Raw genomic sequence first — 57,671 nt, forward strand, 5'->3', positions numbered from 1 at the left:
ACAAACAAACTTTTGCGTGATTCCATTACATCTTAGTTAAAATTCCCCACTATATCGGTGATGCTAAAGTTGCAGTTTATATCGGCAGTTTCAATGCGGCCTATAACTGGAGTATATAATACTGCTCTAAAACCAACAAATCCGGCCTATTTTGCAAGCCGGATTTGTTGGTATGAAATAAGAGCGGGTTATTTAAGCGAGTATACCCAGTTAACTATCTGTTTAATCTCGGCCGGTTTTAGATTGGGGTGCGCGGGCATATCCACATCGCCCCAAACGCCGTGTCCACCGGTTGCTATCTTTTTAACCAGATGATTGGTTGAAGCCAGGTTTTTTGCATACTTTTTAGCAACATCGGCAAATGCCGGGCCTACAGATTTTTCGGCAACCTTATGGCAGGCCTTGCAATCTAACGACATCATTAAGTTCATACCTGCGGCGTTAGCCTTCATGTTGGCCATTTTTAGCTTCATATCAGGCGAATCCTGGCCGGCTAATACCGGGGTGGTTTTACTTAGCGTGGCTGCGCCTTCATCATCTTTAACCTCAACCGATACATTGTAGTTACCTTTTTTGGTATAGGTGTAAACCAGTTTTGGCAAAGCCGTTGTTTTTTTGATGCCGTTGCCCAGGTTCCAGGTGTAGGTCATTGTGTTATTTTCCGGATCGGTTGCTGTTGCAGTAAAAGTTACCGCTAAAGGCAATTTACCAAAAGCTTTATTTGCAGCAATGCTTTTTACTTCGGGCGCACGGTTGCCGGTGTTGTAATCAATGCGGGCCAAACCGGCATCTTTGTTTTTGGTAAACCAGCCCGAGCCATATTCCAGCACATATATTTTACCATCCGGGCCGGTCTCCATATCAATAGGTGAGTTGAATTTGGTAGTGGCCATAAATGGCTCCATTTTGTCCAGGTCGCCGTTGGGCTGCAGGGTAAGTACTTTTATCCAGCCACGGATCCAATCATAAAAAAATACCTTTTTATTATAATAATCGGGCAGACGTGATGCCTTTGGATACATGTCTGTATAATAAATGGGGCCGGCCATAGTGGTACGCCCGCCAGAGCCAACTTGCGGAAAATCTTTCGATTCGCCATAAGGGTACCAGATAAATGCAGGCTGCGCAGGCGGCAGTTCTCTTAAGCCTGTGTTGTTCCTGGAATCATTTATCGGATGCAGCGGGTCAAAATTGGGGCCCGATTCGCCGGTTTCATAGTTATAGGCATGGTAAGGGATATTAGGGCCAATAAACAAGGGCCAGCCGAAGAAGCCTGCTGCCTTGGCCTGGTTAAATTCATCGTAACCACGGGGGCCGCGGGTAGCTAAGCTATCGTTATTGGCATCGGGGCCTACTTCGCCCCAGTACAGGTAGTCGTTCTTTTTATCAACGGCTATACGGTATGGGTTTCTGTCGCCCATTACATAAATCTCCGGGCGGGTGCCTGCGGTGCCCGGTTTAAACAGGTTGCCATCGGGGATGGTATAAGTACCATCATTTTTTATTTTTATCCTCAGGATTTTGCCTCTTAAATCGTTAGTATTCCCGGCAGAGCGTCTGGAGTCGTGATTTAAGTGCTCCGGGCGGTCATCCAACGGAGCAAATGAATGTGTATCATGGGGCAGGTTTTTGCCCTCATCAAATGGCGTGGTATTATCGCCGGTAGATACAAACAACAAATGATCTGGCCCAAACGCTATGGAGCCGCCTGTATGGCAGCAAATTTCGCGTTGGGAGTACAGCTGCAATACAACTTTTTCTGATTTATTATCGATAGTATCACCCGTAAGTGTAAAGCGCGATAAACGGTTTACCGAAGTATCTGCAGGGCTGTAGTAAATATAAACGTAATGGTTGGTTTTAAAATCGGGATCGGCCTGGATGCCTAAAACGCCTTCTTCGGCATTTACCCCTTTGGTGTGCAGCGTTTTAAAATAAGCGTTCAGGAAACCAACCTGTTTAATGGTTTTGGTGGCATTTTTAAACAGCATGATCTGGCCGCGACGCTGGGTTACTAAAATATCCAGGTTGGGTAAAATGGTCATTTCTGTAGGCTCGTAAAAAGTGCCCTGAATAAGGGATGTTCTTACAAAACGGTTTTCCTCCGGTACGCGCAGGGTGGTACATTTGGAGTAATCGGGTTTTTTATTGTCGCCAATGGCATATTTAATACCGCCCAGCAGGTGGCCTAAATATACAGGGTCGCTGTACGATTCATCGGTATGGCCAAGTTCGGTATAAAAAGCGCGCCCGTTTTCAAAATTGTGGTACCAGGCCATTGGGTGGTTATCGCCGTTGATGCCGCCTTTGTAGCTGTTTTCATCAATTTTAATAAGCACATGCAGGTTTTTGCTGATCTTTTTAAAGTTGTACCACTCATCTGTCCTTTTCCATTCATCGGGCAAAGCGCGGGTTGAGGGATGGTTTTTATCCATCACTTTTAATATGGCCTCCTGCATAGCAGGGTGGCTGTCAAAGTAGGCGCCTACCAAACGGCCGTACCATTGCCAGTCGTATTCGGCATCAGCGGCAGCATGCACGCCTACAAAATTGCCCCCTGCCTGCATATAGCGTTCCAGGTCGGCCTGCTGGTAATTATTAAGCATATAGCCGGTAGTGCTCAGGAAAACAACTGCGGCATATTGGCTAAGATTGGCTCGCTGATTTTTGCAGCGTTAGATGTGGTATCAACCGAAAAATCGTTTTCGGCACCCAGTTTAATGATAGCTGCAGAACCTGCCGCAATGGATGCATGATGATAACCGGATGTTTTTGTGAATACCAGGATTTTGGGCTTAACAACTATTTTGCTGAAGTTAAATACAAGCATAGCAAGCGCCAGCAGTAAAGTAATTTTTAATCGCATATGAAATTATTGATAGGTTTTATTGGTTGTTATGGCTTGCCGTTTTATACTTAAAGCCGGCCAAATGTAGCCATTTCCATCGATTGCGTAACTTTAGTATCGCAAATATTACAAGCTTGTAAAAAGGTGGTTTGCCGGGATAGAAAACTAGCTGCAGATTAAGATGAATTTAAAAAAGGAAGCGCCTGGCGGCTCAGAAAACAAGATTTGTTTTTGATAAATCAACCGTGCTTATTTCTCAATCAGCGCCAGCCAATCAAGCACCACTTTTCTTATGGCGGGCTCTTTGCTTTTTAAATCATCCATATCCTTAATGTATACCAGGCGGCGGCCGTCTGTGTAATCGCCAGTTAACAAACCACTGGTGTCATTAACTTTTGCCCCGCTGGGGAAAACGAGCAGAATGCGTTTATGCAGGTTCATCACCATGATATACCTTTTATATTCTTTCGGGTTAAAAGGCTTCATTTCGCCCGTGTACAAAAAGCTGGGGGCGTTCCATTTAATTTCCTCGCCAATTTCGGGGTCGACGTTTAAAACTATCTGCCTGATGGCTTGCACAATTTGGGCAACCGGGGCATCCAGTTTTTCAATGTATTCTGTTACCAGCTGGGCGTTTAATTTGGGCATGGCTTTTTAATGAGATTTTATTTAGTCTGTTTTTGTAATTTCGGGTATATATCCAAACCTAAAACTTTAATATATGTCCTCAAAATGCATTCTACCTCTCTTTGTCTTGATAATTAGCTGCCTCAGCGTAAAATCACAAGTAATTTTAAATGCCGACTACGCTAAAATAAAGCATGAAGTTGGGTTAAAAGGTGGGAGATTGAGAAGAAGTTTCATCGAAAAAAACATAGAGACGAATGGACGCTACAAAAAAGTTATTTTTTCGTACCCATTGCCACCAGAAGGAAATAGCTGCCTGATGAAAACCATCTATTGTTTAACGCTAAAAAATAAGTGTTTTAAATATTATGAGGATTACTGGGGAAATGATCTTGCAGAAAAAAGAATAGCCGATCTTAAAATTTATTACCCCAATTTAAAGCAAGTAAAAAATGAGTCACGATGGATTGATGTTGACAACAAATTTGAAGTGGATTTAATTCCGAAAAAAATAGGCGGCAATAATTTTGCTTCTGCTTATTTGTTAAAAATCAAACAAATCTGAAATTAAGGCGTCATATCACCTTGCTCTAAGGAGGGGCTCCTCCTTCATTTTTATTTCATACTGTATATCAAAAAAACATATACCTTAGTTCTGCATTTTAAACCTTAGTTAAGCAAAATTCGCGGCCGTTTTCGTAACAATTACGCAGCCTGCTTGTCAATATATAAATACATTTTACAATGGCTATTAATCTTCAAAAAGGACAAAAAATAGATATCGGACTGTCGAAAATGACAGTTGGTTTGGGCTGGAACCCAAATGAAGGCACAGGTTATGATTTCGACCTGGATGTATCTGCTATCATGATAGATGGCAACAGGTTTGTACCGGAAGACGAGTTCTTCGTTTTTTATAACAACGTAGATTCGCCGGACGGCGCCGTTCATCATACCGGCGACGATCCTTCGGGCGGTAACAGCGATGGCGGCGATGATGAATCCATCAACATTGATTTAACTAAAGTTGATGGCAAAATACAGGAGATATTGTTTGTGGTAACCATCCACGAAGCGCAACCCCGCAGGCAAAACTTTGGCCAGGTGCGCGATTCATATATCCGAATCATCGACGAGCAAACCGGCAGCGAAGTTTGTAAATATGAGCTGGGCGAGGATTTTTCTATCGAAACAGCTGTTGAGTTTGGCCGTTTATACCGACGCAACGGGGCCTGGAAATTTGAGGCATCGGGCGTGGGTTACAAGGAAGATCTGGCCTTCTTTTTAAGTAAATATTTTAAAGGGCAAATCATTAAGTAAGCAAGGCTATGGCAATTAATCTGGTAAAGGGTCAAACAATTGACCTGCGTAAAAATGATAAAGGCGAAAGCTTCGATTTGTCGTCGGTAACCATCGGCTTAGGCTGGGATGTGAGGAAAAGCCATGGCGGCGGCGGTTTTTTGGGCAAACTATTCGGCGGCGGCAGCGAAGAAGTGGAATACGACCTGGATGCCATCGCTTTTGTGCTTGATAAAAACGGCCATGTGGCCAGCAGGGGCCGCACTTTTCAAAAGCCAAACGGTAATAAAATAAATTTATACGAGGGCGATGTGGTGTACTTTAACTCCATGCGCCATCCGTCAAACCACATCTGGCTTACCGGCGATAACCGTACAGGCGCGGGCGATGGCGATGATGAGCAAATCATCGTAAAACTGGATTCGCTGGACCCCAAATACGACCGAATTTTGTTTATCGTAGCCATATACCAGGGCCAGCGGAAAAACCAGCATTTTGGCATGGTCGAGAACGCCTTTATCCGCGCCGTTGACAATCACGGTAAGGAGATAGCCAAATTCAGCCTATCGGGCGATGCCACCTATAACGGTATGTGCTCGATGAAATTTGCCGAAGTATACCGCAAAGATGGCACCTGGAAATTCCGAGCCATTGGCGAACCGTATGCAACGGATAATTTTTTAGAGTTACTTAAACAGTATTAAATTGGGTTGTACGTTGTAAGTTATACGTTGTATGTGCCTGTTTGGTAAAAAAACGTATAGCTTACAACATATCGCGTATAACCTTTATTTAGAACAGCTAACAATATTGAAATTTGGTTGTACATCTATATTTGCCAATTCGGGCAAAACGTATAACTTACAACGTATCACGTACAACCTACACCGCCTGCAATGTATCAACACTACTCCTTCGATCTCTGGCTTACGCTGATTAAATCAAACCCTTATTTTAAAATAGAGCGTACCAAAATCTTCCACCGGGATTTTAACCCGATGGGTAAAAGTATTGACGAGGTGGCCAAAGCTTTCAGGCAGGTTGATTTAATGTGCAACGCCGTAAACGAAAGTACAGGCAAAAACATTGATGCCGATGAGATGTACCTGATGGTGATTAGCCTGATTAATGACAACCAGCTTAGCTTATCGGATATTGATATCGGCAAACTGTACCTGAATATGGAGAAGCTGTTGTTCTATTACATGCCGCTGGTATACTCGCCTGTAACAATTTCCACGTTGCAGCATCTAAAAGATAAAACAGGTAGTACCTTTAGTTTGTTAAGCAATACCGGTTTTATAAAAGGGGCAACATTAAGAAAGGTACTGGCGGAGTTAAAGATGAGCGATTACTTTGATTTTCAGCTATACTCGGACGAAGTGGGTATGTCGAAACCAAACCCTGCCTTATTTAATTTAATGTTGCAAAATATCAAACAGGTCAATATAAATAAGGATATTCGTTTAAGCGATATCATTCATATAGGCGATAACCCTAAGGCTGATATTGAAGGCGCCCATGCAGCGGGCATAAAAAGTTTGCTCATCAACTCAAACAACCAATCTATTTTAGCCTTATTAAGTTAATGAACACTACCTACTCATTACATCACATCAGCAACGATAGTAACTTCGGCTTTTGCCCGGATAGCTACAGCCGTTTCAAATTTGGCGATGAAGCGGTAGCCCGTGAATTTGGCAGCGCTTTGATTGATGGTTTTATAGCAGAAGTACTGTTGGCCCAACCAATAACGCAACAAATTGTGGTGATATCGAGCCCTTATTCGTTTATCCCGACGGCTACTTTTGCCATGAAAACATGGTTTGTTTACGGGCTTAACCGCTGGCTGGCACAACATGGCTACCCGGTAGTGCAGGAAACCAAGGTACACCGAACTATTACTTATAAAGAGGATTATGGTGAGCTCGATGCTAAGCAAAGGATGAACCTGATAGGTAACGATTCGTTCCATATTGATAAGGACTTTTTGACCGGTAAAACGCTGATATTTTTGGATGATATTAAAATAACCGGCAGCCACGAGCGCATGATCATGAAAATGGTGAATGCATACGGCCTAAGCAATGATATTTACATGCTTTACTTTGCCGAACTGGTGAATAAAAACATCCACCCCAACATCGAAAATTTTTTAAACTATCACCAGGTAAAAACCATTTTCGACCTGGAGCCTATTATTCAAAGCAGCAGTTTTGCCATTAATACCCGCATAGTTAAATACATATTAAATTATAATCCCGATTGCTTTAGCATTTTTATACAAAACCAAGCGATGGATTTTGTAAACTTGCTATATGATATGGCTTTGGGCAATGGTTACCATACTATTGATGCCTACGCCCAAAACCTTAACTTTATTACCCAAAACCTATTTATAAACAATAAAAATCTGATTAAACATGGCAATTAATTTGCAAAAAGGCCAGCGCGAAAGCATCCATGCCCCTAAATTCACCATCGGGCTGGGCTGGGATACCAATAGCTCATCAACAGGCAGCGCATTCGATTTAGACGCCTCTGTTTTTATTTTGGGCGACAATAAAAGATTACTGGCCGACGAATATTTTGTGTTTTATAACAACCTGGTATCCCCGGATGGCGCAGTTGAGCATACCGGCGATAACCTTACCGGCGCGGGCGATGGTGATGACGAGCAGGTAAAGGTCGATCTATCAAAGGCTGATGCTAAAATCTCTGAAATTTGCATCGTGGTAACTATTCACGAGGCCGAGGCGCGTAAACAAAACTTTGGCCAGGTACGCAACTCCTTCATCAGGATATTTGATGCCGAAACAGGTGCCGATATTTTGAAGTATGAACTGGAAGAAGATTTCTCGATAGAAACCGCTGTTGAGTTTGGCCGCATCTACAAAAAAGATAACAACTGGAAATTTGAAGCTGTTGGCGTTGGCATGAAAGGCGGCCTGCAGGATTATTTAAACAAATATCAATAACAGCTATGGCAATTAATCTTCAAAAGGGACAACGCATCAGTCTCGAGAAAAGTAACGGTAATAAATTAGAAAGTGTTTGCGTGGGCATAAACTGGGGGGCTATTGAAAAAAAAGGTCTTTTTGGCTTTGGCGTAACCAAAGAAGCGGTTGACCTTGACGCCAGCTGTGCTTTGTTTGATGAAAGTAAACGCCTGATAGATGTGATCTACTTCGGCAACTTAAAATCAAAAGATGGTTCGGTAAAACATAGCGGAGATGATCTTACCGGTGATTTAAATGGCAACGACGGTATAGACAATGAAGTAATTACTGTAAACCTTCCGGGTTTGCCTGCATCGGTAACTTACGTGGCATTTATGCTGAACAGTTTCCGTGGGCAGGATTTTGGCACCATTCCTTTTGCGTCTATCCGCATTTATGAAGGTACGCCAACCCGCGTAAACGAAGTGTTTGCTACCTATGATATTGCACACAGCAAAGATTTTGCCGGCCACGTTGCCATGGTGATGGGCGTTTTTTACAAAAAGAACGGCGACTGGAAATTTAATGCCATTGGCGAACCAACCCGCGACCGCAAACTGGAAGAAACCGTTAAAACTGTTACCAATAATTATTTATAATATTCTGTGGTCGGTGTTCTGAGGTCTGTGGCCTGAGATCGGACCTCAGACCTCAGAAATCAGACCTCAGATTATAACTTAAAACTCAAGAAAATGGAAGGCGCACCAAATAACAACCCGATAAATATAACCCCGGTTACCCTGGATATAACTCCGGCTCCGGGAACAACAACTCCTGTAAAATTGCTGGATAAGGAAGGAAATGTAGACTTAGCCAACATTACACCAACCGAAGTCCAAAAATATAGTGAGGTGGCCAAAGCCCTCGACCCTAAAGATGTTAACTCCATCCTTAACTATGGAACCGATGTGCAGGCTTCGATGGAGAAGTATAGTAACAACTTTTTAACTTCAGTACGTACCTATAACTCCGGCGAAGTTGGTTTACTGATAAACGACCTGCTTACCGAACTGAATTATATTGACGTGGATGAACTTAACCAAAACGCGTTCACCTCCTTCATCTCGCATATTCCTTTCATGAAAAAGCTGGTGTTTGATGCCAAAAAACTTTTCCAGAAGTATGATACGGTGATTAACAACATCGATAAGATCACCAATAAGATCAAGGCAGGTCGTGTTAACTCGCTTAAGGACAATAGTTCGTTGCAAACCATGTTTGACAGCAACGTAACCTACATTCACCAGATGGAGGAGTTGATCATATCCGGTCAGTTAAAATATAATGAGCTAAATGAGCAATTGGCGCAAATGGATGCCAACCCATCGGCCTATAACGACTACGAAATTGCCGACCTGCGCGATTTTGTGAACCGCCTGGATAAACGCCTGGCCGATTTAAAGGTGGTAAGGTTTATCATGATGCAATCTTTGGCGCAAATACGTGTGGTGCAAAGTAATAACACTACCATAGCCGAGAAAGCGCAATCTATCGTATCAACCACCATCCCGGTTTGGAAAAACCAGCTTACAATAGCTGTTGCCCTAAACCGCCAGAAGGAAAATGTGGAGATGCAGAAAAAGATCTCGGACACCACCAACACCATCCTGCAAAAAAATGCCGAGCTGCTGAAACAAAATAGCATTGATGTTGCCCGCGAGAATGAGAAAACGGTAGTATCGCTGGATACCCTGAAACGCACAACCGCATCGCTGATTGAAACCCTTACCGAGGTAAAACGCATTCACGATGAAGGTACTGCCAATCGCAAAACGTTAAACACAGAATTGCAGAATCTGGAAACAGAGTTGAAAAAGCATGTGACCAACGCGTAAGCGAAGCCATATTGTCCCTTTATGTTGATGCGCGTATCTATCAGGTAAAAGCTGAAAAAAATCGTTATGACGTGTAAGGGAAATAGTTAAACGAATGCTTTAAACTACCGTCATTGCGAGGTACGAATCAATCCCGAACTATGTCGGACTTAGCATGTAGAGTATTGCTTCGTGCCTCGCAATGACGGATATTTGATAGTGGCAGTCTATAACTTACAAACACGTTATTATTAAGGAAGGTAACGATTAAGGAAGGTAACAATCGCGAATCTTACACACCATACATAGTTCGCGATTGCCGCGCTGCGCTCGCAATGACATAATTTCCCCATCGCCTGCATGACACAGGCGATTTTCTTTTAAAGCCCTGCCCTTCAGGGGTGGGTTTGGGTGGGGTTTCTTTTTTCGTAAATTTGTACTTGATTCATGGACGAAAACAGGTTAAATATTTTAAATCAGAGTAACCGGATGCTCAGTAAGCTGCAACTGCTTTCTGTATTTTTTGGCGACGATATGATTTATAAAATTTACCTGCGCAGCCAGGTGATCCATAAGCTGTTTGAGGCCAATCCCGAGCTGGATATCAATAAACTCGACCTGTTCCACCTGCAGTTTACCCAAAGCCTTATCGACCTGCTTCGCAAGATCAAAAAAAATAACGAGACCAACGTAAGCCTGTTGTTTGACGAGATACAGATTAACCGCGAGATGATTGAACGGCTGAACGACCCAACTTATACCTTGGCAAATTTCAACCTCGAAAAGCAAAGGCAGGCGCTCAAGATCAATTTATCGCTACGTAAGCTGTTCCAGGTATTGTCGGATAGTTCAACAGAAAACCCGCTGTCTAAAAACATCAATGCGTTTAGTTCGCGGTTTGCAGCTGATTTTTTTTACACCATCAGCACCGATCTGATGGAAGAAGTTACGGCCTTTAATCTGACGGACGTTTACAAAAATGAATACGCCAAAATTCAGCGTAAGCTAATGGGGGTGTTGTGCAAATATGATTTTAAAACAGAGTTTTATTGCGGTTTGAAATCGGGCGCACAGGTAATAGAGGTTTACAAGTTTATTGATACCGACAGGTATTTTATATATGCCCCCGGCGATAACCTGTTTGTGTTTTTTGACGTTGCAAAAATAGCGGGGCTGGATATGACCACCAACATGTCGAAAAAAGAGCGGCTGATGTATGAACTGAAAGACAAGAACGACAGGCTTGAAGGCAATGCCGCTGCGATGAAAGCGCACATGCCATCAGAAATTGCCGCCCTGCTTGCCGACAATTATAAAAAGATCTCGGATATCACCTTCCTGGATAATATCAGCAATATTGACGTGCAAGCCAATATTTTAAAAAGCATGCTCAATACCGATTTAATTTAGTTTATTTAACCTTAACAAAAATACATTACCTGTTTATATGGATTTACATACAATATTAGGCCCCGATATTAAAGCGGGCCTGCTCATTATTTTAAACCTGATCCTGATAGAAAGTTTGCTATCTGTAGATAACGCTGCTGTGCTTGCAACTATGGTGCTCGATCTTCCGAAAGATCAGCGTAAAAAAGCTTTACGTTATGGTATCATCGGCGCGTATGTACTACGGGGCGTTTGCCTTTTCCTGGCCGCGTGGCTGGTAAAAATATGGTGGTTAAAACCCATTGGCGGCTTATACCTGTTATACCTTTGCTTTGATTATTTTAAAGGTAAAATTCAGGCAGCAAACGCGGGCGGCGAAGAGGAGGAAGTTGACAAAAGCAAAAATTGGTTATATAAATCAACAGTGGGTGTATTTGGGGTGTTTTGGGCCACCGTTGCGCTGGTTGAATTAATGGACCTGGCGTTCTCTATCGATAACGTATTCGCTGCTGTTGCTTTTACAGATCATGTGGTTTTGATTTATATAGGTGTATTCATCGGCATACTGGCTATGCGTTTTGTTGCCCAGGCCTTTGTTAAGCTGATGGAAAAATTTACCTTCCTGGAAACTGTGGCATTTATTGTGATAGGGGTATTGGGCTTAAAATTATCAGCATCATTATACATCCACTTTTACCCCGAAACAGGTTTCTCTAAGATGATGGAAGGCGAAGGAGCCGATATAGTTACATCAGTATTTACCGTAGCCATATTCATTATACCGGTATTAACATCGCTGCTATTCAACTTTCCCAAACGCCACACCATCGAACCGGAGGTAGCCGAGGCCGCGGAAGATGTTTTAGATAAGCAGTAGTTCAGTTGGCAGTTTTCAGTTAGCAGTTGGCAAAAGTGGCAGGCAATAAGTTAGTCTAACAAACTACGCACCAATGAACAAATGAACCAGTGAACAAATGAACGAATACCAATGAACTTCAACAAAATAATAGCTTCCATATTCGGCATCGGTTTTTTAAAAGGCGGGGGTACCTATGCAGCCATAGTTACCTGTGGCGGCATTTGGCTGTTATGGCAATGTCCTGCTTTACAAAATCCGTTCTATTTGCTGGCGATAACCATCGTTATCACCCTTTGGGGTGTATACGTGAGCAACAAGGTTGAACCTGATTGGGGCGAAGATAGTTCGCGCGTGGTAATAGATGAAGTTTCCGGTATGCTCATCTCGGTATTGTTTTTGCCGCAAAACCTTTACATTTTATTGGGCGGACTGGTACTGTTCCGCTTTTTTGATATCGTTAAACCGCTTGGTATCCGTAAAATGGAAGCCCTGCCCAGCGGTACCGGCGTAATGATGGACGATGTGCTGGCAGGCGTATATTCCAACGCCGTGCTTTGGCTGGTTTATATTGTCTTCAGACTTAAATTTACCTGCTAACTTAAAAAAGATATTAATGCAAAATGCCGCTTGTTAACTACTTGCGGCATTTTTATTATGATAAGAATTACAGTGGGTTGTCCATTTTTTTTTCCCGCTTTCAGCTTATTCGTATCGCAGGGCTTCAACCGGGTCTAACTTTGCGGCTTTTTTAGCCGGGTAGTAACCAGATATCAACCCGATGAATGTACATAGTACAACCGCGAATATTAGCCATCCCCATGGCACGGCAAAAGTTCCGCTTATCTGAACAGCGATAACGTTACCGGCAGCCATACCTAATACAATACCCGCGGCCCCGCCTATGAGGCAAATTACTATGGCCTCAATTAAAAACTGTTTACGTATTACGGCAGGCGTGGCTCCGATGGCTTTGCGCACCCCAATTTCGCGGGTACGTTCGGTTACCGATACCAGCATAATATTCATGAGGCCTATAGCAGCGCCAATGAGGGTTATGATACTAATGGCAAACCCACCGGCAGTAATCCCCGCCAGCTGACCGGACAGTTCCTTCTGGATCGAATCGCTTCGTGATATTTCAAAATTATCCTGACTGGCCACATTCAGGCTGCGCACATTCCTAAACAGCGAGGTTGCCTCGCCAATAGTAGCATCCAAAGCTCCGGGGCCTTTCACTTTAACAGTAACCGTATAGGATGCATTTTTATTGGTGTCAATTTGCTTGGCTTTTAATATCGGGATAATGCAAAACTTGTCGCCACCAAATGAGCTTGACCCTTTTGAAGCAATTACGCCTACTATTTTATACTTGTTGCCGCCAATAAAAACGTTTTGGTTAACCGGGTCGGAGTGTTTAAAAAGTTTTTGTTTAATCTCATCACCAATGAGCACCACGTTTGATCCGTGCTCAAGTTCGGAAGTTGAAAAATTACGGCCGAAAGAAAGCTTTTTGCCGCTGGTGGCCAGGTAGTTTTCGTTTGAGCCGGATATCGAGATATTCTGGTTTGTTTTTTCACTGCCGAATTTAGCAACAGCGGTGCCTGTAACATCAATATTAACGGCAATGGTAACGGGCAGTTTAAAGGTCTTTTTAAAACGGTCGGCCTGGTCATAAGTAATGGGCGGGTACATTTTACGGTGGCCGCCATTGCCAAAGTTTAACCCTTCGCCCCGGTTTTGGATGGTGAAGGAATTAGCCCCCAAATCGGCAAACGCATCGTTGGTAAATTGCCTGATGCCTTCAATTGCTGTTAAAATACTCACCAGTGCCATAATGCCAATGGCAATAATTAAAGCCGTAAGCGATGTACGTAACCTGTTACCGGCAATGGATTGTAACGCTATCGAAATATTTTCTCTGTAAGAGGTTTTTACCGGCATGGGCGTAATTATGTAATAATAAGCAGTTATATGACTAACAAGCCTACCGGTTTGTTACAGCGATTTAAAAGTAAATACGTTTAACAATAAAAACAGCAATGATGGATTCCATAGATAAGACTCACGCTATTTTGCACACCAATAAAAAGGCAACTCATCGAGTTGCCTAAATATCGTAAGTAATAAAATTACAAATTTACATTACTTTATACCTGACTGCTTTTCTTAAATATTGTTAGTCTTGAATCTTTGTTCTTAACTCCTGACTCTATTTTTATACCGAGAACGATGTTCCGCAACCACAGCTGCTTGCTGCATTAGGGTTGTTAAATGTAAAGCCACGGGCATTTAAGCCATCCTGGAAATCTATTTGCATGCCCATCAGATACATCCCGTGGGCTTTGTGCATAAATACTTTTATGCCGTCAATAATATATTCCTGGTCGCCATCTTTTTTCTGATCAAAGCCCAGTACGTAGCTCATACCCGAGCAGCCACCACCCTCAACACCAACACGCAGGCCAAATTCATCGCCAATCTCTTGCTGGTCCTTCAATTTAAAAAGTTCCTTAACGGCGCCCGGTGTAAATGATACCGGCAAAATTTCAACAGCAGTACTCATCTTATTTTATATTTAACTATACAAATATAAGGTAAAATGTGGATTTTTACATCCACAGCTATTTTATGACCTCTGTATAACATTTTAATAACCATGCTTACAACCCAATATTTACTTGATATTTTAAAGTTTACAATAGCCGGCGCCGGTGTTATATGGATAGCCTTTTACCTGGTTAAGCCCTATCTTGATAAACAAAACCAGGTACAGCTGCTGGAGCTTAAGCGCAGTGTAAGCAGCCAGACGCTGCCTTTGCGGTTACAGGCTTATGAACGTGTTGTGTTATTTATTGATCGTATTAACCCGGCCAATATGCTCATCCGCCTTAATGCGGGCGGCCTTTCGGCTGCCGATTTACATATTGTTATTGTTAACGAGATCCGTACCGAGTTTCAGCACAATGTTACCCAGCAAATTTATGTAAGCAGTCGGGTTTGGACTGTGATGAAAAGAGTAAAGGACGATACCCTGAGCCTGGTGAACAACGCGGTGAAAGGACTTCCCCAAAACGCCACCGCAATGGATTTGAGCAAAACGGTGCTCATCCACCTAAGTCAGCTGGAAGATGATCCGTATGAGATAGCCGTTAACCTGGTACGACAGGACCTGGAAGAATTATTTTAAACCACGATGGCTAAAAAATTCAGCACCACATCGGGTATCGAAATAAAGGAGGTTTACACCGAACCTTCCAAAATGGACGAACTGCCCGGCCAGTTCCCTTTTACACGCGGCATCCAAAAAGATATGTACCGGGGCAAAGCCTGGACCATGCGCCAGTACGCGGGGTTTTCAACGGCCGAAGAATCAAACAAACGGTATCACTATTTATTAAGCCAGGGCACCAATGGCCTCTCGGTAGCGTTTGACCTGCCTACACAGATTGGTTATGATAGCGACCATGAGCTTTCCGAAGGCGAGGTAGGCAAAGTTGGCGTCGCCATCGATTCGTTAGAAGATATCGAGATATTGTTTGATGGCATCCAGCTAAAGGATATCACCACCAGCATGACCATTAATGCCACTGCTGCTATTTTGCTGGCCATGTACATCGCGTTAGCAAAAAAGCAAGGAGCAGATTTAAGTCAGATTTCGGGCACCATTCAAAACGATATATTAAAGGAGTATGCCGCGCGCGGTACCTATATATACCCGCCCACGCCATCCATGCGGTTAATTACCGATATATTTGAGTATTGCAGCAAGGAGGTGCCCAAATGGAATACCATATCCATATCCGGTTACCACATTCGCGAGGCGGGTTCAACGGCGGTACAGGAACTGGCTTTTACCCTGGCCAATGGTAAAGCCTACTTAAAGGCGGCACTTGAAAAAGGGCTGGACATTAATGTATTTGCCAAGCGCCTTTCTTTCTTTTTTAACTGCCATAATAACTTTTTCGAGGAGATAGCTAAGTTCAGGGCCGCACGGCGAATGTGGGCGCATATTACCAAAGAATTAGGGGCAACCGATGCCGGGGCGCAGAAACTGCGTTTCCATACCCAAACTGGTGGATCAACCTTAACCGCACAGCAACCGCTTAATAATATCATCAGGGTAAGCAACCAGGCTTTGGCCGCAGTATTAGGAGGCACACAATCGCTGCATACCAATGGTTATGACGAAGCACTATCCCTGCCAACGGAGGCCGCGGCTAAAATAGCGCTGCGCACCCAACAAATCATCGCCTTTGAAAGCGGCGTTACCGATACCGTAGACCCGCTGGCGGGCTCATATTTTATAGAAGCCCTGACCGACGAGATCGAAGCCGCCGCGCAATTATACCTGGATAAGATAGAGGCCATGGGCGGCGCTGTTAAAGCCATAGAGCAGGATTATATTCAACAGGAGATAGCCGCATCGGCATACCAGTACCAAATTGATATTGAAAACGGCGAAAAAATTCTTGTAGGAGTAAACAAATTTACCCAACAAGAAAACGCTCCCTCGGGAGTGTTCAGGGTTGATGATTCCATACGCAAAACCCAGATAGAAAAAATTAAAAAACTCAAAAACAAAAGGGACAACCAGGCTGTTGAAACAACTTTACAACTATTAAGAATAGCAGCAAGAAGCACCGAAAACTTAATGCCTTTTATAGTATCTTCGGTTGAAAATTATGCTACCTTAGGAGAAATCGCGGATATACTGCGTGATGTTTTTGGGGAATATTAGTACCGCGGGTTAGGCTTCAGAATTTGTACGGGTACTGTGCCATAATTAACAAACGAACAGCTTTTATTTTTAATAAGCATTAAACCAGTGCTTTAGTTTTTAGTGCAACGCAAAAGGCTAAAATGGCCAAATAATTGCCTTTATTTTGCCAAATAGCCGCAAAAAAAATGGCGTTATTTCGGTGATTTTTAATGTATTAATCAAAAAATGAAAAATTAATTTTAAAATAATTCAATTGCGTTTTTTATTACAAAACATTGCGTTATATACAAATTTTATACTTAAAAACAACTTTTGTTGATAACTTGGGAAATGTTAAAAAAGTGAAAATTTAATTTTTTTATACACTTTTTTTGGACACATTTGATGTTCCGTAACAGTCCCGAAAGAAGTTGACTGAGGGGTTGGAAATCAAATAATTACTTATATATACATGGAAAAAACTTGTACTAACGTTTGGAATAGCTGTCTTCAGATCATAAAGGACAACATACCGGCCCAGAGCTTTAAAACCTGGTTCGAGCCGATAAAAGCCTTGAGAATGGAAGGGAGTGTCTTGACGATACAGGTACCAAGTTTGTTTTTTTACGAATGGCTTGAAGAGCACTACGTAGGGTTATTACGCAAAACGATTAAAAAACAATTGGGCGATGAAGGACGTTTAGAGTACAATATTGTTGTTGAGCAATCATCATCAAGTAAACCCTATACAACTAATATGCCTTCGAACGGAAATGGAGCCGAGTCAAAAAATCAATCGATGCCGATCCCTATCTCTATTAATAAGGACATTAAAAATCCTTTTGTGATACCCGGCCTCAAAAAGTTAAATGTTGACCCGCAACTGAACAGAAACTACACCTTCGAAAATTTTGTTGAAGGCGATTGTAACCGCCTGGCCCGGTCGGCAGGTTACGCAGTCGCTGCGAAACCTGGTGGTACTTCATTTAACCCGTTAATGATTTATGGCGGCGTTGGTTTAGGTAAAACACACCTTGCCCAGGCCATCGGTAACGAAATAAAACGTTCACTGCCCGATAAACTGGTACTTTATGTATCGTGCGAGAAATTTACACAGCAATTTGTAGACGCGCTTAAACATAATAACATTAACGATTTTGTTAACTTTTATCAGGCCATTGATGTACTCATTATGGATGATGTGCACAACTTTGCCGGTAAAGAAAAAACACAGGATTTCTTCTTCCATATTTTTAACCACCTGCACCAAAGCGGCAAACAACTGATCATTACATCAGATAAAGCGCCAAAGGATTTGGCTGGTTTAGAAGAACGCCTGTTATCAAGGTTTAAATGGGGCTTGTCGGCCGATTTACAGATCCCCGACCTGGAAACCCGTATGGCTATCCTTAAAAATAAGATCTACCAGGATGGTATCGAACTATCAAACGATGTTATTGAATATGTAGCCCATAATATTGATAACAATGTACGTGAACTGGAAGGCGCAATGGTATCATTACTGGCACAATCAACTCTTAACCGCAAGGAAATTGACCTGAACCTTGCTAAACAAATGTTGAAAAACTTTGTGAAGAACTCATCAAAAGAAATTTCGATGGAGTATATCCAAAGCCTTGTTTGCGAATACTTCGAAGTACCTATCGAGATGGTAAAATCGCAAACCCGCAAACGCGAAATTGTGCAGGCCCGTCAAATTTCGATGTACCTGGCCAAAGCGCATACTAAAAGTTCATTAAAATCAATAGGGAATTTCTTTGGTGGCCGCGATCACTCTACTGTGATTTATGCCTGCCAAACAGTAGAAGATTTGATTGATACCGATAAAAAGTTCAAAGGCTACGTTGCCGACATCCAAAAGAAACTAAAAATGTCCTAACCGACCTGTTAAATCATATTACGATGGGCCCTGCATCAACATGCAGGGCTTTTTTGTTGATAAAAAACCAACATATAATATAAATACAAAAACCACCGTAAGCATGGTTGCCTGCGATGGTTGCAATTAGTTGTTTGTTGATATCGTTACCTGATTTTTATTTAAACCGGGCGCCAAAACCAATGCCAATAAGCCACGGATTAATTTTAACATCAGCTTTGATACCGGCAAGTGCAGGCGCCAGTTCCGGATTTGATGCCGGTGTTAAATTTGATGCGTCAACGGTGGCGTTGGTTGATAAGAACACTTTCTTAACATCTATGTTCAAAAAGAATTTCTTATTCAGATCATAATCGAATCCCGCCTGCGTGGCGAAGGCAAATTTGTTTTGATAGCTAACGTTTTTTACCACTCCGCCTGCGTTGGCATTATAAAAAATAGTATAGTTGGCCCCTGCGCCTAAGTATGGTTTAAATGCAGTACCCGTTGGCAGGTGATATTGCAGTGTAAGCGTTGGCGGCAACAGCGAAACCTTGCCCAACGTAACATCGGCAGACGAACTACCGCCAATAGCCGTTAAATTTGAGGCCGTGGTGTTTACTTTATGCCTTGATGTGCCCAATATCAGTTCGGCCGAAAAATCCTTCATAAAGAAGTACGTAAAGTCAATTTCGGGAATAACAACCTTGCTAATATTGATACCGCCGCCAATTACACCAATAGCTGCGCTTTCCTGCGGGGCAACATATACGCCGCGAACGCGTACGTCCCACTCATTTTTTTGTTGACCAAAACCCCTTAAAGAGGTTATCATTAATATTGAAAAAACGGATAATAATAATTTGTTCATGTTGTTTAATTTTTAATTACAGGTCAAAGGTATTTGCTTCAAAATATCTAAATATGCCTAACGCCATGAAGCAAAATGATACTAATCATGGCTGTTTAGATGGTTGACCGCTAATTTTACAGCGGCATACTTATGCACCTAAAAAGGCGCGCATACCGTTGATTAACCGTTTACTATCGGCTGCATAAACCAGCAAAAAAATTACCCAATGCTTAAACCTGCAATAGTTTAAATGTTGTGATGTTGTGTTTCATTTACCGATTGAAATAGCCCGTTAATCGATACATCGCTATAAATACGCCGTTGTTACAACATCTTTAGTACAAATTGGCTGCTCGCTTACTCAGCTGGTATTGTTGCGCCAATTCACCCATAATTAATTGTGCTTATAGATGTTGTTTACTTTAAAACCCGGCAAGTTGCTTGCCCTTATCGCATGTTTTTTGTTCAGCCTGTTTTCATTCCGCCGGGCCGGGGCACAAAGCCTGGGCGATCCGGTTGTTAAAATAACCTTTGGATCGGGCACCGCCTCCAGAGCGGGCGCGCTGTCGGCCGATTCGGGATCTACCACTTATGTTTACAGCGCAAGCGGGCAAATTGGCGAAAACTATTACACCATAACCAGCCAAAGTAATACTACGGTACACGGCGGCTTTGTAACGAGTTATGATCACGACTACGAAACAACTGGCAATACCAACGGCTATATGATGGTGGTAAACGGCAACGTACAGGCCGGCACAGTTTATACCCGAACCGTACCCGGACTATGCGGCAATACCCAATACCAGTTTGGCGTTTGGATAAAAAACGTACTATCAACCGGCGGCATACTGCCTAATATGGTTTTTCATATTTACGCTGCAGATGGTGTAACCGAATTAGGTACCGGCGTATCAACCGGCGATGTACCTACCGGTAACGTATGGCATAATTACACCGCAAACTTTACCTTACCAGCGGGTACAGGCGACGTAGTAATTAAACTGGTAAGTAACGCCAGCGGCACTCAGGGTAACGATTTTGCGGTAGATGACATTACCTTTAGTCCTTACGGATCAACGGTTTCGGCGGCTTTCAACGGTTCAACCACAGGTACCGAAACCACTTGTGCGGGCTCGGCACAAACCTATACCATCAAGGCCACCAGTACGCTGGCCAGCGGCTATGTGCAAAAACTACAGGTATATACCAATGGCGCATGGACAGACCTAAGCACCGCTGGCACAGCAACTACTTATACTATAACCGCACCTACCACGGCCGGTACCTACCTATACCGCCTGGTTTCGGCTATAACAGCAAATATCACATCGGCCAGTTGCGTTGTGGCATCCAATAATTTAACGCTGACAGTTACCCCGGCGCCGGTAGCCGCATTTACCGTTGCCAATCAAACCTGCCTGGGCACGGCAAATGTATTTACCGATGCCTCGGTAACCAACGGATCAACCATACAATCATGGGCCTGGAACTTTGGCGACGGGCAAACATCGGCATTACAAAGCCCTACACATACCTACGCTAAAACCGGCACTTATACAGTAACACTTACCGTAGCAGGCAATACTGGCTGCACACCGTCGGTTGCTACCAAAACCGTAACTATTAATGCGTTGCCTGTAGCGGCGTTCAGCTTTACCACGCCCGATTGTTTAACCCAGGCGGTTACCATTACCGATCAATCAACAACAGGCACGGGTACAATTACAACCTGGCTTTGGGATTACGGCGACGGCACAACCGAAACCAAAACCACCAATACAGCTTTTACTCACCTGTACGCCAATGCAGGCACTTATAGTTTAAAGCTAACCATTACCAATACGGGCGGGTGTACGGCTGTGCTTACAAAAAGCCTTACAGTAAGTCCGCTGCCGGTAGCGGCATTCAGTATGCCCGATGTTTGCCTGGCCGATGCATCGGCTACGTTTACAGATAACAGCACTATTGCCGATAACACCACCGGTAGTTTTACCTATTTGTGGAATTTTGGCGATGCCAACGCAACTACCGCCAATCCCAATACATCCACCCTGAAAAACCCGTCGCATAAATATACCCGGGCGGCGGTGTACCAGGTTACGCTTACGGTAACATCGGCAAGTGGCTGTACATCCACCATCACCCAAAGTTTTACCGTAAATGGATCCATACCGGTAGCATCATTTACTGTAGCCAATTCATCGGCGCTGTGCAGCGATCAGCAGGTAAGCTTCACCAACACCTCTACTGTGGATTTTGGCAGTATTACCAAAATAGAGTGGTATTATGATTATGGCAATAACCCCGGCACAGTTGAAACCGACGAAAGCCCGGCCTACGGCAAGCTATATTACCACACCTATACGGCTTTCCATACCCCGGCCACGCAAAACTACCAGGTGCGCATGGTAGCTTATTCTGGCGGTAGCTGTGTATCCGTTATGGATAAAACCATTACGCTGCTTGCCGTACCCGATATAACATTTACCGCGCCATCGGCAGTATGTGTTAACGGCGGCACTGTACAGTTGGCCGCCCAGGAAACTGCCGGGGTAGCCGGTACGGGTGTATACTCGGGCACAGGGGTAAGCAGTGCTGGTTTGTTTGATCCGGCTGCAGCAGGGGCAGGCACTTTTACTATAACTTATGTTTATACAGCCACAAATTCCTGCCCGGTCTCGGCAAGCCAGGCTATTACGGTAAATCCTATCCCGGTTATTACTACGGGGCCAGATATAACAGTATTATCGGGCGGAACTGCCAAGCTGCCGGCTACTGCAACGGGTACCGGCCTCACATATTTATGGTCGCCGGCAACTTATCTTAATGATGCTACTTTGTTAAACCCAACGGTTACACCTACCGACGATATCACCTATACACTCACGGTAACCAACAACTCGGGCTGCCAGGTAAGCGGGCAGGTGAATGTTTCGGTATTGCAGGGGCCGGTGGTACCTAATGCCTTCTCGCCCAATGGCGATGGCGTTAACGACCAATGGAATATCAAATACCTGAACACCTACACTAACTGCACGGTTGAAGTTTATAACCGCTACGGCGCCAGGTTATTTGCTTCGGTAGGGTATGCTGTCCCCTGGGATGGAACCTACAATGGTGCAGCCGTGCCCGGTGGCGTATACTACTATATCATCAACCCCAAACATGGCAGGAGTACCATGTCGGGGTCGTTGACTATCGTCAGGTAATTTGCAAAAACAGGTTAAAAATTAAAGTATCTGAAAGTCAAAAAATAACCTATTTGTTTTTTATTTTATATTTTCAATAATTATTGAAAATATAAAATAAACTGTATGTTTGTATTGTTAATCAACAACAATACCCGCAACAATGAAAACGCTTAACAACCACATGATCCTTTTTGATGCCGAATGCCCCATGTGCAGTGTTTATACCAAAGCCTTTGTAAAAACCGGCATGCTTGATAATGGCGGCCGGGCCGCCTACCAGACCATGCCCCAAAACACCTGCCCGGTTTATGACAGGCAACGTGCCGTTAACGAAATAGCCCTTATCAACCTAAAAAGCGGCGAGGTTACTTATGGCATCCAAAGCCTGTTTAAAATATTGGGCAACGCCTGGCCGGTATTTACACCCTTATTTGCTTTTAAACCTTTTGTTTGGCTGATGAGTAAGGTATATGCTTTTATCTCCTACAACAGGCGGGTTATCATTCCGCCGGTTCATGAGGATACGGACTTTGCTTACAAACCTTCTTTTAAACTCCATTACCGGATAGCCTACCTGCTGTTTACCTGGTTTTGCACCGCGTATATATTAACCCGCTATGCGCATTTGCTGGTGGGCATGGTACCGCCGGGCAATGCTTACCGCGAATACCTGATTTGCGGCGGACAAATCATTTTCCAGGCCATTATAGTCAGCACCTATGCCAAAAACAAGCTTTGGGCCTACCTGGGCAACATGATGACTATCTCTTTTGCCGGCAGTTTGCTGCTGCTTATCCCGCTTGCTGTTAACCATTGGTTTCATCCCGGGCCGTTAATGTACACGCTGTATTTTATAGGGGTGGCCGGGCTGATGTTTTTAGAGCACATCCGCCGTACAAAGCTGCTGAAATTGGGCTGGGGTATGACCATCAGCTGGGTAATTTACCGCATTGTTTTATTGATCCTTATCCTAAACTGACATCATGAAAGCATACAAAAAGATAGTATTGGCGGGTGGCAATGGTTACCTGGGTACTGTGCTGGCCCAATATTATAAAGATTTGGCCGATGAGGTAATTATCCTGGCCCGCAAACAAGCCCCGGCTGCCGGCAACATCCGCACGGTGGTTTGGGATGGCAAAACAGAAAACGGCTGGACGGTGCAGCTCATTCACGCCGATATGCTTATTAATCTTTGTGGTAAAAACGTAAACTGCCGCTATACCAAAAAGAACAAGGCCGCAATCATCGCCTCACGTATTATACCTACCAAACTGTTGGGCGATGTGATCCATAAAATGGTTGATCCGCCAAAACTGTGGATCAACATTACCTCTGCCACCATTTACCGCCACGCCGAAGACCATCCGCAGGACGAAGCAACCGGCGAGATAGGTTACGGGTTCAGTATCGACGTATGCAACATCTGGGAAAGCACTTTCTTTAAGTGCGAAACGCCTCACACCCGTAAAATAGCTTTGCGCCTGGGCATCGCGCTTAGTCGCAGCGGCAGTGTTTTTCCGCGCCTGCTCAACCTGGTAAAAATGGGAATGGGAGGCCGGCAAGGCGGCGGGCAACAATACCTTGCCTGGGTGCATGAGCACGATGTAGCCCGCAGCACCCAATTTTTGCTTGATCATCCCGAAACGGAAGGCGTTTACAATTGCGCCGCACCCTATGCCGAAAAGAACGCCGATTTTATGCAGCACATCCGCAAAGCTTACGGCATGCCTGTTGGCCTGCCGGCACCGCAATGGCTGTTGGAGATTGGCGCCCTGGTTATCGGTACAGAGCCGGAACTGATATTAAAAAGCCGCTGGGTGAAACCGCAGCGCTTACTGGATGCCGGGTTTACGTTTCAGTATGAAAAGGCGGAATATGCGATACATGATATTTTGAGTATAAGGGGGTAGGAATGTTTCCCCGATGCCTTCCCCGATGCCTGTGTCCTCACAGGCATCTTGCCGCTATGCTGTCGGTTTACCAGATCAACCGGATAACATCGATCTGTGAGGATACAGATCGGAGAAGCAAGCCACCTCTTTCTAACACCTTTTATGCCATCTTTTCGGGTGGCCTTTTCATTTCGGTACGTTTTACATATCTTCAACCAACTTATTTAAAAAGATAATGTCTTTTAATTCAGATAAGATATTTACCGAAACTCAAAAATTCGATAGTCCAAGGGCAAAGTTTATCGCAATTATACTATCGGTAGTTTTTGTTGCAGGACTTGCCTATTCATTAATCGCACCGGTTAATTCTATCCCGGCTGGTATAGGAATTGGACTTTTTGGTGGATGCGTTATTATGATCATGGTGGATACATATGTATTTTTTAAAAGCTTGGTTATAAAAATTGACGAGCAAGGCATCTTTCTGAAGGAGAAGCCTTCAAAGGTTGAAATTCTATGTAAATGGGATAATATTGACCAGGTGTTTGTACGAGATCGCTTTTTAAGATTAAGAAGCACTCAAAAAAACGGCATGGGTTATAACTTAAAAGCTAATAATGGTATTCAGATTATATTTAAAAATGGTGAAAAAATACAGGTAGGAATACAAAATATAGAAGAGGCCAAACAGATAATTGAGCATTATCTTAAAACAGAAGTGCTAAATTTCAGTAATTAATTCCCTCCAATACCTGTGTCCCCACGGGTATATTGCCGAGCCCGCCGGATCAAATGAATGATGGCGATCTGTGAGGACGCAGATCGCGGGACAGAATAAACGTCTATAATTAAACATCATCCCCCACTTTCTTCCCCACCTCTTTTGTCATTTTCAAAGTAAGCAGTAGCAAAAGCCCCAAAGCAATTATAATGGCTACCCAAATCAACACCGTATAATCCTTGCCTGCTTTGACCTGGGCCTGCAAAACAGTATTGTTTTTAACAACAGCGCCATGACTAATGGTTGGAATATTGTCCTTTATACTATCGGCAAAAAACTTCAGGTCGTATTCGGGCGCCTGTGCGGTCGAATCGCCCACTAAAAGGCGGTAGCTTTGTTTGCCGTCAAGATAACTTACCAGGTACTGGTCGGTTTGATAGGCATCAATGCCGGTAATGGTTAATGGCTGGTTATCGCCATTGGCTATCTGTAGTAACAGCTGGCTGGCCTTTGCAGAAAACAGCAGGTCGTTGTTTTTGGTTGAGTTTAATTCAGCTTCGGCAATAACTTCTTTATAACCGCCAATAATTTGGTACACCGTTATGTTCCGTTTGAAGTATTTAGGCGCGCTGATATTTAAATGCAGCTTATTTACCTGGTAATTATCATTTAGTTTTATGCTGATAAAGGTGGTTTTATTGCTGTCGGCATGCGTAAACCGAAGCGAGGGGATGGGTGTATAAGCCAGCGTTTTGGCATATTCGGTATAAATACCGGCCTGCAAAAACTTAATAGGGGTTTTGTTTTTATCGTTTACCAGCATTTTCAAATAACGATAGCTGCTGGCCGGGAACGAGAGCAATTGCAGGTACGAGCCTTCGCTGTTTTGTACTGCCTCCTGCAAGGGGATGTTTTCCTGTATGGCAAACCATTGCTGCAGGTCGTCGCTACCCATCAGGTTTACCTTGCGTTGCACGGCGGTATTTTGCAGTTTTATCCACAGCCTATCAAGCGCCAGGCCTGTTTTATTTTCAACTACATAAGTGGTGCCTGTATCGGCCGGCAGGCGCGTATCTACCCGGTTAAAGACAACAAAGCTTTGCTGATTTTTTTGCGGCAGGCTGCCGGCCTGTATGTAAGACACAAAGTTGCCTTTGGCATCGGCAATGCGGATATCGGCCATGTCATTCCCGGCCTTGGCCACAAAGCCGGGTTTCAGGCTGATGCGGTAAAAGCCCGTACTATCTACCTGTTGCAGGGCAGCGCCATATTTAAAGCTTTTTTGCGCCGATGCCGTAAACATCAATCCACACAAAAAAGCGGTTAAGGCAATGTTAGTCTTCCTTGTTTTTAGCAGTTTCATCATCAACAATAATTTTTTTAACCTTTTGGTACATAAAGGATATAATAAGCAGCAGTACGCCCAGGCAAAAGAATGCCGCTATTTTTCCGGCCTGCGGTATATCTACAATATCATAAGTAAACAGCTTGAGCAGCGTTACCGAAAACAGGGTTAACGATACTATCCGCATGGTGCGCATTTTATTACGCATGCCCAGCCACATAAGGGCGAAAGACAGCAAGCCCCATAATATAGGCAGCGTAGTTTTAACGTACACCGTTTCTACCCGTTCAATGGAGTGCATATTACTGTAAAATAACAGGTTACTCAGCAGGCAAAACTCCAGGCTTAAAAACACTACAATGCCGGCGCTCAGGATCCAGGTGAAAAGCGTTTTCATCCCTTCGTCCATAGTGGTTTGGCAAAGGCGAATGGTACGGTAAAATAACAGGCCGATAAGCACGGCGCTTATCCAGTGTGCTGCAAAATGGCCCGATGGCGTTTTTTTGCCGGTGAGGATATCTGCTAATAAGCCAAAATACTGCGGCATTAAAACCAGGTATATGATAATACAAACCCAAAGTATGGCTATCCGGATGTTGCTACTAAATTGAATTGCCGTTACTTTTAACGATACGAGGTAATAGCCCAATATAAAAGCCGGCGTATACAACATCATGTACAATATATTGAGCGATGTATCTGGATACCTGTTTAAAAACTGGTGGTTAATCTCGACAAGGCCGCTTAAAAATAACAGCGCCAGCCCTACGGTGCTGAATATATGCTTGCTGAATTTTATCCCGGTGTCGTCACTTTCGTCGCGGCTTACCAGCACCGATAACAGGAACGAGCTGATGGCGGCTACCAGTGTTGTAATAAAGCCCCTGTTTGCAATAATGGTAAGCTTAATAAGGTGATCGGGGTAAATCTGGGACCAGTCCATCAGCAGGCTTAGCAACATGGCTATCCATAAAATAAGCGAGGTAAGCTTCATTAATTTGATTGACGAACGGAGATATAGCCAGTAAAGCACCACGGTTTCGGCAGCCCAGAACAGGGTAATACTGTTGCCATGCAGTTGAATAGGCGCAGCCAGCGATATAAAGGTGAGCGTAATGCCAATAAGCAGGTACGATACATTGGTATCAACCTTGCGGTTACGGAACAGGATGTATGACAGGATGAGATTTACTACTGCCAAACTAATGCAAAACAACCCGCGGAATTGCTCCTGGTGCATTGCGGTGAGCAGGTACAAGCCTGCCGCAAAATAAAGCCCGGTATTAATTAGCAGGATGCTGAAATCTGACCCGATAAATTTTTTATTCTCCTTAACGTTATTGGCCACATTGATGGCAAAGTAAAGTACATAAAATATGTTGCCGTAAATTAACCCGTAGTGATAGGTTGGCGCCGTAAGTGTATACACAACCCCGCCAAAAACAATTACCGTAAACGCGAAAGATACGATATTGAGCACCCGCCATGCTTTATAATAGGCAATGATGAGCAGGCCGGTATTCAGTATAAGCAGGTAAATAAATAAAGCATCGTAATTGGCCTTGCCCGTGCTCACCATAAACGGACTGCCAAAACCACCAACCAGGGCAATAACCGCAAGTTCTTGCTTATCGTATAGCAATGAAAGCAGCACCGCAAAAATGGTAATAACAATAAGGATAATAAATGCCGCGGTTTGGCTGAACAGGTGAAATTGGTGAAAGGCCAGCGTTATGGTAAAATAAAACACGGCCAAACCGCCACCGGCCAATACCGAGCTGAACGCTTTATAACTGTTGCGTAACCAATGGGCAATACCTACCAATATAGCGCCGCAGGCAATACCAATGCCTACACGGCCGGCAGGGCCAACCCAGCCGCTATCAATAGCAAATTTTACAAAGTAGCCAATGGCCAGCACCAATATGGCTATACCTATTTTATTAACCAGGTTTTCGCCAATGAATTTCTCCAGGTCGGGGTATCGTTCAAAAAAGGAAAGTTGTGGCTGTTCGGGTACCGGTGGGGTGGGTGCGTTTGTTTTTACGGGGCGGTTAATAGCAGGTATGCTATCGCTGATTACTTGGGGTTGTCTTTCAACTTTAACAGGTTCCGGCTCAGGTTTTATTACTGGTGGAACCGGTAAAACAGGAGGTTCGGGGGCCGTTATAACGGGAATGTCTTTGATAACAGGTTTAGCAACCTCTTCGCGTTTGGGAGGTTCTTCCGTCAGTTTAGATACCCGTAAATGTTCAATCATCCGCTTTAATTCCAGTACCTGGCTTTCAAGCGCTTCTATATGGCGGCCAACACTGCTTTTGTTGTTTACAATTAAAACAATAATCAATATGAGTAAAACAACGATAAAAAAATCCATAGCCTTAGGTTTATTAAAATTAAAGATAGCGGAATTATGATATTAATACGTGTTTTTAATAATTAAGAGGGGTTTGTTCCTGAACGCAAAGACGCATAACTGCGACAGGCAGAATGTAGTGCGGTTACATCAACATCAGTTTGAACGCCGGCTACGCAGCGCCGGCCGACCACCCGCCGGGTTACGCCGCACAAAGGGTGAGGTTATTCTTTTAGCCCCGCGTTGCGATATGCACCATTTGCATTTTCATAACTTCAGGAAAGTTTACAGCATACTTTACCGGGAAAACTATTCCTGGTCCGGTTTTTTCGGCAGGTTTTTCATGTTGAATTTGGGCTTGTAAACTGGCTTAGCGGCAGGCGTTTCTGTGGCGGGCCCGGCGCTTTCTGCTTCAGGTGGCGATGGTGCAAGGGGTTCGGTTTTTACTTCGGGCGCCGGAGTTACATCTTCTTCTACAACGGGCTTTGGCTTCATCATGGCCGCGTTAAACCGTGGCTTAAAGCCGGGTTTGGCAACAGGCGTTTCAGCTGGTACAGGTGGCTGTTCTTTTACTTCCGGCTCATCAGCAGGGGCATCGCTTTCTTCGGCAGGCTTTGGCTTCACCATTGCCGCGTTAAACCGTGGCTTAAAGCCGGGTTTGGCAACAGGCGTTTCAGCGGCTGGTGCAGGTGGATGTTCTTTTACTTCCAGCTTATCCGCAGGGGCATCGCTTTCTTCAGCAGGTTTTGGCTTCACCATTGCCGTGTTAAACCGTGGTGTAAAACCGGGAGGCTTCGCAGCAGGTGTATCTGCAGGCGGTGTAGCCGCTCCGCCTGCAACATCCGTTTTTTGTTCAATAGCATCTGCACCTTCAACCGGCTTGGGTTTCACCATGCCCGGGTTAAAACGTGGTTTAAATGCTGGTTTGGGTGTTGTATTTTCAGATGGTATTGATGCACCTGCCGGTGTCTTTTCTTCAGGCTTTTCTTCAACAGGTTTTGGTGGTACGGCTGTGGCCCCGAATTTTGGTGTAAAACCAACTTTTGGAGATGGTGTTGCGGGTGTTGTCAAACCATCGGTAATCGTTTGTTCGGCCAAAGGATTGGCAATGTGTAACCGTTCGGTTTTAATTTCGGGGGCCAACGGAAACCGGCGCCTTAGTTTATTGAACCAGTATTTTTTGGTATGATCAAAACTTTTCTCGCCCATTTGCTCAAAGTGATCTTTAAATTCCGAAAACAATGATCCCTCGGCTACTTGTAAGGCAGCAAGGTCAATCTTTTTCTTTTTAAAAAACTCTTCGAATAGCATATGTGTTAATTTGAAGATTTGAAAATTTGAAGATTTGAAAATGAGCTCATTAATTTTCAAATTGACACATCTTCAAATTTTCAAATCGCCTATAAAGTCACGTCCACATCCAATTGGTTAAAGTGGATGCCTTTATCTGTTTGTTTCCAGTCGTCACGTTCCTCGTCGGTAGCGTTCATCAGTTTGGGGAACCACTCCAGCGGGAAAGCTTGCTGCTTACCATCGGGCTTTTCTACAAAAAGCAGGCCGTTAGCAAAGCTTACCTTTACTTTCTTTTCTTCCTTACGTGAGCTGAATAGTGGCATGTTTCTTTTAATTTGAGAATTTGAAGATGTGTCAATTTGAAAATGAAAAAAGCACTATTGATTTGAGGATTTGAAAATAAAAAAGTATCAGCGCTTAAAAATAATTTCCGCCTTTATCAGGCCGTCTTCAAATTACTACCCTATCAAACCATCTTCAAATTTTCAAATCCTCAAATTTTCAAATCAAAGTTTACTCCGCCATGTTATGGTACACCGCCTGTACGTCGTCGTCCTCTTCCAAACGGTCAATCAGTTTCATGATATCAACCACCTGTTCTTCGGTTACTTCATGGAATGATTGCGGTACACGCTCCAGTTTGGCCGATTTTACTTCAACTCCGGCTTCTTCCAGCGCTTTCTGCATTTTTCCAAAATCTTCAAACGCGGTGTGGATAACGCCGATGTCTTTTCCTTCTTCATCTGCTTCAACAAACAGGTCTTCCAGGCCGGCATCAATCAGTTCAAACTCTAATTCTTCCAGGTCGCGGTCGCCCGGCTCAAAGGTGAATACCGATTTGCGGGTAAAAATAAAATCTAACGAGCCGGTTTTTCCAAGCGAGCCGCCATATTTGGTAAAATAACTGCGCACGTTGGCAACGGTACGGTTGGTATTATCGGTAGCTGTTTCAACCAAAACGGCAACGCCGTAAGGCGCATAACCTTCATATACAAGTTCTTCGTAATCTTTTTCGTCGCGGCTGCTGGCACGTTTTATGGCGGCTTCCACGCGGTCTTTAGGCATATTTACGGCCTTGGCGTTTTGTACCGCGGTACGTAAGCGCGAGTTGGTGTTTACATCGCCACCGCCTGCTTTTACGGCCATTACAATTTCTTTCCCTAAACGGGTAAACTGCACCGCCATTTTGGCCCAGCGCTTAAACTTTCTTTCTTTGCGGAATTCAAATGCTCTTCCCATAACTTTTGTTTTGTCGATGGTCCATAGCCTATAGACCATGGACGGGCAGCGAATATAATACTGTTTTAATACGTATGCAAAAATACGATTAAAACCTTTATCCTTTAACCTTTTACCTGGTATCGGGGCAGCGGAGATACCCGCCACCCATCTAAATAAAGTATAAAATCATGTAACGATAATGGCGCAGCACATGTCTTATAATCATGATGAAACTGATACGCGTATTTCTGTTGCCCTTATTCATGCTGTTTTTTTTTAATGTTGCCCCGGCACAAACCAACATCGGCAAAATTTCGGGGACGGTTTTAGATGATACTAAGAAGCCGCTTGATGGCGCAACCGTTATTTTACTTGCCGCAAAAGATTCAAGCGTGGTAAGTACCCAGCTTGTTAACCCGGATGGTGGCTTCGCATTTAAAAACATAAAGGATAATACCTACCTTATTAAGGCTACTTATATTGGCTATAAAACTTACCTAAGCGGCCCGGTGATTGTAAGCCGGCTAAAACCGGTTAATTTACCCCCGTTTATTTTATCGCTGGCAGGCAAAAAGTTAAATGAGGTGGCTATAACTGCCCAAAAATCATATGTACAACAAAAAATTGACCGCACGGTAGTTAATGTTGGGGCGCTGATATCAAATACCGGCGCCAACGCTTTGGAAGTGTTGGCTAAAACACCCGGTGTACAGGTAGATGCCGATGGCAATATCACCTTTAAGGGAAAAAGCGGCGTAATGGTGATGATTGATGATAAACCAACCTATCTTTCGGCCGCAAACCTGGCAACTTACCTGCGCTCGTTACCGTCATCGTCATTAGATCAGATAGAGCTGATGGATAACCCGCCGGCCAAATATGATGCCGCAGGAAATGCAGGCGTAATTAATATAAAAACTAAAAAGAACACCACCAGGGGGTTTAATGCGGTGGTTTCGGCCAATTATGCGCTCGGTTTTTATGGGCGTACAGACGAAAGCATCAACATGAATTACCGCGTTGATAAAATTAACATTTTTGCCAACCTTGCCTATAACAAGCAAAAAACCTTCAGGCGGCTGGAAATTGACCGCGATTATTTTGATGCCAATGGAGATAGAACCTCGTCCTTAAAGGATATATCCTATTTCAGGCCATCCGGTAATAACACCAATATTAAAGCCGGGATGGATTATTACTCATCGTCAAAAACTACCTGGGGTGTGGTATTTACCGGCGAAATATCACGCGATCATGACAGCAGCCCGGTATACAGCTTATTATATGGTAAAAGCGGCGGCCTGGATTCAACCATAAATACCCTGAATACATCCACCAATAAGTTTGACAGCAAGGGTATAAACCTGAATTATACCCATAAGTACGATAGTACAGGCAGGACCCTTACATTCGACCTGGATTATATTCACAATGCAGCCGGCAGTAACCAGATGTTTGTAAACAACACTTTTTTACCCGATGGTACTTTAACAAATTCACAAACGCTGACTGATAATTTGCCATCCACCATTAATATCTATTCTGCAAAGGCCGATTACACCCGTTCGCTTAAGGGCAAGGCAAAGCTGGAGGCCGGGGTTAAAAGCAGCTATGTGAGTACAGATAATGCGGCCAATTATTTTAATGTGATTGATAATGTAAGCACCATTGATTACAACAACACCAACCGGTTTTTATATAAAGAAAACATCAATGCTGCATACGTTAATTTTAACAAAACCCTCGGCCGGTTTTCATTACAAACCGGTTTACGGGCCGAGAACACCAATGGTTCCGGCCATCAGCTGGGGAATGCCCAAAAAGCCGACTCATCATTTGTTAAGCATTATACCAACCTGTTCCCGACGGCTTATTTTTCATACAACCTGGATACCGCCGGCCATAATGTGCTTGCCATGTCGTATGGCCGGCGCATTGGAAGGCCCAGCTACGGAAGCTTAAATCCTTTTACCTTTTTTGTAGATAAGTTTACTTACTTTTCGGGCAACCCTTTCCTTAAATCGCAGTTTACTGATAATTATAAACTGGCGTATAGCTACCGGAGTTTGTTTACCGTTGCGCTTACCTATAATTATACTACCGATGTTCAGGGCGAAACCATTCACAACAGCAACAACGTGTTCATCAGCACCCAGGGCAACATAGGGCGACGGAAAACAATCAACCTGTCTGCCAATACCAACTTTCAGCCGGCCAAATGGTGGTCGGTTAACCTATATGCCGAGGTTTATAAAAACACTTACCAGGGGGCGTTTTACACCGGGTACCTTAATCAGTCGCAATACACATTTTCGGGCAACGGCAACAACCAGTTCACTTTATCCAAAACCTGGAGCGCCGAATTAAGCGGCTTTTATGATAGCGGGGGCACTTACGGACAGTTTGTTACACTACCCAAAGGCATGCTTAACGCGGCTATCCAGAAAAAAATATTGAATAATAAGGGTACTATCAAGTTAAATGCGCGCGATATTTTCCACACGTTCAGGCCAAGCGGTACCATTACCAATATTGTGGGCGCCAATGCCACCTTCCATAACTATTTGGATACCCAGGTAGCCACCCTGGCTTTTACATACAGTTTTGGTAAATTAACCAATGTGCCCCAAAAACGCGATACGGGCGGTGCCGAGAGCGAACAAGGCAGGGCGCATTAATTGTACGCGGTGTTTTACTAAAGCCCGTGCCGGTGTTGGATAATTCAAAGGTGTGAGAATGCTTTTTAGTTCCCTCCCAACGGGCTACAGTGTGTACATATCTTTTAGGAAAACCCCCAGAGGGGTTCAATGTCGGTAGAAATATATCAAAAATAGCTTTACGTGCCGTAGGTACGTCGCAATTGAACTTTTCTAGTCGACAGGGTATTGATAAATAGACAAATTTGGCGGTTAGTTTCGTACCTACGGCACGAAAAGGAGGGTGCTTGATTATTCTACCGATATTTCACTCCTAACGGAGTAACTTTTCAAAGTTACTATTTCATATTAGCATGTGTACTCACAGTAGCCCAACGGGAGGGGTGCGGCTGACGTTGAGCGCAAAGGCAGGGAGGGGTTTATACGAGCGACGAGTAGCAAAGCGACTTGAACGCCTGATTTAACCCCTACCTCCCCCTTCCCCAGGGAAGGAATCGCACACACCCTGCGCTTTTTTATTTCATCCGAACACCTATAGAGATAACTCCAACAATTGTACAGGTATTCCAAACGCCAATCCATAAAAGTGATTTTCGGGAGCAAAGAAAACTTCTCCTGGCAATTATATTTCACCTTGCCGATAGTCACCAAACGAGACTCGAGCCGGCTAATCAGGCATCTGGTATATTAGGTTCTACCAGTTTAATGAGTTTCTCCAGCGATTCCTGCCAGCCCAGGTAACACATTTCGGCGGGTATCATCGGAGGTATTCCTTCCTGCAGTACTTTTAGCTCGGTACCTACTATTGTTTTTTGAAGCCAAACAGATGTGGTCATTACTCCAGGCATGTTGGGGTCATCAAATTTGTCGGTATATTTCAGGAACTCATTGGGTTTTACCTCCAAATATTCGCCACCAAATGAATGGCCGTTACTTGTTGTAAAATTATGAAATGACATTTTAAAAGTACCACCTACCCGAACGTCCATTTCGTGTACGGTACAAAGAAAACCGTAAGGCGGCAGCCATGAAGCAATCGCCGTAGCCTCGGTAAAGGCACGATATACCTTTTCAGGCGAAGCCTTAATAACTCTGTGCAATGAAACTTTGTTGTCTGACATAAAATCGTTTTTTTATATTCCTACTCGTTTGGCTTTTCGGATCGCCCGTTTTTGCAAGTGGTAGCTGCTCCACCGTTTGTTGTTATTTGTTTAACAAAAATGCAGGTAAAAAAAGATATTGAGCAGGGCAGGAAACGACAATTTGCAACCAAATTTGCGACAGGCCTGTGCTTGGTTAGATTGCCAGAACAGGTATTTCAAAAAAAATAAAGCCGGTAAATATGTGATTGCTTTGATCCGCTCGTGGGAGTTGAATTTTAATTACTTAAAAGCATTGCCGGAGCTTGAGTGATCGTAAGAAAACAAGCAAATAAATATCGATGACGAATATCGAATGTCCAAATCGATTTTTTTATTCATTATTCGATATTGGACATTCGGTGTTCGATATTTAATCAACCTTAGTCTAAAAGCATCAGAGATACCTGAAGTACAAGAAAGGAATACCTTTCGCCTTTCACCTTCCTAAAGTACCCGTTTCAAATTCTCCAGCATATCGGCGGTCATTTTGGGCAGGTCGTATTCCAGCTTCCAGCCCCAGTCTTGCTGCGCGCTGCTGTCGTCAATTGATTTGGGCCAGCTATCGGCAATGGCCTGGCGCGGGTCGGTATCTGTATAGCTAATCTGGAAGGCCGGGATATGTTTTTTAATTTCTTCGGCCAGTTGCGTTGGTGTAAAGCTGATGCCGGCCAGGTTGTACGACGAGCGGATTTTAATTTGCTCTGCCGGTGCATCCATCAAACTGATGGTAGCCCTGATGGCATCTTCCATATACATCATCGGCAGCGCGGTATCTGCCGAAAGGAAGCTTTGGTACTTACCATTCTTTAATGCCTCGTGAAATATGTGCACCGCGTAGTCGGTGGTGCCGCCGCCGGGCGAGGCTTTCCAGCCGATAAGGCCGGGATAGCGGATGCTGCGCACATCAACACCATATTTTTCAAAATAATACTCGCACCAGCGCTCGCCTGCCAGTTTGCTAAACCCATAAACCGTGTTGGGGTCCATTACACAATACTGCGGCGTATTATACTGCGGCGAGTGCGGGCCGAAAACGGCGATAGAGCTTGGCCAGAAAACTTTGGCCGTTTTAAACTCTACAGCAAAATCAAGCACATGGATAAGGCCGGTCATGTTTAAATCCCAGGCCATTTTTGGCTTTTTTTCGCCTACGGCAGATAGGATAGCAGCCAGCAGGTAAACCTGGGTTGGGCGGTGTTTATCAAATATGTGGTGCAGGTTATGCTTATCAAGCACATTTACAATTTCGAAGGGGCCGCTGTTGCGGATGGCGTAGGTAGGATCGTTAATATCGGAGGCGATTACATTTTCGGCACCGTGAATGCCGCGTAATGCCATAACCAATTCGGTACCAATTTGACCATTGGCACCAATCACTAAAATTTTTTCAGTCATCAACTTTTAGTTTTGGCAAATGTAGGAATTTGCCTGAAAAAGTTAACCGTTGATTTAGTAGCAAGTAGCAAGTAGTAAGTATCAAGATTGTTGCAATAGCAATAGCAGTATCAAGTCGTTAGTATCAAGTAGTAAGATAGCTGCAAAAAAATCACGGGTCAAAATCTTGCTACTTGATACTAACTACTTGATACTTCTTTAAACTTTTTTGCTTTATTTTGCTTTTATGTTAAAAATCAGACTTGCCCTGCTTTTATTAGCATCGATAGCCTGCAGCACATCGGCAATTGCCCAGCAAACCGATTCGCTGAAAAAGGACACCGTTAAAATTGATACCGCCGTGGTTAACAGGTTGCGTGTGAGCCCGCGCCCAAATTCAATCCCAACACGGGTGAGGCCCATCCAGATCCAGCGCGAGCAAATCCCGGTTACCATGCTTGACTATAAAGTTATCCATTGGAAAAAAGCGGTAGCGTTCGGGCTCAACTTCAGTCAGTCGGCTTTTACCAGCAACTATAGCGCCGGAGGTGTAAATTCGGTGGCCCTGGGTACAAACTTTGTATACCACACCGAGTATAACAACGCGCCTTTCAGCTATGTATCTGAGCTTAACCTTACTTATGGCGTAGCCAAAAATAAAGGCCAGGGCAAACGTAAAACCAACGACAGGATTTACTTTGATAATAAGGTAGCCTCGCAATTATCTAAGCACTGGTACCTGTTCGGCGCGCTAACGTTTGAGTCGCAGTTTGACAAAGGATTTAACTATGTAGACCAGGGCAACGGTCGTTTTGATGCTCAGCAGATCTCGAATTTTATGGCGCCCGGCTATTTAACCGAATCGTTGGGTTTGGAGTATAAGCCAGCCCCCTATTTTGATTTGCGTTTAGGTACGGGTACCGCAAGGCAAACTTTTGTTTTAGATAAAAGCGTACGACGCTTTCAAACAGATAACTACGGCGTTGATACCAACAAAACCGTAAAAAACGATTTAGCATTTCAAATGGTAGCCCTATTTGATAAGGATATTATGAAAAATATCCACCTGAACACACGGTATGCATTGTTTATCCCGTATGGCCAGTCGCTTAAATATGTTACCCACCGTGTTGATGCCGTGTTATCGGCCCGGGTAAACCGTTTAATCAACGTTACCATTAATGGTACGCTGTTATATGATCAGCATACCTCAAAAGATGCCCAGGCTACAGAAGGCCTGGCGCTGGGAATGTTGTACAGGTTCCCTTAATTGGTGAGTGGTGAGTGGTGAGTGGTGAGTGGTGAGTGGTGAGTGGTGAGTGGTGAGTGGTGAGTGGTGAGTGGTGAGTGGTGAGTGGTGAGTGGTGAGTGGTGAAAATTTGGTAGCTACAGATTTATTTTGCTTTTTTTGACTTTATTTCCGTTTTTTTCTCAAAAAACCGCACGCTCCTCCGGCAGCATGCCATTAAAGAGCAATTGTATAAAAGTTGTGTTTTTTTGAAGTTTCTTACAGCTTATTTGAATCAAATCATGCAATTTTTGTGATTTTTCGCGTTTTTTTGCATTAAATATTGCAAAGACAGCGTTAAAGTGCCTTTTGAAAAAACCGGTAGCAAAACATTTTAAAAAAACGGACTTCGTTTTTGGGCCGATTTTGCCGCACCAAAAACGGCATATACATCTGTCTTAAAATTAACTTTCAAAATCATACCTTTGTAACCTCAAAACTGGGATATTACAATGTTTGAAAATCTTTCGGATAAACTCGACAGGGCCTTTAAGGTACTGAAGGGGCAAGGAACTATTACTGAGATAAACGTGGCCGAAACCATGAAGGAGATCCGCAAGGCCCTTCTGGATGCCGACGTAAACTATAAAACCGCCAAAGCATTCACTGACGATGTAAGGCAAAAAGCACTGGGTAATAATGTATTAACAGCCATATCGCCAGGCCAGTTGCTTACCAAGCTCATGAACGATGAGCTTACCGCGCTTATGGGCGGTACCACAGCCGAGCTGGAAATAAAGGCCTCGCCAACCATTATCCTGATTGCAGGTTTAAACGGTGCGGGTAAAACAACTTTTACCGGCAAGCTGGCCAATTATCTTAAAACGCAAAAAAACAAAAAGCCCTTACTGGTTGCCGATGATATTTACCGCCCAGCGGCTATTGATCAGCTGGAAGTATTAGGCCAGCAAATAGGCGTACCGGTATATTCAAACCGCGAATCGAAAGATCCTGTTGCTATTGCGCTGGAGGGTATTGCCTTGGCCAAACAAAATGGCCATAATATAGTGATTATTGATACCGCCGGCCGCCTGGCTATTGACGAAGCCATGATGGTGGAAATTGAGCAGGTAAAAAGCGCAGTAAAACCACATGAGATATTATTTGTGGTTGACTCCATGACCGGCCAGGATGCCGTAAACACCGCTAAAGTATTTAACGACAGGCTTGATTTTACCGGGGTAGTATTAACCAAGCTTGATGGTGATACCCGCGGTGGTGCAGCCTTATCTATTAAATCGGTTGTAAATAAGCCGATTAAGTTTATAGGTACCGGCGAAAAAATGGAAGCGCTTGATGTTTTCCACCCCGATCGTATGGCATCCCGTATCCTGGGCATGGGTGACGTTGTCTCCCTGGTTGAGCGCGCCCAGCAGCAGTTTGACGAGAAGGAAGCTGCCGAGCTGCAAAAGAAGATCCGCAAAAACAAATTTGATTTTAACGATTTTTACAGCCAGATACAGCAGATCAAAAAAATGGGTAACATGAAGGATCTGATGGGCATGATTCCGGGCGTAGGCAAAATGATGAAGGATGTTGAAGTTGATGATAATGCTTTTAAAGCTATCGAGGCCATCATCCAATCCATGACACCATTCGAAAAATCGAACCCCGAAACTATTAACCAAAGCCGCCGTAACCGGATAGCCAAAGGTTCCGGAACTGATTTAACCGAAGTAAACCGGCTAATGAAACAGTTTGACGATATGAAAAAGGTAATGAAGCAAATGAGCAACCCCGCCGCCATGGCCGGCATGATGCGCCGGATGCCCAAAATGTAAGTTTGCCGGCTTTTTATAGCGCATATTTAAAAAATACACTTAGGCCCCGGATATTTACCGGGGCTTTTTTTGCTTTAGGGCATTGCTTTTAATGCCCGGCAAACTGTCTGCTTTTTTTTATTTTTCGGCAAGCTTTTGCTGTCTTTTGTCTGCTATTCTATACAAAAACAGTTCAATTTTCCTATTATTCTGGCTTTATTTTTCCAATGGCATATCATTTGTCTATGTAATGTCATGATACCGGTTTAATAACCCGGCATGCAACATAAACTTAATAGATAGATAAAATGAAAACTTTAGTTAAATCAGTATTATTTACAGCAGCTTTATTCGCAGCAAAATCCGGTATTGCACAGGTTAACGTAGGTGCAGCAACAGCAACAAAAATTGTTACCCAAACTGCATTACCATCTGTGAATGCTACTACTGTGGCTCAAAAAGCCGCAGCTACAACTACCAATATCAGCAACCAGGCGGCCGCACAGGCCCAAAGCGCTGCCGCCCGTACCGCAGCCCAAACTCAGGCAGCAACTAACGCGGCCGCCGCACAATCGCAGGCAACTGCAAACCAGGCTGCCAACGTAAGCGGAACAGCTAACGCTGCCGCCGTAACAAATGCCGAAGCAGCAGTTAACAAAACCGATGCTGCCGCAAGCCTTGCAGGTTCGGGTAGTGTAAGTGGTTCAGCATCGGCAGATAAAGCCGCAACAGCCGCAGGTAGCGCAGTTACAGCATCAAAAGATGCCGCAAACAATGCCTCAGCAGATGTTAGCGCTAAAGCAAATAACGTTGCAGCTAAAGCCGCAGCAGCTAAAAACGCCTCGGTTAATGCTGCTTCTGCAGCAAGCAAAAAAGCAATAGCTGCCAGGAAAAACGTAAGTATTAGCAGCAGAGGAAGCGTAAGCAGTTCTGGTAGTGCAGCTACAACTACAAAAAGTACCAAAGCAAGCTTATCACACAGTGGCTCATCTGCAACCACGGTAAAAGCAGGTAAAAAAAGCGCTACTGTTAGCGCTTCGGGCAGCAGCTCAACTAAAGTAAGCGCTGCTAAACAATAACATCAAATTATAATAATATCATTAGCAAAAGGGCCGTTAACGGCCCTTTTGTTGATTTAAAACATACGCTAAGCACATCAAATCCTTTATGAAAAAATATAAACTTATCATGCTGCTTATTATTATGGGCAGCGGTACAGTCTCATTTGCACAGCGAACCGTTACCGATACGGCATCTAAAAAGCCCCAGGTAAAGGAGTTGTTTGTAAATGCCGGACTTCAATATATTTCCAACTTAACGTACGCCGGACGTCGCGACGATAGCAGCGTGCCATTATTACTGCCAACGCTTACCCTGGTAAGCAAACACGGATTTTTCCTAAGTGCAATAGGCTACTTTGATCTTAACGGATCGAAATCGGGCGCCGAAGGATTAAGTATAACTCCCGGATATGTTTTTGGGTTTGATAGTAAAAAGTATTACGGCGGCACCATATCGGCCACCAAGTTTTTTATTACCGGAAGCAGCCCTATCATCCTCTCGTCTTTTAATGCCACCATTGATGGTTCATTGTACGCCAACCCCGATAATATTGTAAAACTGAGCATTGGCGGTAGTTACCGCTTTGACAAAAACAACAAAAACGATATCATCAATACTGCCGAACTATCTAAGGAGATATTTGCAGTTAAAACCGGTGCCACGAAATTAAATGGCCTTAAGCTTACGCCAACCGCATCGCTATATGCCGGTACACAATCGTTTTACCAAACCTACTACACCGAGTCGCAGGTAACCCGGTCGGTAGAAACTCCGCAGAAACAAACGCCTATTAACATATTGTTTCCAAATCAGCCTAAGCAAACTATCATCACCCAAACCGTAACCCAGGAAAATCAAAAGGAAGTAAGGAAATATCAGTTGCTTGCCTTTAGCGGGTCGATGCCGGTTACCTATGTTATAAACAAAGTGCAGATAGTTTTTACACCATACCTCATAAAACCATTTAACCAGGTTGATTATGTGAGTAATACATCAAAAAATGGGCTTTACTTTTTATTTTCGGCGGGTGCCAGCGTAACTTTTTAAAGATTTATATTCGTTAAATTAGCATTTGAGCCTTTTGCAACTTTAAAGATCATCACCTGTTTTTGCAATAACCGGTACCCGCAAGAATATTTTTTTAGTTTATAAATTCGATTTAGCGGGCAGATTAATTAAAAAATAATTTTATCCCAATATCTTTACCGCATGAAAAATGCGGTTATACTACTATTTGTCTTTTTGCTATCGTTGAGGTCTCCTGCTCAAACAAAGCAAATTATAAAGGTAGATGACAAACACAATGTTTTAGAAAAGTATTTTGTGCTCGACTCTAATGAACAAATACGAAGCGGTAAATATGAAAAATACGCCGCTTTTAATAACAGATTAATTTGCGATGGATATTACCAAAATAATGTAAAGGATAGTATATGGACTTATTATTCCTATAGGGGTGCAGTTGCGTTAACTGGCTTTTATAAAAACAACGAGCGTTTTGGTTTTTGGAGTGCCTTTAACGGCAATGATGAATTGCAAGTAAAATACGATTATACTAACAAAAAACTTCGCTACTACAAATTATCGCATCAGGATAGTTTGGGACAAAATTATCGGGTAATTAGAGGAACTGATACTCTAAAAGTAAAGCTTGATCGCCCAATTGTATTTTTAGATGGTGAACGGATGATGCAGAATGATCTTCGTAATTTAAGGTACCCTGCCATTGCAAGGGAACATCATGTACAGGGAAAAGTTATAATTGCTTTCACAATAGATACATTAGGCCATACTTCCAACTTCAGGGTAAAATCGGGCTTAGGATTTGGCTGCGACGAAGAGTCATTACTTGGAGCGAAGCGAATAAAGGGAGAGTGGCTGCCCGGTTTATACAAGGGAGAACCTGTGACGGTAGAGTATGAGTTACCCATTAATTTTACAATTGAAGAAGACTAGGAGATGTTGAAAAAAACCATTTATTTAATAAGCAATGCAGCTTTTGGCTTTTTCGCGTTATCTGCCCATGCCCAGGTTCCCGGCTCGGCAATTGATGTACAGCACTACAATTTTGCATTACAGCTTAATGACGATAACAATAATATAAAAGGCGAAGCCACCGTAGCCATAAAATTTATAAAGGATGCTGCTTCATTTAACCTGAACCTGGCAAAAAAGAATGCAGGTGGCAAAGGGATGACAGTATCTGCGGTGACCGAAAATGGTAAACCTCTTAAATTTGAACAGGATAGCGATGCTGTTAAAATATACACACTGGTAAAAGCCCCCAGCAGGCATAACTTTGTAATTAGCTACGAAGGTGTACCTGCCGATGGATTGATCATATCAACCAACAACTTTGGCCACCGTACTTTTTTTGGCGATAACTGGCCAAATAGGGCCCATAATTGGCTCCCCTGCGTTGACGACCCGGCAGATAAAGCTACCGTTGACTTTGAAGTAACCGCACCCGATCATTACCAGGTGGTGGCCAACGGTTTACAACTGGAAGAGAAAGCCCTGGATAATCACTTAAAACTTACCCATTGGCAGGAAAACGTGGTGCTACCTACCAAAGTAATGGTTATTGGCGTTGCCGAATTTGCCATTGACCATCCCGGCGATGTAAGCGGTATCCCGGTTTATTCCTATGTGTTTCCCGAAAACAAGGAGGCCGGTTTTAAAAACTATGCTATTGCCAAAGATATACTGCCGTTTTTCATCAAAAAAGTTGGCCCTTACAGTTACGAGAAACTGGCCAACGTACAATCGAAAACGATATTTGGCGGAATGGAAAATGCAAGCGCGATATTTTATTTCGAAGAGTCGGTTACCAGCAAAGGCATCGAGGAGTTAATGGCGCACGAAATAGCCCACCAATGGTTTGGTGATGGCGCAAGCGAAAAAAACTTTGCCCACTTATGGTTAAGCGAAGGTTTTGCCACCTACATGACCAACCTATACCTGGAGAATAAATATGGGGCCGATACCTTAAAAAAGCGGCTAATTGAGGATAGGCAAACCGTTATTGATTTTGAAAAGAAAAGGCTGAGCCCCGTTGTTGATACCGCTGTAAAAAACAAGTACATGCAATTGCTAAACGCCAACAGTTACCAAAAGGGCGGCTGGGTACTGCATATGCTTAGACGCAAGCTGGGGGATGTTATATTTTGGAAAGGCGTAAGTAATTATTACACCATGTATAACGGCCGCAACGCGAACACTGCCGACCTATGCGCAGTGATGGAAAAAGCCAGCAGCCAAAACCTAAAACTATTTTTTAAACAATGGTTACGAACAGCCGGTCACCCCGATTTAAAGATAACATGGATGCAACGCGCAAATAGTTCTGTTGTCGAAATATCGGTAACACAAAAACAGGCATCGCTTTACGAGTTCCCGTTGGAGCTTACGGTTAACGGCAAGCCCTACACCATGAATATTAAAAATAAAGAAACCGGGCTTAAAGTGCCGGTGACTACTGGTGACGCTAAAATAATGGTTGATCCTAACGTAAATTTACTGGCATCCTTTAGCCTGGAAGGCATTACTGCACAGAAGTAATAAGCTTGTTACTATTTGCTAAATAAATCAACAGCCTATTGATTTATAAATTTTTATAATTATCATTGTGTAATACCTACACAATGATAATTATTGGTTTATTGCCCAATGAATCATGGTAATGGTATACGTTATTCATCCCCCGGATAATCCATAAACCAATTATATTAAACCAGATAACCATGAATAAAAACTCAACATTTTGGGCTTTGCTGGCCTTTTGCCTGCTGCCATTATTTGGCTACAGCCAAAGCAGCGATGCCATTATTGCCGGCGAAAGTGTAGCCGTAACCAGCACCGATGCAGGGCAGGTACGCGGGTACATCCACAACGGTACCTTTAATTACAAAGGCATACCTTACGCAACTGCCAAACGTTTTATGGCACCCGAAAAGCCCGCTCCATGGCAGGGTGTCCGCGCATCGCTGGTATACGGAGCCGTTTGCCCTATCGACCCGACAACTACCGTTAACGACCCTATCGAGTTTGGCTTTCAGCACAACTGGGGCTATATGAACGAGGATTGCCTGAAGCTGAATGTTTGGACGCCAGGTATTAACGATCAAAAGAAACGCCCCGTAATGGTTTGGCTGCATGGCGGCGGTTTTGCTGCCGGCTCGGCCATTGAACTGCCATCCTATGACGGCGAAAACCTGAGCAAAAAAGGCGATGTTGTGGTGGTATCCATTAACCATCGCTTAAACCTGCTGGGCTTTTTAAACCTATCGGCCTATGGCGATAAATATAAATCATCGGCCAACGTGGGTATGATGGATATTGTTGCTGCCCTGCAATGGGTAAAACAAAATATAGCCAGCTTTGGCGGCGATCCGGATAACGTAACTATTTTTGGCCAGTCGGGTGGTGGCGGCAAGGTTACTACCTTAATGGCGGCGCCATCAGCAAAAGGCTTGTTCCATAAAGCTATTGTACAAAGCGGCAGTTACCAGTCAAAATTTATGGATAACGATGTATCAAAAAGAATTGGCGCGGCTATGCTGGAAGTATTGAACCTGCAGCCAAACCAGGCTGATTCGTTACAAACCATATCATACGAGCGCTTAAGCGCCGCCGCGAAAAAAGCGTTACCTAAAGTTGCCCAGCAATTAAAAGCCGAGGGCAAGCCCGTTGCCGGTTTTGGCCTTGGCTGGGAACCAGTTAACGATGGCGTGTTTTTACCCTACCAGTTAAATGACCCGGCCGCTGCCGAACTATCAAAAAACATTCCCTTACTGGTTGGCTCAACTAAAACCGAATTTATGGCCTCGCTGATAAACCCGGCTATCCGTAACTTTAGCATGGATGATGTTAAAAGCTACCTACAAAAAAAATATGCTGATAAAACAGAAGCCTATATGGCCGAGGTTTTAAAAGCCTACCCGGGCACTGTAAAACCATCCGATTACCTGGATATCGATTTAGCAACTTTCAGGCCGGGTGTTATCCGCCAGGCCAACGCAAAATCGGCAGTAACCGGCGCGGCGCCGGTTTATATGTATATGTTTACCTGGCAATCACCAGTGGCCGATGGCATGTTTAAATCCATCCATTGTATCGATATCTGTTTTGAGTTTGATAACATTAAACGCTGCGAAGAAATGACCGGCGGTGGTAAGGATGCCTACGCCTTAGCCAATAAAATGAGCCAAGCCTGGATAAATTTTGCCCGTACCGGTAACCCAAATGCCAAGGGCTTGCCCAACTGGCCAGCTTATACGGCCCAAAACGGCGCGGCTATGTTATTTGATAACAAAGCCGAAGTAAAATATCATCATGACGCTGCCCTGCTTCAAATGGCATCGGCAAAATAAAAATCTGCAAGTTTAATAATATAAAACGGCTGCCTTTTGGTGGCCGTTTTTGTTTACCCGAAAGATAACGCTATCCCGGTTTATTGACGTTTAGTCGCTTGCCAAACTTTTATATGGCAATCTTCAAAAATTTGAAATTTTTACATAATATAATTTTGCAGTTTGCGTTATCAACCAAACAATCCATTCCATCGGCTCGTTTAACTACCAACTATTAACCTTTAAACCATTAACATCATGAACACAGCAGCAATTAAATCCATGTATGTAACCGCTTACAGATGGAACGCCAGAAATTTCGGACAAGGTGGCCTACCCAAATTTAACTCGCTTTTTGGCGTAAGTTTCCTGTTAATCCTTTTGCTAACCAACCTGCTGATGTTTACCCAGCTTTGCTTACACCAAAAATGGTTTAATATTAACCAGGTAACTGCAACTGTAATGCTTTTGGCCGCCTCGGGCGCGCTGCTGCTTAATTACTTTATACTGCTAAACAACGGTCGGTTTAAAAAATGGAATATTGCATTTGAAAAACTGAGCAAAAACAATCAAAAAGTATGGTCAATTATGTTGATGGCCTATGCTGTGATTTCCTGTGTCTTTTTCCTGTTTGTAAATACCATTTGATCTTTCAAAAAATATCAGCCTGATTTTGACCGTGTTGGGTACACAATAACAAAATTTAACTATCCGGTTATTTTAGGGCTATGCTAATTACATGAATTGTGTGTTATTTTGTATTATCTGCCGGCAATACCGGCGGGTAATATAAAGTATACCGTAACCATGAAAAAAATCACAAAATTCAGCTGTTTTATTTCCTTACTTACCTGCGCCATAGTAAACGTTGCCCAAGCACAAACCAAAGCCGACGTGTTTAACCCTAAAGTACCGGTTACCTGGCTGGGAATGGATTTTTCCCAGGCAAGGTTTATTGGTTCTGAAGCGGCATACAAGGCGTCGGGCGAACTATTGAACTCCGAGTTTGTAGGTAAATTTATCCCGGCATGGGCAAACCTGTTTATAACCGAGCCAAAAACATACAACGTGCCCCGTGCTTCGCACCGAGATAGTGTACACTTTGCATTCAAGGTTACCGAAGCTGTAAATAACGCCATCACCAAAAACTTTTTTACCGAGAAGCCAAGCGACTTTAGTACCCTTAAAGAAAAAGACATTGTTGATTTGGTAAAGAATTATGATTTCCAGGGCCAGAAAGGCCTGGGCATGATGATGTTTGTTGAAGGTATGAGTAAAGCAACACATGAGGCCGGTGCCTGGGTAACCTTTGTAAACATGAACGATAAAACGGTTTTATTTACCGTTTACAAAACCGGGAACAGCCGTGGTTTCGGCTTCCGTAACTATTGGGCACATTCGTGGTACAACATCCTGAAAGATTTTGCAAGCGATTTTGATACGTATAAACAACGGTTATAACATTTGACAGCGGCGCCCACGAGGCGCCGTTTTTGTTTTAGGGCACATTTTTATATTCCTTTTATGTTGCGATACTTAAAAATTTTTATCTTACGCTTTGAACAAACTTTATCATCGTGTTAGTTAAAACTTTTGGCAGTGCGGTTTATGGGATACAGGCTATCACCATTACAGTTGAGGTAAATATAGCGGCAGGGACCAAATATTTTATTGTGGGCCTGCCCGATGTGGCTATTAAGGAAAGCTATTTCCGTATTGATTCGGCACTAAAAAATTGCAATTTCAGGATGCCGCGCCAGCAGGTGGTGGTAAATATGGCCCCGGCCGATATCAAAAAAGAAGGCTCGTCATATGACCTCACCATTGCTACCGCCGTATTAGCCGCCTCGGGCCAGCTGGATGCCGAAGAGTTGGATAAGTATATCATTATGGGCGAACTATCGCTTGATGGCAGCCTGCAACCCATCAAAGGTGCATTGCCCATTGCTATACAGGCCCGTAAAGATGGTTTTAAAGGTTTTATTCTCCCTAAACAAAACGCCCGCGAGGCCGCCATTGTAAATGACCTGGAGGTTTATGGTGTTGAAAGCATTAAAGAAGTGGTAGGCTTTTTTAATGGCGACATCAAGCTCGAACCTGTAATAGTAAACACCCGCGAAGAATTTTACGACAGCCTGTGCAACTACGACAGCGACTTTAGCGAAGTACGCGGCCAGGAAAACATTAAACGCGCCCTGGAAATTGCAGCCGCGGGTGGCCATAACGTAATCCTGATAGGCCCACCCGGCGCCGGTAAAACCATGCTGGCCCGCAGGCTGCCATCTATTTTACCACCGCTAAGCTTATACGAAGCGTTAGAGACCACCAAAATCCATTCAGTTGCAGGTAAGCTTGCCGCTGCCGATGCATTGGTAACTATTAGGCCTTTCAGGAGCCCGCACCATACCATCAGCGACGTAGCACTCGTAGGCGGCGGCAGCAATCCCGCCCCCGGCGAAATTTCGCTGGCCCACAATGGAGTTTTGTTCCTGGACGAATTGCCCGAATTTAAACGCAGCGCCCTGGAAGTAATGCGCCAGCCGCTTGAAGAACGCCGTGTAACCATATCAAGGGCAAAGTTTACGGTTGATTACCCATCAAGCTTTATGCTGGTAGCCAGTATGAACCCCTGAGCAAATGCGAAGGTTTCTTCGCGTTTTGGGGAACGGCAGGGACGTAGGCCAGCGTGATTGTGATATCCTCCTTGCCGATCTCGATGGTTCCAACGATAGTTTCCACGATATTGCGCTTCTGCTCGAACGGCAGAGTTTCCCACTGCTCGTACAGCGTCTTCACTTCCCGCATCACAGTATCGCTTGAAAGCAGCTGGACGCTGCGAACGTCGATTTCCGCTTCAAGTACGGGCAGCTGCGCGTCGAGCTGGTTTATCCGCTCCTCTGCGGGACGGGACTTTTCGGCGAACTGCTCCCTTGATAGCTCCTTCGCGATCCGCAGGTCGATCAGGTCGCTGATGTGCCTTTGCAGCCGCGTCCGCTCCCGCCGGGTGCTGTCAAGCAGGGCTTTCTTTTCCCGTATCTCGCTCTCCGTTTCGTACAGGTACGACGTGACGTCAATGCCTTTCAGGTATTCCTTGAGGTGCTCCTGAAATATCTCGTCTATGTCCGATACCGCGATCCGGTGCCTGCACTTGCTGCACGCGTACACCTTCGAGGTGTGGTACACGTACATGGTCTTGCCGCAGTCGCACTTCACGAATCCCGACAGGAGGTACACGGCTTTCGGCCGGGACACGTTCCGCGCCTCCTGCATGTCGAGCACGTTGTTGACCGCGGTCCACAGTTCCGGCGAGACGATTGCGGTGCAGGGCATGACGACCCACTCGCTTTCCGGCTTGACGATCCACTGCTTGCCGTCGCCGAGGCTCTTGGTGTAGTTGGCGCGTCGCTCTCCCTTGGCGGTGCTGTCGCGCAGCAGCCGGGACACGGTGGTGGCGGTGAACTTCGAGCCGTTGCGGGTTCGGTATCCCGCGTCGTTGAGCGCCTTGGCGGTGCTCAGTTTTCGCTGGTGCTTCATGAACAGCTCGTACATCAGCCTGCGCACCGGGGCTTCCTTCTCGTCCACGACGAGTTCCTTGTTGCGCCAGCGGTAGCCGAACGCGGCCTGCCCGCCGAGCGGCTTGCCGAGCCTCGCCCTTATCGGCACGGAGGCCGCGACCCGCGCGCTGATCTCCTCGCGCTCCCATTCCGCCATTGCCGCGATTACGGTGTAGAACAGCCGACCGGCTGGGGTGCTCGTGTCGATGCTTTCGGAAAGGGAGATGAGGTCGGCGTTGTGTGTCCTGAAGATGTTGGAGAATTCCAGCAGCTCGATGGTGTTGCGGGCGAGGCGGGCAAGCTTCGAGAACACCAGCGCGGTGATGTGGCCGCTCCTGATGTCGCCGAGCATGCGCTGCGTTTCCGGGTGCTGCATGACGGACTTGCCGCTCACCGCGTCAAGCTGGTACGTTTCGATGATCGACCAGCCCTTGGCCTCGGCGTAATACCGGGCGCGCTGCTCGTGGTGCTCGGGGCTGTCGTCCTTTACCTGCATCTCCGTGCTGACGCGGATGAAGATGCCGATGCGTTTTGCTTCCATTGTTCGGTTTTTAGTTGTGAAGGATCGGGTTTACTAAAGGTAGCGATTTGCCGCCTTGGAAAAAATACCCCAGGGGGTATTCAGCGCGCGTGCGGGAGCCATTCCGCGAGCCGGGTGCAAAGGTCGGCAGCAATGGTGATGAGCATGTACGCGAGTGCGAGCCATACGGTCGCGCCGCCGATGAACAGTAGGAGCTTTTCTGTCTTGATTTTTGGAACATTCATGGTTTTTTCTTTCAGTGTAGTGAAAGCGCGCGAAGCGCGATAGTATCGGCATTTCACGGTCGGGCATGAAATGCTGCGGATAGCTATTTCAGTCCGGGGAGGTGGTGGACTATCTCGCTCCACCAGTGGGGTATCCTCTTTCCGACTTCCCAGACCAGCGCGGCAAAAATCAGCGCGCCGAAGATGAGCTGCAAGAGGTTCTCGTATCGTCTGTCTCGTACTGGCATAGTTTGTGGGTTACGGTAAAAAAATGGCGATGTGGTTAAATGCTAAAAACCTGATAAAAATAGGGATTTTAATCCCTATATCAAAACAAAATCATTCGCTAAACATTGTGGATGATTAAGGGTGAAAAACAGCGGCGCAACGAGAGGGCCATCAAGGCGCTGGCCGCCAACATCAGGCGGTACCGACTGGAAAGAAAAATGACCATAGCGGAGCTTGCAAACGCCGTGGGGGTGGACTATTCGCAGGTCGGGAGGATGGAGCGCGGGGTCGTCAACGCGAACGTCTCCATGGTGTTTGACGTGGCCCAGGCGCTGGGCGTCCCGGCGTCCCGGCTGCTGGAAACGGACGCGGATTAGGGACAAACCCGCGCGACGCCCGGTTGCAGAATCCGCAGTGCGCGGATTTTATTATTTGGCCTCGGCGAGTGCCGGGCCGAAGCCAGACAGGAACTCGCTCGGCAATATTCCAAGCGCCCCGGACAGCCGCTCAACCGTTCTCATCGTGGAGTCCGAGTTGCCCGACTCTATTTTCCGTATCTGCCCGACGCTCACGCCGGAGGCCGCGGACAGCGCCGCCTGCGTCATGCCCCTTTCCGCGCGCAGCCATTTCAGCCGCGCCGAAAGCAGCAATCTCGCCCTGTCCTTTGTTTCCTTGCTTCTGCCGCTCATGGTGCGAATATATGCTTTAGCTGGCGTAGTTTGCGTCCCGCGCTACCTTTCGCACTCCTTCCTCAGCGTGTAGTGCACGAAATACTGCCCCTCCAGCTTGTTCGTGTTCACGGACTGGTCGGTCTCGCCCCTGATCTCGGCGGCCGTCTTGTCGCACACCTCGTACCTCGTCGTGTCCCACTGCTCCGTGGGCTGGTGGAACGGGACGGAGGGGTCCTTCGGGGTGTAGTTGTGGTACTGGAACGCCGCGCACTTCCAGCAGTACTTCTTCTGGCAGGAAAGGGACGACAGGCACAGGAGCGCCGCGAGGGCGACTGCGCGCTTGGGGGTGGGGTTTCTCTTCATGGTTGCGAGGGGTTAAGCTTTCAGGCCAAGGTACGCAGCGGAAATGAAAATACCAAGTATTACTTGGTGAAATATTCGCGCAACGTCGCTTTATTAGCCCCATGCGCGGACTGCCCAAGAGCGACATAGATCTTTACGTGATCGGCGAGATAAAGCGCCTGAGGACGGCGCGCGGGATCAGCCAGGCGCGGCTCGGCGCGATGCTCGACCTGTCCGACGCGTTCATCGGCCAGATAGAGAGCCCGAGGCACGTGAGCAAGTACAGCCTCGACCAGATTAACAGGCTTGCCATAATATTCGAATGCAGCCCGAGGGACTTCCTGCCAGAGAAACCAATTGCGATCAAATAATTATTTATGCACTGCAGGACCATGACCGCACCAATACCACGTCACGATTTGCGGTCGGCCACGGCATACGGCGATATTCCGGAAGGATAATTATCTGTATATTTATTTTTTTTATACGTTAACCCACTTAGCCTTTCACCGCCGATGTTTATCTCAAAGTTGTTTTTAAAGAATTTTCGAAGCTTCAAGGAATGCACGATTGAATTTTCGAAGGGAAAAAACGTTATTGTTGGTAAAAACAACTGTGGAAAGTCCAACATAGTAAAGGCGCTCGACATGCTCTTGGGAGAGAAATTTACCACCTATCTCAACATAACAGACAACGATTTTTACACCCATGAGGTAGCGGTCGAAGAAACCGGGGAGGTTTGCGATTGTATTGAGGATAATTTCTATATTGAGGCAACCTTAACAGAGCGCGATATCAACCTACCATTGATTAACTCTATTATTAAGAATGTGGCCTTTTCAAAGCTGGACTCCATCGATTCCGTGTATATACAGGACAATGGGGAGATAAGGATCAACTACGACCTTCTGCAAAACTTGGATATCATAGCAGAAAACCCCGCCGTTGTTCCGTATGAAGACAACAAGAAGATAAATTGGCTAAAGGGAAACAGCCTTGTCAACTTTCTGCTGGGCTGTAGTGTCATTAAAGTATTCTTCACTAAATCGCGCATTCTTGAAGATTCGGCAGGATATGGCCTTATTGTAAGGCACAATAACTCTTACTGGATATCGCACTACATACCGAAGAAGCTGCGGGACTCGCTGATTACCTCTACCGTAATCAATGCGCTGCGCAGTCCGAAGGAAGACTTGAGGGTGGTGAACTACACGTGGTTTGGCAAGCTGGTCTCCAAGATTTGGCAGGAAAATAAGGACACCAAAGAGACCGGTGAAGACCATACTTATATTGAATTGATTCTTGGACATTCAGAAAAAATAAAAGTCCAAGTTGATAAGTTATTTTTTGAAAACACCGAAGAGATTCGGAAGGTTATTAGTCGAGCTATTGCGCACCAGAAGGTGTCCTTCAAACTGTTCAATGACAACGCCCATGACCTTTACAAGGGCGTTCAGATTTTTGTAAACGACGGCATTGATCGGCCGATAACTGAAAAGGGCACGGGCATTCAGAGTGCCGTGATAATTGCACTGTTTTCCCTCTATTGCAACAAGTTCCATACAACGAGTTCCTTGCTTATAACCGAGGAGCCCGAGGTGTTCCTGCACCCTCAGGCGCGCCGAATTATATCCGCGGAGCTGAATAAATACCTTAGCGACAAGGCACAGAGGCAGCTCATTATCAGCACTCACTCACCCGAGTTTCTCAGGGGTGTCGATCCTGAAAACATCATCAGGGTTTTTAAAAGCGCTGACAACAATCATTCCCAGGTTGCCCAAATCAAGTCGAGGAATTTGATTGAAATATCGCAGGAAATAAAGCGATTCCTTTGGAGCAACAATACCGAAATTTTCTTTGCCGACAGCGTAATAATGGTCGAGGGTGGTGAAAGCTATCTGCTTCCGACAATTATTGACAGACTAAAGCATACGAAGCAGTATCTGGATTATCAAAATATCTCAATAGCCCGTGTTAACGGCAAGGGAAATTTTCTTGCTTACATAAAGATGCTTGAGACATTCAAGATCAGATGGATCGTGGTAGGCGATCTGGATTGCTACAAGGATGAGGTCTTCAAAATACTGACCCACTTTGAAAAGAGTGATATCCTGGACGATCTGGCAAAGATAAAGGCGGCGATGGCCGTCTCTGTACCGCGCTTTGACAAGATTTTGGAACGGGTAAAAGGCATTCAGTCTAACGGTGATGCTCAAACTCTCCACAACCTTTTTGGCAAATTCAACAAGGGGACTATAAGTGCCGACGACGTGGAATTGCAATCTATCCTCGCCCTAATGGAGCAACGGTACGTAAAAAGCGACTTGCGTAAGGACATACTCGATGCCATTGGTGAGCCGAACTTTGACAAGTTCCAGCAGTCATTAAACGACGTTAACATACACATATGGTCTCACGGCGATCTGGAAACGCATTACACAAAATTAGCAAAGGCAATTAAGGGGAGCAAGGACACTGTAGCTTTGCAGTTGTCTTACATTCTCGCTGACGAAACCGTTGACTTGCAGAATTACATCAAAAACCTCGCCGAGTGGCAGAGGATATGCGACAGAATCTAACTGATTACAATGGAAGCCATGTTTTGAACGGCTGAAAGTGGGTTGTTACTACTTTCCCGACTGCCTGACGATACGGCCAATGATTTCTTCCGTCTCCGCCTGGGTCCTCGCCCCGTCATACTTTACCCTTACCCTGTAGCCCTTCATCGTTGCATTGGTATCTGTCGGCTTTGCATCGTCCGCGAAAAGCGTCGGCAACCGGTCGGTTGCCATAAATTGCAAACGTGATATTTCGCTCGGTGTGAGCGTGGCCATTGCGCGCGCCTCGACCTGTTGCAGCTTCCTCGGGCTGCCCGCGCACACTACCACCCTGTCGTACCCGGCGGCGATGCACTTTTGCACGTTGTGCAGTTCCCACTCGACGGGCGTCGAGACGGAAATCTCGACCGCAATCGTCCTGCCGTCCCGCTCGAGCAGCACGTCGACCTTTCCCTTCCCGTCCGGCGTCGGCACCTCGACGCTTGCCCTGTACCCGTGCTGTTCCGCTATCATCTTTACGAAGGCCTGCACATGTCTGTGCTCCGTGACCGTATCTGCGGACGGTTCCTGTTTCTGTTCCTTCGGCTGCCGCGCGCGTGCCGAAGGCGGGGCTGGCCGAAAGGGAGCGGATTCCGATGCAGCCTGCTCCGGCATATCGGGAGGCGGGGGCTGGCCGGTCGGAGGCGTAGGGAGACGCACCGTGTACGCGCTTCTGGATGCCTCAATGACGGCGCTGCTGCTATCCTCGCAATCAGACACGTCAGGAACTATTTTCAGGTTAAAATCGCCGTCGGCCGTTCCAACCCGCGCGATGGCCTCCCCGATGGCCAGCGACTGCATGTCCGCCGCCGAAAACGAGGCGAAGCTTTCCTGCATGCGCCTCGCGTCGGTGTCGGACAGCCTGAAGCAGACGCGCGTTCCCGCGTTGGACATCAGCGAGCCCGCGATGTCCCTGTCGGCGCGCTCGAGCTGCTGCATGTCCTGGTGGGCGCATACGAGCCCGAGGCCGTACTTGCGCGCGCCGCTTAATATTGTGGACATTGAAGGCGTCACGAAGTGGTGGAACTCGTCCATGTAGCAGAAGAACGGCACGCGTTCCGCCGACGCCTGCCGCTGCCGCGCCATCGCCGCCTGCTGCAGCTTTGCCACTATGCACGCGCCGAGCAGGTAGCCGTTCTCCTCGCCGATAAGCCCCTGCGAGAGCTTTACCAGTATTATCTTGCCGCCATCCATCAGCTTCCCGAAATCCACGCCCTGATGCTGGCAGACCATGTTCCTTATGGCTCTCGGCCGAAGGAAGCTGTCGAGGCGCGTGAGGATCGAGCCGATGGACGAGGTCTTGAGCAGCGGGTATTCCTTCTGCCAGTAGTAGACGAGTTCCGTGTCGGTGCAGGTGGCAAGCACATTGCTGCGAAACGCCGTCTCTATGAGGAACTTTCGCAGGTCGCCGATATGGCCGGGCTTCCTATTGTACAGGAACGCCATGATCGCGTTTGCCAGCACCCCGTGCATCTGGTCTCCCCACGACGTGCTGAACCGCCTGAACAGCGCCACGAGGTCGGAGGCGAGCAGCTCCCGCTCGAGGTCGCTGTGCGCGGAGAGGATGTTGAAGGCGACAGGGAACTCGGAATCCGAGGGGTCGATCAGCAGCACGTCGCCTGTCCGCTCCCGCGGAATGGCTTTCAGCATGGCATCTATGAGGTCGCCGTGCGGGTCGAGCACGCAGCAGCCGGTTCCGCTTATAATGTCCCGCCGTATGAGGTTTGCCAGCAGGGTGCTCTTGCCGGTTCCGGTTCCGCCTATGATATGGATGTGCCTCAGCCGGTGCTCGATGCCGAGCCCGACACTTGCGGCCTTGCCCTGGTGCTCGTTGACGCCCAACGCGTACGGCAGGCCGTGCAGGTGCCGGGGCGCGGCCTTGGTCGTGCGGCTCGTGCCGATCAGTTTGGCGGACAGCCGGGCGTCCGGCAGGTGCACGAACGTCGCGAGCTCGTGGGAGTTGAGCAGCATGCCGACGCGGTGGCTCTGCCGAAGCACGAGGTCGCTGAGCCTCATGCCGAGCGAGTATTCGGGGGTGTCGAGCATGACGAGAGAGTTATGCGGGGACGCGGACGCGTGGACGACAGCCAGCGAGGCGTGGTGCAGCAGCCGCGCCGCGTCCTGTTCGTATTCCGCGAACGCGGCGACGCGCAGGGTCGCCCCGAACAGCGGGCGCGACGCCTTTTCCCGCGCGAGACCGGGCATTTCCGGCGCGTCCATGAAGAACGAGCCGCCCCGCCCGTCGCCGACAGCCTCTATCATGCTGTCCGCCCACCGGTTCTGGGCCCCGCAGAACAGGACCTGCACGGCCAGCGCCTCGTCCGGCGCGAGGCCGCTTACGGTGCCGAACAGCGGCACGTACGGGTCGTGTCCTCCGGTAGCTGTCGCAATCGGGCGGGTAAACTCCTCCCGCAGGCCGAAGTCCGCCACGCAGGCGGCCTCGGCGAGCCGGGCGCACTCGAACAGCTCGTCGTCGAGCGTTTCCGTCACCGCGCAGTCGGGAAGGTACGCGCGCAGCAGCGGATATACGTATGAGGCTGTCTCGTCCCGGCAGACGAACTGGAGAAACGCGCGCTCGTGCGTGGCAACGAGCTCGAACGACACGGCGGTCTCGCACCGGGCGAGCATGGCAAGCAGGTGCGGGATGCCGTCCCCCTTCGGCGCGTATCCCCTGGGTAGCGTCACCGAGAAGACGGTAAGCGAGGGGTATTCATCGTCGTCCACGTAAGCAACGGGGCGCTCGGCTTCCTGCCGTTCCGTATTCACGGGAGGAACCGGCCTGAACGCGGCCGCAAGCCTGCTGAAGGGGGTGTGCCGCTGTCCGTCGTCCACGTACCCGCCCCTAAGGAAGTGCCCCGGAAACGGGACGTAGGGCGGCTCGAGCTGCACGGGCTGCGCGCAGGCGGCGTGCCCGCGTCCCCATTTCTCCCACTCGTAGAACTGCTCGGTGAGCCGCCGCGACACCGACTTCCCGGTCATTCGGCCGTTTCCCCGATTCGGTACCCGTGCTCGGCCTTGAGGCTTGCCACCGCGCCCCGTATGATGCCGTCGATGCTGCTCTTGAAGATCAGCTCGGTGTCGATCTGATAGTATGGCTTGGAAGGCGACAGGAACCACCGAATTATCGGAATCCTGCGCAGCACTGTAGCGAGGCTGTCATCGCTGTCCTTGAGCCACCAGCTGACAAAGAAGCTGCGGCCGAACGGCGCGGCGCACACGTAGTAGCTGAGGAACCGCCGGGTGATGCAGAAGTAGGTGCGCTTGGGCGACCACGGGCCGTCCTCGCCGAACTCGGCGAACGAGAACGAGACGCCGGGAAACTGGTATTCCTTGATCTGGGACTCGAGCTTTTCGTAGAATTCCTTGGACGAGGCCTGCATGTCCTCGAAGTGCTCGTAGGAGTGGCTGTGGATGACTTTTTCTGCCATGGGTGGTAGGGATTTAGGTTGGAAATTATTTGAATAACTAAATTTAATTATTCGTACATTAAAATAGAATTATTTTAATAAAAAAATCCGAAGCGCCATGTTTCTATTTTGAGAAATAAGAAAACCGACGTTATTCTATTTTTAGAATGGCATTAAAAAGAAAAAATAAACATATAAGGCCA

At 45.8% G+C, this 57,671-nt stretch carries 51 protein-coding genes and 2 pseudogenes (2 of these 53 running past the window's edge); 32 read left to right on the top strand and 21 right to left on the bottom strand.

Annotated elements, in window-relative coordinates; genetic code table 11:
- From ACFGVS_RS18805 to ACFGVS_RS18820, 4 genes and pseudogenes are all read right to left on the bottom strand, one after another.
- Positions 1-26 carry the 5' portion of a DUF6438 domain-containing protein gene (locus ACFGVS_RS18805; RefSeq protein ID WP_439695132.1) on the bottom strand. The gene continues 550 nt to the left of window position 1, outside the view, so only the first 26 of its 576 coding nucleotides appear in the window; the start codon lies at positions 24-26; its stop codon lies off the left edge, out of view.
- 162 nt (positions 27-188) lie between these two features.
- Complete coding sequence (locus tag ACFGVS_RS18810) at positions 189-2,045, bottom strand: PQQ-dependent sugar dehydrogenase (protein WP_439699252.1); 1,857 nt, start codon at positions 2,043-2,045, stop codon at positions 189-191.
- A gap of 174 nt (positions 2,046-2,219) precedes the next feature.
- Positions 2,220-2,866: pseudogene (locus ACFGVS_RS18815) on the bottom strand (ThuA domain-containing protein); the annotation flags it as partial.
- 231 nt (positions 2,867-3,097) lie between these two features.
- A complete protein-coding gene (locus ACFGVS_RS18820; protein ID WP_274210664.1) occupies positions 3,098-3,496 on the bottom strand; it encodes a DUF1801 domain-containing protein in 399 nt (132 codons plus the stop codon).
- Between the two features lie 73 nt (positions 3,497-3,569).
- Here ACFGVS_RS18820 and ACFGVS_RS18825 point away from each other — a divergent pair, with 73 nt between their 5' ends.
- The 11 genes from ACFGVS_RS18825 (at position 3,570) to ACFGVS_RS18875 (ending at position 12,432) form a co-directional block, all read left to right on the top strand.
- Complete coding sequence (locus tag ACFGVS_RS18825; protein ID WP_274210665.1) at positions 3,570-4,040, top strand: hypothetical protein; 471 nt, start codon at positions 3,570-3,572, stop codon at positions 4,038-4,040.
- Positions 4,041-4,219: 179 nt separating this feature from the next.
- On the top strand, positions 4,220-4,795 hold the full coding sequence (locus tag ACFGVS_RS18830) for a TerD family protein (RefSeq protein ID WP_090651564.1): 576 nt from the start codon (positions 4,220-4,222) through the stop codon (positions 4,793-4,795).
- A gap of 8 nt (positions 4,796-4,803) precedes the next feature.
- Complete coding sequence (locus tag ACFGVS_RS18835) at positions 4,804-5,478, top strand: TerD family protein (RefSeq protein WP_274210666.1); 675 nt, start codon at positions 4,804-4,806, stop codon at positions 5,476-5,478.
- Positions 5,479-5,670: 192 nt separating this feature from the next.
- Positions 5,671-6,363, top strand: a complete 693-nt coding sequence (locus tag ACFGVS_RS18840; RefSeq protein ID WP_439695133.1) for an HAD family hydrolase — start codon at positions 5,671-5,673, stop codon at positions 6,361-6,363.
- Positions 6,363-7,208: a phosphoribosyltransferase family protein gene (locus ACFGVS_RS18845; protein WP_439695134.1), complete on the top strand. Its 846-nt coding sequence runs from the start codon at positions 6,363-6,365 to the stop codon at positions 7,206-7,208. Before ACFGVS_RS18840 ends, ACFGVS_RS18845 begins: the two co-directional genes overlap by 1 nt.
- A complete protein-coding gene (locus ACFGVS_RS18850; protein ID WP_090651560.1) occupies positions 7,198-7,752 on the top strand; it encodes a TerD family protein in 555 nt (184 codons plus the stop codon). Before ACFGVS_RS18845 ends, ACFGVS_RS18850 begins: the two co-directional genes overlap by 11 nt.
- A gap of 5 nt (positions 7,753-7,757) precedes the next feature.
- On the top strand, positions 7,758-8,372 hold the full coding sequence (locus tag ACFGVS_RS18855; RefSeq protein WP_439695135.1) for a TerD family protein: 615 nt from the start codon (positions 7,758-7,760) through the stop codon (positions 8,370-8,372).
- Positions 8,373-8,465: 93 nt separating this feature from the next.
- Positions 8,466-9,608, top strand: coding sequence for a toxic anion resistance protein (locus ACFGVS_RS18860; protein ID WP_439695136.1), 1,143 nt, complete (start codon positions 8,466-8,468; stop codon positions 9,606-9,608).
- Between the two features lie 426 nt (positions 9,609-10,034).
- Positions 10,035-10,997, top strand: a complete 963-nt coding sequence (locus ACFGVS_RS18865; protein WP_439695137.1) for a hypothetical protein — start codon at positions 10,035-10,037, stop codon at positions 10,995-10,997.
- Positions 10,998-11,034: 37 nt separating this feature from the next.
- Entirely contained in the window at positions 11,035-11,853 is an 819-nt protein-coding gene (locus ACFGVS_RS18870) for a TerC family protein (protein ID WP_439695138.1), read from the top strand.
- Between the two features lie 111 nt (positions 11,854-11,964).
- Entirely contained in the window at positions 11,965-12,432 is a 468-nt protein-coding gene (locus tag ACFGVS_RS18875) for a phosphatidylglycerophosphatase A family protein (RefSeq protein WP_439695139.1), read from the top strand.
- 105 nt (positions 12,433-12,537) lie between these two features.
- Here ACFGVS_RS18875 and ACFGVS_RS18880 read toward each other — a convergent pair whose 3' ends face one another.
- A complete protein-coding gene (locus ACFGVS_RS18880) occupies positions 12,538-13,776 on the bottom strand; it encodes an ABC transporter permease (RefSeq protein WP_439695140.1) in 1,239 nt (412 codons plus the stop codon).
- Positions 13,777-14,050: 274 nt separating this feature from the next.
- Positions 14,051-14,398, bottom strand: a complete 348-nt coding sequence (locus ACFGVS_RS18885; protein WP_439695141.1) for a HesB/IscA family protein — start codon at positions 14,396-14,398, stop codon at positions 14,051-14,053.
- A 93-nt stretch (positions 14,399-14,491) separates the two neighbouring features.
- Here ACFGVS_RS18885 and ACFGVS_RS18890 point away from each other — a divergent pair, with 93 nt between their 5' ends.
- From ACFGVS_RS18890 to dnaA, 3 genes are all read left to right on the top strand, one after another.
- Positions 14,492-15,022, top strand: a complete 531-nt coding sequence (locus tag ACFGVS_RS18890; protein WP_439695142.1) for a hypothetical protein — start codon at positions 14,492-14,494, stop codon at positions 15,020-15,022.
- A 6-nt stretch (positions 15,023-15,028) separates the two neighbouring features.
- Complete coding sequence (locus ACFGVS_RS18895; RefSeq protein WP_439695143.1) at positions 15,029-16,573, top strand: acyl-CoA mutase large subunit family protein; 1,545 nt, start codon at positions 15,029-15,031, stop codon at positions 16,571-16,573.
- Positions 16,574-17,006: 433 nt separating this feature from the next.
- Positions 17,007-18,434: a chromosomal replication initiator protein DnaA gene (dnaA, locus tag ACFGVS_RS18900; protein ID WP_090651550.1), complete on the top strand. Its 1,428-nt coding sequence runs from the start codon at positions 17,007-17,009 to the stop codon at positions 18,432-18,434.
- A gap of 157 nt (positions 18,435-18,591) precedes the next feature.
- On the opposite strand, the gene ACFGVS_RS18905 is transcribed toward dnaA, so the two are convergent.
- On the bottom strand, positions 18,592-19,284 hold the full coding sequence (locus tag ACFGVS_RS18905) for an OmpW/AlkL family protein (RefSeq protein ID WP_439695144.1): 693 nt from the start codon (positions 19,282-19,284) through the stop codon (positions 18,592-18,594).
- A gap of 392 nt (positions 19,285-19,676) precedes the next feature.
- Here ACFGVS_RS18905 and ACFGVS_RS18910 point away from each other — a divergent pair, with 392 nt between their 5' ends.
- The 4 genes from ACFGVS_RS18910 (at position 19,677) to ACFGVS_RS18925 (ending at position 25,094) form a co-directional block, all read left to right on the top strand.
- Positions 19,677-22,478, top strand: a complete 2,802-nt coding sequence (locus tag ACFGVS_RS18910) for a PKD domain-containing protein (RefSeq protein ID WP_439695145.1) — start codon at positions 19,677-19,679, stop codon at positions 22,476-22,478.
- A 142-nt stretch (positions 22,479-22,620) separates the two neighbouring features.
- Positions 22,621-23,439, top strand: a complete 819-nt coding sequence (locus ACFGVS_RS18915) for a DCC1-like thiol-disulfide oxidoreductase family protein (protein WP_439695146.1) — start codon at positions 22,621-22,623, stop codon at positions 23,437-23,439.
- Between the two features lie 4 nt (positions 23,440-23,443).
- Positions 23,444-24,373, top strand: a complete 930-nt coding sequence (locus ACFGVS_RS18920) for a TIGR01777 family oxidoreductase (protein ID WP_439695147.1) — start codon at positions 23,444-23,446, stop codon at positions 24,371-24,373.
- A gap of 217 nt (positions 24,374-24,590) precedes the next feature.
- A complete protein-coding gene (locus tag ACFGVS_RS18925; RefSeq protein WP_439695148.1) occupies positions 24,591-25,094 on the top strand; it encodes a hypothetical protein in 504 nt (167 codons plus the stop codon).
- Between the two features lie 109 nt (positions 25,095-25,203).
- On the opposite strand, the gene ACFGVS_RS18930 is transcribed toward ACFGVS_RS18925, so the two are convergent.
- The 5 genes from ACFGVS_RS18930 to ACFGVS_RS18950 form a co-directional block, all read right to left on the bottom strand.
- Entirely contained in the window at positions 25,204-26,442 is a 1,239-nt protein-coding gene (locus ACFGVS_RS18930; protein ID WP_439695149.1) for a hypothetical protein, read from the bottom strand.
- The gene (locus tag ACFGVS_RS18935) at positions 26,411-28,798 is read right to left on the bottom strand and encodes a DUF2339 domain-containing protein (protein WP_439695150.1); all 2,388 of its coding nucleotides are present in this window, start codon (positions 28,796-28,798) and stop codon (positions 26,411-26,413) included. Before ACFGVS_RS18935 ends, ACFGVS_RS18930 begins: the two co-directional genes overlap by 32 nt.
- Positions 28,799-29,086: 288 nt before the next feature.
- Positions 29,087-30,088: a hypothetical protein gene (locus ACFGVS_RS18940; RefSeq protein WP_439695151.1), complete on the bottom strand. Its 1,002-nt coding sequence runs from the start codon at positions 30,086-30,088 to the stop codon at positions 29,087-29,089.
- Positions 30,089-30,177: 89 nt separating this feature from the next.
- A complete protein-coding gene (locus tag ACFGVS_RS18945; RefSeq protein WP_090651542.1) occupies positions 30,178-30,393 on the bottom strand; it encodes a DUF2442 domain-containing protein in 216 nt (71 codons plus the stop codon).
- A 190-nt stretch (positions 30,394-30,583) separates the two neighbouring features.
- Entirely contained in the window at positions 30,584-31,309 is a 726-nt protein-coding gene (locus tag ACFGVS_RS18950) for a YebC/PmpR family DNA-binding transcriptional regulator (RefSeq protein ID WP_090651649.1), read from the bottom strand.
- A 206-nt stretch (positions 31,310-31,515) separates the two neighbouring features.
- Here ACFGVS_RS18950 and ACFGVS_RS18955 point away from each other — a divergent pair, with 206 nt between their 5' ends.
- Positions 31,516-33,969, top strand: coding sequence for an outer membrane beta-barrel protein (locus tag ACFGVS_RS18955; protein ID WP_439695152.1), 2,454 nt, complete (start codon positions 31,516-31,518; stop codon positions 33,967-33,969).
- A 650-nt stretch (positions 33,970-34,619) separates the two neighbouring features.
- Here ACFGVS_RS18955 and ACFGVS_RS18960 read toward each other — a convergent pair.
- Both ACFGVS_RS18960 and ACFGVS_RS18965 read right to left on the bottom strand, forming a co-directional pair.
- Positions 34,620-35,069, bottom strand: coding sequence for an SRPBCC family protein (locus ACFGVS_RS18960; protein ID WP_439695153.1), 450 nt, complete (start codon positions 35,067-35,069; stop codon positions 34,620-34,622).
- Positions 35,070-35,534: 465 nt separating this feature from the next.
- Entirely contained in the window at positions 35,535-36,485 is a 951-nt protein-coding gene (locus tag ACFGVS_RS18965) for an NAD-dependent epimerase/dehydratase family protein (RefSeq protein WP_090651539.1), read from the bottom strand.
- A gap of 226 nt (positions 36,486-36,711) precedes the next feature.
- On the opposite strand from ACFGVS_RS18965, the gene ACFGVS_RS18970 reads away from it, so the two are divergent.
- The 10 genes and pseudogenes from ACFGVS_RS18970 to ACFGVS_RS19015 all read left to right on the top strand — a co-directional run.
- Positions 36,712-37,734, top strand: a complete 1,023-nt coding sequence (locus tag ACFGVS_RS18970) for a DUF3078 domain-containing protein (RefSeq protein ID WP_255369881.1) — start codon at positions 36,712-36,714, stop codon at positions 37,732-37,734.
- A 470-nt stretch (positions 37,735-38,204) separates the two neighbouring features.
- Positions 38,205-39,533: a signal recognition particle protein gene (gene ffh / locus ACFGVS_RS18975; protein WP_274210683.1), complete on the top strand. Its 1,329-nt coding sequence runs from the start codon at positions 38,205-38,207 to the stop codon at positions 39,531-39,533.
- A gap of 287 nt (positions 39,534-39,820) precedes the next feature.
- On the top strand, positions 39,821-40,591 hold the full coding sequence (locus ACFGVS_RS18980) for a hypothetical protein (RefSeq protein ID WP_439695154.1): 771 nt from the start codon (positions 39,821-39,823) through the stop codon (positions 40,589-40,591).
- An 88-nt stretch (positions 40,592-40,679) separates the two neighbouring features.
- Positions 40,680-41,621 (top strand): hypothetical protein, encoded by a 942-nt coding sequence (locus tag ACFGVS_RS18985; RefSeq protein ID WP_439695155.1) that lies wholly within the window; start codon positions 40,680-40,682, stop codon positions 41,619-41,621.
- Between the two features lie 162 nt (positions 41,622-41,783).
- Entirely contained in the window at positions 41,784-42,530 is a 747-nt protein-coding gene (locus ACFGVS_RS18990; RefSeq protein ID WP_439695156.1) for an energy transducer TonB, read from the top strand.
- 3 nt (positions 42,531-42,533) lie between these two features.
- Entirely contained in the window at positions 42,534-44,135 is a 1,602-nt protein-coding gene (locus ACFGVS_RS18995) for a M1 family metallopeptidase (protein WP_439695157.1), read from the top strand.
- Positions 44,136-44,317: 182 nt separating this feature from the next.
- Positions 44,318-45,946, top strand: a complete 1,629-nt coding sequence (locus ACFGVS_RS19000) for a carboxylesterase/lipase family protein (RefSeq protein WP_439695158.1) — start codon at positions 44,318-44,320, stop codon at positions 45,944-45,946.
- Between the two features lie 237 nt (positions 45,947-46,183).
- On the top strand, positions 46,184-46,573 hold the full coding sequence (locus ACFGVS_RS19005) for a hypothetical protein (protein ID WP_439695159.1): 390 nt from the start codon (positions 46,184-46,186) through the stop codon (positions 46,571-46,573).
- 159 nt (positions 46,574-46,732) lie between these two features.
- On the top strand, positions 46,733-47,386 hold the full coding sequence (locus ACFGVS_RS19010) for a hypothetical protein (protein ID WP_143065494.1): 654 nt from the start codon (positions 46,733-46,735) through the stop codon (positions 47,384-47,386).
- 116 nt (positions 47,387-47,502) lie between these two features.
- Positions 47,503-48,555, top strand: a pseudogene (locus ACFGVS_RS19015) (YifB family Mg chelatase-like AAA ATPase); the annotation flags it as partial.
- On the opposite strand, the gene ACFGVS_RS19020 reads toward ACFGVS_RS19015, so the two are convergent.
- Together ACFGVS_RS19020 and ACFGVS_RS19025 are read right to left on the bottom strand one after the other, a co-directional pair.
- Entirely contained in the window at positions 48,530-50,020 is a 1,491-nt protein-coding gene (locus tag ACFGVS_RS19020; RefSeq protein WP_439695160.1) for a recombinase family protein, read from the bottom strand. The pseudogene ACFGVS_RS19015 and the gene ACFGVS_RS19020 sit on opposite strands and share 26 nt — an antisense overlap.
- Positions 50,021-50,100: 80 nt before the next feature.
- Complete coding sequence (locus tag ACFGVS_RS19025; RefSeq protein WP_439695161.1) at positions 50,101-50,244, bottom strand: hypothetical protein; 144 nt, start codon at positions 50,242-50,244, stop codon at positions 50,101-50,103.
- 338 nt (positions 50,245-50,582) lie between these two features.
- Between ACFGVS_RS19025 and ACFGVS_RS19030 the strand changes: the two genes are divergently transcribed.
- Positions 50,583-50,828, top strand: a complete 246-nt coding sequence (locus ACFGVS_RS19030; RefSeq protein WP_439695162.1) for a helix-turn-helix domain-containing protein — start codon at positions 50,583-50,585, stop codon at positions 50,826-50,828.
- Positions 50,829-50,879: 51 nt separating this feature from the next.
- Here the strand turns inward: ACFGVS_RS19030 and ACFGVS_RS19035 are convergent, their stop codons facing one another.
- Together ACFGVS_RS19035 and ACFGVS_RS19040 are read right to left on the bottom strand one after the other, a co-directional pair.
- Positions 50,880-51,140, bottom strand: coding sequence for a helix-turn-helix domain-containing protein (locus tag ACFGVS_RS19035; protein ID WP_439695163.1), 261 nt, complete (start codon positions 51,138-51,140; stop codon positions 50,880-50,882).
- Positions 51,141-51,182: 42 nt separating this feature from the next.
- Positions 51,183-51,485: a hypothetical protein gene (locus ACFGVS_RS19040; RefSeq protein WP_439695164.1), complete on the bottom strand. Its 303-nt coding sequence runs from the start codon at positions 51,483-51,485 to the stop codon at positions 51,183-51,185.
- A 101-nt stretch (positions 51,486-51,586) separates the two neighbouring features.
- Here ACFGVS_RS19040 and ACFGVS_RS19045 point away from each other — a divergent pair, with 101 nt between their 5' ends.
- Complete coding sequence (locus tag ACFGVS_RS19045; protein WP_439695165.1) at positions 51,587-51,835, top strand: helix-turn-helix domain-containing protein; 249 nt, start codon at positions 51,587-51,589, stop codon at positions 51,833-51,835.
- 144 nt (positions 51,836-51,979) lie between these two features.
- Complete coding sequence (locus ACFGVS_RS19050) at positions 51,980-54,043, top strand: ATP-dependent nuclease (RefSeq protein WP_439695166.1); 2,064 nt, start codon at positions 51,980-51,982, stop codon at positions 54,041-54,043.
- 48 nt (positions 54,044-54,091) lie between these two features.
- Here the strand turns inward: ACFGVS_RS19050 and ACFGVS_RS19055 are convergent, their stop codons facing one another.
- The 3 genes from ACFGVS_RS19055 to ACFGVS_RS19065 all read right to left on the bottom strand — a co-directional run.
- Complete coding sequence (locus ACFGVS_RS19055; protein WP_439695167.1) at positions 54,092-57,040, bottom strand: type IV secretion system DNA-binding domain-containing protein; 2,949 nt, start codon at positions 57,038-57,040, stop codon at positions 54,092-54,094.
- Positions 57,037-57,489: a hypothetical protein gene (locus ACFGVS_RS19060; RefSeq protein WP_439695168.1), complete on the bottom strand. Its 453-nt coding sequence runs from the start codon at positions 57,487-57,489 to the stop codon at positions 57,037-57,039. Before ACFGVS_RS19060 ends, ACFGVS_RS19055 begins: the two co-directional genes overlap by 4 nt.
- A gap of 130 nt (positions 57,490-57,619) precedes the next feature.
- Positions 57,620-57,671, bottom strand: partial view of a hypothetical protein gene (locus ACFGVS_RS19065; protein WP_439695169.1) — the end only. The gene runs 1,490 nt beyond the window's last position; 52 of the gene's 1,542 nt are visible here — the last part of the coding sequence; its start codon lies beyond the right edge, outside the window; the stop codon is at positions 57,620-57,622.

Source organism: Mucilaginibacter sediminis, assembly GCF_051903035.1.
Classification (GTDB): Bacteria; Bacteroidota; Bacteroidia; order Sphingobacteriales; family Sphingobacteriaceae; genus Mucilaginibacter.

Excerpts from the sequence above, each read along its gene's own strand:
- ACFGVS_RS18870 (WP_439695138.1), top strand. The coding sequence starts at position 11,035 with ATGGATTTACATACAATATTAGGCCCCGATATTAAAGCGGGCCTGCTC.
- ACFGVS_RS18955 (WP_439695152.1), top strand. The coding sequence starts at position 31,516 with ATGATGAAACTGATACGCGTATTTCTGTTGCCCTTATTCATGCTGTTT.
- ACFGVS_RS18995 (WP_439695157.1), top strand. The coding sequence starts at position 42,534 with ATGTTGAAAAAAACCATTTATTTAATAAGCAATGCAGCTTTTGGCTTT.
- ACFGVS_RS18980 (WP_439695154.1), top strand. The coding sequence starts at position 39,821 with ATGAAAACTTTAGTTAAATCAGTATTATTTACAGCAGCTTTATTCGCA.
- ACFGVS_RS19020 (WP_439695160.1), bottom strand. The coding sequence starts at position 50,020 with ATGGAAGCAAAACGCATCGGCATCTTCATCCGCGTCAGCACGGAGATG.
- ACFGVS_RS18925 (WP_439695148.1), top strand. The coding sequence starts at position 24,591 with ATGTCTTTTAATTCAGATAAGATATTTACCGAAACTCAAAAATTCGAT.
- ACFGVS_RS19010 (WP_143065494.1), top strand. The coding sequence starts at position 46,733 with ATGAAAAAAATCACAAAATTCAGCTGTTTTATTTCCTTACTTACCTGC.
- ACFGVS_RS18930 (WP_439695149.1), bottom strand. The coding sequence starts at position 26,442 with ATGATGAAACTGCTAAAAACAAGGAAGACTAACATTGCCTTAACCGCT.
- ACFGVS_RS18945 (WP_090651542.1), bottom strand. The coding sequence starts at position 30,393 with ATGCCACTATTCAGCTCACGTAAGGAAGAAAAGAAAGTAAAGGTAAGC.
- ACFGVS_RS19045 (WP_439695165.1), top strand. The coding sequence starts at position 51,587 with ATGCGCGGACTGCCCAAGAGCGACATAGATCTTTACGTGATCGGCGAG.
- ACFGVS_RS18875 (WP_439695139.1), top strand. The coding sequence starts at position 11,965 with ATGAACTTCAACAAAATAATAGCTTCCATATTCGGCATCGGTTTTTTA.
- ACFGVS_RS18880 (WP_439695140.1), bottom strand. The coding sequence starts at position 13,776 with ATGCCGGTAAAAACCTCTTACAGAGAAAATATTTCGATAGCGTTACAA.
- ACFGVS_RS18970 (WP_255369881.1), top strand. The coding sequence starts at position 36,712 with ATGTTAAAAATCAGACTTGCCCTGCTTTTATTAGCATCGATAGCCTGC.
- ACFGVS_RS18950 (WP_090651649.1), bottom strand. The coding sequence starts at position 31,309 with ATGGGAAGAGCATTTGAATTCCGCAAAGAAAGAAAGTTTAAGCGCTGG.
- ACFGVS_RS18990 (WP_439695156.1), top strand. The coding sequence starts at position 41,784 with ATGAAAAATGCGGTTATACTACTATTTGTCTTTTTGCTATCGTTGAGG.
- ACFGVS_RS18935 (WP_439695150.1), bottom strand. The coding sequence starts at position 28,798 with ATGGATTTTTTTATCGTTGTTTTACTCATATTGATTATTGTTTTAATT.
- ACFGVS_RS18865 (WP_439695137.1), top strand. The coding sequence starts at position 10,035 with ATGGACGAAAACAGGTTAAATATTTTAAATCAGAGTAACCGGATGCTC.
- ACFGVS_RS18960 (WP_439695153.1), bottom strand. The coding sequence starts at position 35,069 with ATGTCAGACAACAAAGTTTCATTGCACAGAGTTATTAAGGCTTCGCCT.
- ACFGVS_RS19055 (WP_439695167.1), bottom strand. The coding sequence starts at position 57,040 with ATGACCGGGAAGTCGGTGTCGCGGCGGCTCACCGAGCAGTTCTACGAG.
- ACFGVS_RS18840 (WP_439695133.1), top strand. The coding sequence starts at position 5,671 with ATGTATCAACACTACTCCTTCGATCTCTGGCTTACGCTGATTAAATCA.
- ACFGVS_RS18965 (WP_090651539.1), bottom strand. The coding sequence starts at position 36,485 with ATGACTGAAAAAATTTTAGTGATTGGTGCCAATGGTCAAATTGGTACC.
- ACFGVS_RS18810 (WP_439699252.1), bottom strand. The coding sequence starts at position 2,045 with ATGACCATTTTACCCAACCTGGATATTTTAGTAACCCAGCGTCGCGGC.
- ACFGVS_RS19005 (WP_439695159.1), top strand. The coding sequence starts at position 46,184 with ATGAACACAGCAGCAATTAAATCCATGTATGTAACCGCTTACAGATGG.
- ACFGVS_RS19050 (WP_439695166.1), top strand. The coding sequence starts at position 51,980 with ATGTTTATCTCAAAGTTGTTTTTAAAGAATTTTCGAAGCTTCAAGGAA.
- ACFGVS_RS18890 (WP_439695142.1), top strand. The coding sequence starts at position 14,492 with ATGCTTACAACCCAATATTTACTTGATATTTTAAAGTTTACAATAGCC.
- ACFGVS_RS18825 (WP_274210665.1), top strand. The coding sequence starts at position 3,570 with ATGTCCTCAAAATGCATTCTACCTCTCTTTGTCTTGATAATTAGCTGC.
- ACFGVS_RS18830 (WP_090651564.1), top strand. The coding sequence starts at position 4,220 with ATGGCTATTAATCTTCAAAAAGGACAAAAAATAGATATCGGACTGTCG.
- ACFGVS_RS18860 (WP_439695136.1), top strand. The coding sequence starts at position 8,466 with ATGGAAGGCGCACCAAATAACAACCCGATAAATATAACCCCGGTTACC.
- ACFGVS_RS19030 (WP_439695162.1), top strand. The coding sequence starts at position 50,583 with ATGATTAAGGGTGAAAAACAGCGGCGCAACGAGAGGGCCATCAAGGCG.
- ACFGVS_RS18920 (WP_439695147.1), top strand. The coding sequence starts at position 23,444 with ATGAAAGCATACAAAAAGATAGTATTGGCGGGTGGCAATGGTTACCTG.
- ACFGVS_RS18835 (WP_274210666.1), top strand. The coding sequence starts at position 4,804 with ATGGCAATTAATCTGGTAAAGGGTCAAACAATTGACCTGCGTAAAAAT.
- ACFGVS_RS18910 (WP_439695145.1), top strand. The coding sequence starts at position 19,677 with ATGTTGTTTACTTTAAAACCCGGCAAGTTGCTTGCCCTTATCGCATGT.
- ffh (WP_274210683.1), top strand. The coding sequence starts at position 38,205 with ATGTTTGAAAATCTTTCGGATAAACTCGACAGGGCCTTTAAGGTACTG.
- ACFGVS_RS18855 (WP_439695135.1), top strand. The coding sequence starts at position 7,758 with ATGGCAATTAATCTTCAAAAGGGACAACGCATCAGTCTCGAGAAAAGT.
- ACFGVS_RS19040 (WP_439695164.1), bottom strand. The coding sequence starts at position 51,485 with ATGAAGAGAAACCCCACCCCCAAGCGCGCAGTCGCCCTCGCGGCGCTC.
- ACFGVS_RS18850 (WP_090651560.1), top strand. The coding sequence starts at position 7,198 with ATGGCAATTAATTTGCAAAAAGGCCAGCGCGAAAGCATCCATGCCCCT.
- ACFGVS_RS19025 (WP_439695161.1), bottom strand. The coding sequence starts at position 50,244 with ATGAATGTTCCAAAAATCAAGACAGAAAAGCTCCTACTGTTCATCGGC.
- ACFGVS_RS19000 (WP_439695158.1), top strand. The coding sequence starts at position 44,318 with ATGAATAAAAACTCAACATTTTGGGCTTTGCTGGCCTTTTGCCTGCTG.
- ACFGVS_RS18845 (WP_439695134.1), top strand. The coding sequence starts at position 6,363 with ATGAACACTACCTACTCATTACATCACATCAGCAACGATAGTAACTTC.
- dnaA (WP_090651550.1), top strand. The coding sequence starts at position 17,007 with ATGGAAAAAACTTGTACTAACGTTTGGAATAGCTGTCTTCAGATCATA.
- ACFGVS_RS18940 (WP_439695151.1), bottom strand. The coding sequence starts at position 30,088 with ATGCTATTCGAAGAGTTTTTTAAAAAGAAAAAGATTGACCTTGCTGCC.
- ACFGVS_RS18885 (WP_439695141.1), bottom strand. The coding sequence starts at position 14,398 with ATGAGTACTGCTGTTGAAATTTTGCCGGTATCATTTACACCGGGCGCC.
- ACFGVS_RS18915 (WP_439695146.1), top strand. The coding sequence starts at position 22,621 with ATGAAAACGCTTAACAACCACATGATCCTTTTTGATGCCGAATGCCCC.
- ACFGVS_RS18895 (WP_439695143.1), top strand. The coding sequence starts at position 15,029 with ATGGCTAAAAAATTCAGCACCACATCGGGTATCGAAATAAAGGAGGTT.
- ACFGVS_RS18905 (WP_439695144.1), bottom strand. The coding sequence starts at position 19,284 with ATGAACAAATTATTATTATCCGTTTTTTCAATATTAATGATAACCTCT.
- ACFGVS_RS19060 (WP_439695168.1), bottom strand. The coding sequence starts at position 57,489 with ATGGCAGAAAAAGTCATCCACAGCCACTCCTACGAGCACTTCGAGGAC.
- ACFGVS_RS18820 (WP_274210664.1), bottom strand. The coding sequence starts at position 3,496 with ATGCCCAAATTAAACGCCCAGCTGGTAACAGAATACATTGAAAAACTG.
- ACFGVS_RS19035 (WP_439695163.1), bottom strand. The coding sequence starts at position 51,140 with ATGAGCGGCAGAAGCAAGGAAACAAAGGACAGGGCGAGATTGCTGCTT.
- ACFGVS_RS18985 (WP_439695155.1), top strand. The coding sequence starts at position 40,680 with ATGAAAAAATATAAACTTATCATGCTGCTTATTATTATGGGCAGCGGT.